The sequence below is a fragment of the Prevotella sp. Sow4_E9_plate genome, assembly GCF_052116205.1.
Taxonomy (GTDB): domain Bacteria; phylum Bacteroidota; class Bacteroidia; order Bacteroidales; family Bacteroidaceae; genus Prevotella.
The window spans coordinates 57672-115342 of the sequence record NZ_JBQKLN010000003.1; the positions used below are offsets into that span (position 1 = coordinate 57672).

A 57671-nucleotide genomic window follows, 5' to 3' on the forward strand; every position below is an offset into this window, starting at 1 on the left:
TTTACGGTAGCAACGGCACCTGTCAGATCCTTCTTTTTAACTGTACCGTAACCGATGACAACGACATCGTTGAGGGAGTTAGCTTCGTCCTCGAGCTTTACTGAAATGGTTGTTTTACCTGCAACATTAATTTCCTTTGCTTTCATACCGATGTATGAAATCTTCAGTTTCTTACTGCTGCCTTTCAAGTTTACTGTGAAGTTACCGTCAATGTCGGTCACGCCACCATTGCCAGCTACACCTACCTCCATGACAGATGCGCCTATGATTGGCTCGCCCGTATTGTCAGTAACAACTCCTTTTACCGTTTGCGCAGAGACGCTTGTTACCATGAACATGAGCGCACCTGCAAGCGCAATCTTCTTTCTGTTATAATTACCAGACATACACTTATAGGTTAGATTATACTATTATAAAAATTTGTTTTCTTACTCTCGATTTATACGTTTAAGTAGACAAAAAGCCCTGTGCAAAAATTACGCATTTATAGCGCTATTTTATACACAGTCTGTTTTTCCGCCTGCAAATATAGGTAAAAAAAATGAATTACGTTCAAGATTCACGTGAAAATAATACGTAAACGTTTGCTTAAAGATTGTTTTTAACATACCTTCCCCTAAAGGTAACTGCTCAGAACCCCTATGTGCATAACTTCATTCACTTCTGAAAGAGGCTCTTTCCACTTATTGCCTAACTATGGCACAATATTGCCCTCTACTGAGGCAACTTTTTGCCATTGCCGGGCACAAAATAATGCGTCGGGAGAAAAATTTCGGTAGGCCTTCCATCGCCATTCGGAATATGCTTTTCGGCTGCTGGAAGCGTGGTTTTGCACGTGAAAAACCTTACTCTCAATTTTACCCTTCACCTTTCACCTTTTCGCCGGTAACCCCGATAAACACTGGGGGCATGAGAGGTGAAGGGTGTTTTTGAATGTAGCTTTCTATCCACCGCTCCCTGAATTTTCTATCCAGTCTTCTCAACTCTGGATGCTAGAAAACTTTTATGTCTCACAATACGGGGTTAGCCGAAGGCTTACACTGAGTTGTTACGAAACGGAAAAGAGAGTGTGCCATAAATTCTTGACGCACTATCTTGTTGTTGATATATTACTGAAATATTATTGGAAAAGACAGTATAAGTTTTTGAGTTAATCAGCTTCTTCGGCCGCACAACAGCTGTTGTGCGCTTGCATATCAGCTGATATGCGCTTGCACAACAGGTGATGTGCATGTGGTAGTCAACTGTTGTGCGCTAACTGTTTTCTAGACTTATGAATCGCCCGTGTTCAGTATTCGTTTACTGTAACACGGGCGTTATTTTTTTTTTCGTTCTTCCTTTCGGACAATATACAAAGCTTTTATTTGTTCAATCCCTGCTGTTCCATTTCCAGGCTAGCCCAGATGAAAGGACCAACGCCCTTGGCATCGTTGTCGCGGATAGGCTCGCTCATGTAGTAGTTGAAGCTGCCATCGCGCTTGAAGTTTGGCTTCTTGACGTACGGACCAGGACCAGGGCCGAGACCACTTACAGAACAGCACTTGGTAAGACTGATGGTCTTGTCTGGGTTCACCTTGATGAACTGGTTCAGGATTCCGTTGTAAGCCTTTACACCGGCATCACGGTATTTCTCTGAGAGGTATCCCTTGCGGTAACCCTTGAGCAATACATAGGCAAACATGCTTGAAGCAGTACTCTCCAGATAGTTGCGAGGATCCTTGACGTCCATCACGTCATACCATACGCCTGTAGCCTTATCCTGGTATTTCACTACGCTAGCCATCGCCTTGTTCAAGAGCTTGATAACCTCATCGCGGCGAGCGTAATTCTCAGGCATTGCATCGAGACATTCGGTCATTGCCATTACATACCATCCCAAGGCTCTAGCCCAGGTATGCTGGCTCTTACCGTTCTCCTTGTCTGCCCAGAACTGCTCGTGAGTCTCATCCCAGGCATGCTTCCAGAGCTGGGTCTTCTCGTCGTAGGTGCGGAGGTCGGTCTTGATCATCTGGTCTACCGCATCGTTCAGATACTTCTCTGCCTTCTTGGGCTTCATGGTCTGTACGGCATAGTTGCAGTAGAAAGGCAAGCCCATGAAGATACCGTCGAGCCAAACCTGGTTGGCGTAGATAGCCTTGTGCCAGTAAACGCCTTCCTGGGTGCGAGGCTGGTTGACAAGCTGTTTGAAGAGAGTCTTCAAAGCTTTCTCAGTGCCCTTGGTAGGAGCAATGTTGTGCATACGGAGGATAAACTTGGCTGTTCGAACATTGTCGAGGTTGAAATCCTCATACTTGTAGCCGGTAATATTACCCTTCTCATCAATCATGGTCTTAGGATATTCCTTCAGATATTCGAGGATAGACTCATTGCCTTCCTTGTATGCTTCGTAAGTATCGAGCATACCTTCCATTTCGATGCCCATTACATAACTCCACTTTGGTTTCTTGCTGAAATCAAGGAGATAAGAATGAGGAACGCGCTTCATCTCGCTGTGGGTAAGCCACTCTGAATAGTTCTTGTATGGCTGCTCTCCTGCGTTGAGAACAAGAGAACCGTTGATGTAGAGGTTGTCGAACTTCACGTTGCGGGTCTTGCCTGTAATCTTGACTGGCTGCTTCTGTACACCGTCGAACTTACAGTTCTTGATGTTGATGTCGTAAACATTCTCTACAGCGTCACGGCCAATGATGAGAACACCATAGTTGCTCTTCTGGCAGGTAACGTCTTCTACATTCACATTGCGTACGGTTGGTTCGAAACCACGGTAGCAAACTTCCTTAGACTCGTAATCGAGGTTGATTTTTACTACAGCTTCGCCACACTGACCTACCTTGATACGGCGCATGTTGATGTTCTGAATCAGTCCGCCGCGGCAATTATTGGTCTTGATGCGGAGGATACGGTCCAGATGAGGAGAGTCCATCTCGCAGTCTTCAGCGTAGACATTCTCGCATCCGCCGGAAATCTCAGAGCCGATAACCACACCTCCGTGACCATCTTCCATCTTGCAGTTGCGGATGATGATGTTCTTGGAAGGCTGGTTCCAGAGACGACCGTCATTGTTGCGACCGCTCTTGATGGCGATGCAGTCATCACCAGTATGGAAGATACAGTTCTGGATGAGAACATTCTCGCATGCCTCAGGGTCGCAGCCGTCACCGTTAGGACCTTCGTTCCAGATGTAAACCCCATCTACGGTAATGTTCTTGCAGAGGAGAGGGTGGATAACCCAGAAAGGAGAGTTGATCATCTTGACATCCTTGATGAGGATGCGCTCGCTGCGAACGAAGTTGATGAGCTGAGGACGGAGCCCCTGACCCATACCGAACTTTCTTTCATCAAAGGCCACGCCGTCTTCAGCCTGCTTCAGCAGTTTGGAGCGTGAACCCAACTTCTGGCTTTCGGTGGTTACTCCAGCCTTGAATCCGAAGCGTGGATTTCCGTTCCACTGCCACCATGTGTCGTTGTTGCCGCCACCATCGATGGTACCTTTACCTGTAATGGCGATGTCTTTAGCCTGGTAAGCATAGATGCATGGAGAGTAGTTCCAGCAAGCCAAGCCTTCCCAAGAAGTGCGAACCAATGGATAGAGCTTTGGCTCGAAGGCAAAGCGGAGTGTAGCACCCTCTTCGATAACGAGATTGACTCCCGATTTCAATTCGATGGCTCCAGTGTTCCATGTTCCAGCAGGAATCACCACCTTGCCGCCTTTCTTGGATGCAAGTGAGATGGCACGGTTGATTGCCTTCTGGTTCTGTGCAGCAGAAGCCGTTGTCTTAGCGCCATACGATGTAATGGCGTAAACTTTTTCACTCATTTTTGGCTGTTGGATGCTCTGCTCAATACGCTTGTATTCTTCATCGTCCCATCCAGCTGCATAGGAACAGACAGGAACGAGTAAAGCCACCAACAAAGATTTCAGTAATTTGATCATTGTTTGCTTTTAGATTAAATTAATACTGTGTAAAGTAGTTTATATCACCTTGCAAAGATACATAATTTATTTATATAAACGAGTTTTCTGTATGTTAAAAAAGTGTTTTTTATGAAAAATAACCGGTTTTTCTTTGTTAAATAAAAATTAATTGCTACCTTTGTAGCGATAATTAACATTTATAATACAATAAATAAGGAGATAGCCTATAGATTGGACATTTACTTAATACAAAATAATTAAGAAAATGAGAATACTCGAAGAAATGACAGATGAGGAGTTGGCTTTGGCTTATGTCGAAGGCAACAACAAGGCTTTTGACCTTTTGCTTTCACGCAATGAGGTGAAGCTTTTCTCATATATTATGTTTGTGGTACATGATGAGCAATTGGCAAACGATATCTTTCAGGAAACATTTGTCAAGGCCATCGTCAAGTTGCAGAACCGTTTGTATTCCACAAGCGGTAAGTTCAGCTCTTGGCTCATGCGTATCGCTCATAATGTAATCATTGACGGCTATCGTGAACAGGGCCATTTCCGTATGATAGATCAGGGTGAGAACAACGACTTGTCCAGCCTTCGCGGTGATTCTATCCTTGATAGTTTTGCTGAGCGCGAAATGATTAGAAACCAGGTGTTGGATGATGTTCAGAAACTCATGATGTATCTGCCTGCCAATCAGCGTGAAGTGGTCTATATGCGATATTATCAGCAAATGTCTTTCAAGGAAATTGCCGAAACAACCAATGTCAGTATCAATACCAGTCTGGGCAGAATGCGCTATGCGCTCCTTAACCTGCGTCGTATGGCTAAGGAGCACCATATCTGCTTGCAGCTGGATTAGTCGTCCAGCTGTTTCAGTTCTTTCATTTCATGGATGACGGAGCATGGGTCTGTACTCTTGAATACATAACTTCCGCTCACCAGAACGTTGACTCCGGCTTTTACGAGTCGTGGAGCCGTTTCTGCTTGTACGCCACCGTCTACCTCTATGAGGGCATGGCTTCCGCATTCCTTGATCAGCTTGCGGAGGCGCTGAACCTTCTTGATGGTGTTTTCGATAAACTTCTGTCCTCCGAAGCCCGGGTTCACACTCATCAGAAGTACCATGTCTACATCACAGATGATATCTTCCAATACGCTTACGGGTGTGGAAGGATTCAGTGTGACACCCGCTTTCATTCCTGCAGCATGAATCTGCTGGATGGTACGGTGCAGGTGGGTGCAAGCCTCATAGTGAACGTTCATCATCATTGCGCCCGTCTTGGCAGTCTGTTCGATATACTGTTCCGGGTGAACAATCATGAAGTGAACATCCAGTGGTTTGGTGCAGACTTTGGCTACAGCTTCAAGGACAGGGAATCCGAAGGAAATGTTTGGTACGAAGACACCGTCCATAATGTCCATATGGAGCCAGTCTGCTTCACTCTTGTTGATCATTTCTACATCGCTCTTCAAGTCAATGAAATTGGCAGAGAGGATTGAAGGTGATATTATTGTTTTCATCTTTATTGAGATTGATGTTTTATGACCCTTGGGTCGTTTGAATTCTAGTTGACATAATACGCCTGCTGGGATTCATCTTTATCGAATGCCCGATAGGTGTATGCCAGCTTCTTGATGAAATAGATAGTCTTGGCAGACGGTCTCTTTTTTTCCGAAGTAAATAAATGCTTCATAGGCGTATTATTAAATGATTATTCTATTCTTACTATATTAATAACGATGTGCGTTTGGCTTTATTATATTTCCATGCATTTTTTTCTCTATTTTTTTTCTTTTGCCTGCCTATTCGGTGCATTTTCTTCTATATATAATAAGGTATATGAAAACTTTTTATGTTGAAAAGTGTATGAAAAGTAACTTTTTTCTGTTAAGTACCTAAATTTTCTGATAAATAATTTGTTATTTAAAAGAAAAAGTGTACTTTTGCAAACGAATAGTTATAGTGACTATGATAATAAAGTAAAAAAAATAAAATACAATACAATTATGATGAATTCATTCGTATCTACAGCATGGTGGTGGCGTAACTCAAGATTTAAGAAGTCGTGAGTCGCGAACCCGTGTATGGATATGAATCCTAAGATACTAAGGGCCTGCCGTAACTTACGACAGGTCCTTTTTCTATATTCTAAAGTACTGTATCGTATTTTTCAGATAGTGAGTATTAATATAAAATAGATAAACAGATAGGAGATAATGATTATGGAAATGAAGAATATCTTGAACAGAATGTTGAATCATGAAGAGTTGACTCGTGAGGAAACCAAGGATATTATCATCGGTATTACAAAGAGCGAGTTTCCTGAGGAACAGATTACCGCTTTGCTTACTGGTTTGCAGATGCGTGGCGTTACGGTGGATGAGTTGCTCGGCTTCCGTGATGGTATTTTGGCTACTGGTGTACCTGCCGTCCTGGATTGCGACCGCTATATTGATGTTGTAGGTACAGGTGGCGACCGCAAGAATACTTTCAATATCTCAACCACTTCCTGCTTTGTGATTGCCGGTGCCGGTTATAAGGTGGCTAAGCATGGCAACTATGCAGCAACTTCCGTGAGTGGAGCTTCTAACGTGATCAAGAATCACGGTGTGCAGTTTACTGACGATATGGACAAGTTGAACCGCAGCATCAATGAGGCGGGTATTGTTTATCTCCATGCTCAGCTTTTTGCCAAGGCAATGAAGTTTGTGGGTCCTATCCGCAAGTCTTTGCAGTTCCCTACGGTGTTCAATCTCCTGGGTCCTTTGGTTAATCCTAGTCAGCCTAAATGTCAGCTCCTGGGTGTTGCCAATCTGGATCAGATGCGCCTTTACAATCAGGTTTTTCAGAAGATAGGTATTGATTACGGAATCGTGAACAGCATTGACGGTTATGATGAGATTTCATTGACCAGCGATTTCAAGGTAACCACCAATAACTATGAAAAGATTTTCAAGCCACAGGATCTCGGTTTTGATTTGGCTAAACCGGAAGAGGTAAGAGGTGGAGCTACTGAGGAAGAGGCTAAGGATATCTTCGATGCAGTACTAGAAAACCGTGCGCTTCCTGCTCAGAAGAACATCGTTCTGGCTAATGCTGCCTTTGGAATCCAGGTGATGGAGAAGGGACTGAAGAGCATCGAGGAATGCGTGGAGATAGCTAGAGAAAGCATCGACTCCGGTAAGGCGCTAGCTACATTCAAGAAGTTCGTGGAGCTGAATAGAGACTAAAAACTGAGGGAATCCGATGGACTGGGGGGAATATCCGGTGGAATCGGATTCAACGGTGGCCCAGAGGGGGGACTTGATTCCTGTTTCTGTTTTTCAGGGAGGATAGGTAATCATAAAGTTCAAGGTTAAAAGTTCAAAGTTGAAAAAATGGCTGATATATTAGAAGAGATAGTGGCACATAAGAGGATTGAGATAGAGCAGCGCAAGCGCTTTATCCAGCCTCGCCAGATGATAACCCTCACCGAGCAGAAGATGCAGGAGAATGGGGGAAAGGTGATGGGAGGAAGTATGAAGGAGGCGCTGGTGAATTCTGAGACAGGAATCATCGCCGAGTTCAAGCGCAAATCGCCAAGTAAGGGGTGGATCAAGGAGGAAGGCAAGCCTAGCATCATTCCTTTGAGCTACCAGAAGAATGGAGCTTCTGCCCTGAGTATCCTTACCGATATCGATTACTTCGGTGGTTATGATGAGTATATCCAGGAAGCGCGCCATGTGGGTGTTTCTATACCTATATTATATAAGAACTTCGTCATCGAGGAATATCAGCTCTTGCAGGCTAGATATTGCGGTGCTTCTGCTGTATTACTCATTGCGGCTTGCCTCAGTAAGGAAGAATGCAAGCGGCTGATGAACATGGCTCACCAGCTGGGGATAGAGGTGCTGCTGGAGATGCATAACGAGCGAGACTTCGAGTATGCGGAGCTGGAGCCGGATATGTATGGAATCAACAACCGCAACCTGGGTACCTTCGTTACGGATGTTGAGAATAGCTTCCGCTTGGCAGAGAAACTTCCGAAGAATGTATGCAGGGTGAGTGAGAGTGGAATCTCCAATCCGCTGACCGTTCGCCGATTAAGAGAAGAGGGCGGTTTCCGTGGCTTCCTGATGGGTGAACAGTTCATGAAGCAGGCTGACCCGGGAATTGCGCTTGCTGAATTCATTTCTAAATTATAGGATTTATGCAATTTTTGCTCCCTACGCCCTGAACCAACGGTCACCGGCCGAAGGGAAAGGTAAAGGGCAGAAGTTCCTAGCTCAGGGCAACGCCCTGGGTATAGATAGCCGTCAGTAATGCGCCCTGTAAGGGCAAAAGCTTTAGAATCATAAATAATAATATAATGTTAGTAAAGGTTTGTGGAATGCGTGAACCTATGAATATAGAGCAGGTTGCGCAACTCGGCGTAGACATGATGGGATTCATTTTCTATCCTAAGTCTCCACGATATGTTAGCCAGGCGGTGGATCGCTCGGACTCTGACCGGAAGGTTTGCAGAGTGGGAGTTTTCGTGAATGATTCCATTCCGGATATGGTGGATAGGATTCATTCCTTTTCCCTGAATGCGGTGCAACTGCATGGCGGCGAGAGCTGGGAAGTTTGCGAACAGCTGCGTGAAGCCAACGGGGAGATTAAGATAATCAAAGCCATCAGTGTTTCTGATGCCGGGGATATTCAGAAATATAAGGAGTATGTAGGCGCTGTTGACTACTTCCTTTTCGACACCAAATGTAAAACGGTGGGTGGAAGTGGTCAGCAGTTTGATTGGCAAGTTCTCGATGAATATGATGGCGATGTTCCATTCCTATTGAGTGGTGGCATTGGTCCGGAGGATGTTTCCCGCGTTCATTCTTTCCATCATCCAAAATGCGTTGGTATCGACCTCAACTCCAGGTTTGAGATAGAATCGGGGGTAAAGGATGTGGAGAAACTTAGGAAATTCCTTTTAAAAGTAAAAAGGTAAAAAAGTAAAAAAGTAAAAAAGTAAAAAGATAAAAAGTTTAAAAAATGAACAAGATAAATGTATTATTTGCAAACAATAAAGACCGCAAGCTTTTGAGCTTGTATTTCTGTGCTGGCTGCCCAACCTTGGAAGGCACCGGCGATGTGATTAAGGCGATGGAACGTAAGGGCATCGACATGATTGAGGTAGGAATCCCTTTCAGCGATCCGTTGGCTGATGGTCCTGTGATTCAGAGCGCAGGAACCAAGGCCTTGAAGAACGGAATGACCGTGAAGAAGCTCTTCGGCCAGTTGAAGGCTATCAAGGATGAAGTCCAACTTCCATTGGTACTGATGGGTTATCTCAACCCTATCATGCACTATGGCATCGAGGAGTTCTTCAAGAGTTGCGTAGAGAGCGGAGTCAGCGGAACCATCATTCCTGATCTTCCTTTTGATGATTATCTGAAGGTGGTGAAGCCGATAGCAGACAAGTACGATATCCGTGTCATCATGATGATTACTCCGGAAACCAGCGAGGAGCGCATCCGCTTCATCGATGAGCATACCGATGGCTTCATCTATATGGTTAGCTCCGCCAGCATCACGGGTGCCCAGAGCAACTTCGGTGATGCCAAGCTCGCTTACTTCAACCATATCAACAGCATGAACCTCCGCAACCCACGCATGATCGGTTTCGGTATCAGCAACAAGCAGACCCTTACCAGTGCGCAGGATAACGCAGCCGGTGCCATCATTGGTAGCAAGTTCGTGACTTTGCTCAATGAAACCATGGATCCAGACAAAGCTCTGGATGAACTCTTCGAGGCACTCAAACATTAACATTGAACTTTATGATATGCTGTCTTGATAATCATAAAGTTCCAAGTTCAAAATTCAAAGTTTAAAGTATTATGTATCAAGTTGACGATAAAGGATTTTTTGGAAAATTCGGAGGAGCTTACGTTCCTGAAATATTATATAAGTGTGTAACTGAACTCCAGCAGGCTTACAAGCCTATCATCGAGAGCGAGGAGTTCAAGAAAGAATATCATGCCCTGTTGAAAGATTACGTGGGCCGTCCTTCCCCTCTCTATTATGCTAAGCGCATGAGCGAGAAGTATGGCTGCCAACTCTATCTGAAGCGTGAGGACCTGAACCATACCGGTGCACACAAAATCAATAACACCATTGGTCAGATTCTGATGGCAAAGAAGATGGGCAAGACCCGTATCATCGCCGAGACTGGTGCCGGACAGCATGGTGTTGCTACTGCCACCGTCTGCGCCCTGATGGATATGAAGTGCGAAATCTTCATGGGTGCCACCGATGTAGAGCGCCAGCATACCAACGTGGAACGTATGAAGATGCTGGGTGCCAAGGTAAACCCTGTTCGCACAGGTAATATGACCCTGAGCGATGCCTGCTCTGAGGCCATCCGCGACTGGTGCTGTCACCCACAGGATACCTTCTACATCGTAGGTTCCACCATGGGGCCGCATCCTTACCCAGATATTGTGGCAAAGATGCAGAGCGTCATCTCTGAGGAACTGAAATGGCAGTTGGAGGAGAAGATTGGTCGCGATTATCCTGATTACCTCATCGCCTGCGTGGGTGGCGGAAGCAATGCTGCAGGTACCATCTATCATTACATCGATGATGGTCGTGTTCAGATTTATCTGGCTGAGGCTGCCGGTCATGGCATCGATACCAACTATACCGCTGCCACCATGCATTGCGGAACAGAGGGAATCATCCACGGAGCCCGCACCCTGGTGATGCAGACAGAGGATGGTCAGATTGAGGAAGCCTTCACCATCAGTGCCGGTTTGGATTACCCAGGCATCGGACCTATGCACGCCGACCTTGCTACCCGTGGAAGAAGTCATGTGCTTGCCATCAAGGACGATGAGGCTATCTATGCCGGTTATGAGTTGACCCGCATGGAGGGTATCATCCCAGCCATCGAGAGCGCACATGCAGTGGCAGCCTTGAAGAAGATGAAGTTCAAGAAGGACGATGTCGTTGTCCTGACCGTTTCAGGCCGTGGCGACAAGGATGTGGAGACGTATTTGAGCCATAAGGAAATGGCAGGAGAATATGGCAATTTCTAAAGCATGATTTCAATCAATAAGAGAAAAATGGCAAAGTTTAATTATAAGACAGTAACCCGCAAGATTCTTGCTGACCTCTATACGCCGGTGGGAGTCTATATGCGATTGAGAGATATTTATCCCCAGTCGGCTCTGATGGAGAGTTCCGACTATCATGGTTCCGAGAACTCCAGATCCTTCATCGGTGTTCATCCGTTGGCAAGTATCGCCGTGAGCCATGGCGAGGTGATCAAGACCTATCCTGACGGCAGCGTAGATAAGGAAACGCTCCCTGCTTTCGGCGAAGGAAAGGGCGAGCAGTGCAAGCTCGCCATCTCCAAGTCAATCAATGATTTCATCAAGAGTTTTCATGTAGAAGGTGAGAGCAAGGACTTCTGCGGCTTGTATGGTTTCACCACCTTCAATGCTGTGAGATATTTCGAGAATATCCCGGTAAAGGATACTACGATGGAGAAGAACGATGCTCCGGATATCTATTATATAATGTATAAGGATATCATCGTTTTCGACCACTTCAACAATACGATGGAGTTGATTGCGCTTCAAGAGAGTGAAGAACGAAGAGTGAAGAGTGAAGAATCTCACTCTTCACTTCCTGAGCTCGATGCCCTGCTCAAGGCCGTGAACAAGGCGAACGTGAAGCCTTATGATTTCCATCCAGTGGGCGAAACATTTTCTACCCTTACCGATGAGGAGCATAAGGAGAACATCCGCAAGTGCATCCAGCACTGTCTGCGTGGTGATGTCTTCCAGATTGTTGTCAGCCGTCGCTTCATACAGAAATACGAGGGCGATGACTTCAAGCTCTATCGTGCCCTGCGCAGCATCAACCCATCGCCATATCTCTTTTATTTCGATTTCGGAGGATTCCGTATCTTCGGTTCTTCACCGGAAACCCACAACCGCATCGTTGGCGACAAGGCGTTTATCGACCCTATTGCCGGAACCACCAAGCGTACGGGAGATATGGAGCAGGATAGAAAGGCTGCCGAATTCCTCCGCAACGACCCGAAGGAGAATGCCGAGCACGTGATGCTGGTTGATTTGGCGCGCAATGACCTGAGCCGCAACTGCCATGGCGTGAAGGTAGATTTCTATAAAGATATGCAGTTCTATAGCCACGTCATCCACCTGGTGAGCCGTGTGAGCGGAACCCTGGATCAGGATGCCGACCATATCAAGGAGTTTATCGATACCTTCCCTGCCGGTACCCTGAGCGGTGCTCCAAAGGTAAGGGCGATGCAGATTATCTCCGAACTGGAGCCTCATAACCGTGGAGCCTACGGTGGCTGTATCGGTTTCATCGGCTTGAATGGTGATTTGAATCAGGCTATCGTTATCCGAACCTTCATCAGCCGAAATGGCGAACTCTGGTTCCAGGCAGGAAGTGGAGTAGTGGCGAAGAGCAACGACCAGTATGAACTGGAAGAGTGTAATAACAAGTTGGGTGCATTGACCAAGGCGATACATATTGCAGAGAAGCTTTAGGTAGTGATTAGTGAGTAGTGATTAGTGAGTAGTGATTAATGATTAGTGAGGAATAATCACTAATAAATAATCAATAATAAATAATGAAGATGAAAGTAGTAATCATAGATAATTACGATTCCTTCACCTATAATCTGGCACATCTGGTGAAGGAGTTGGGAGCAGAAGTTACGGTTTATCGCAATGACCAGTTCCAGTTGCGCGAGCTGGAGCCATTCGATAAGATTATATTGAGTCCGGGTCCGGGAATCCCATCCGAGGCGGGTTTGCTAATGGATGTCATCAAGAAGTATGCGGGCATCAAGCCGATGCTGGGCGTCTGTCTGGGTCATCAGGCTATCGGCGAGGCGTTTGGTGCCAAGTTGACCAATCTCTCTGAGGTTTATCATGGAGTGGCAACACCCTGTACACAGTTCGGCAACGACCCGATTTTCCGCGGTATGGATAAGCGTATAGAGATAGGCAGATACCATTCATGGGTGGTAGACCGTACCGGATTTCCTGAGTGTCTGGATGTAACCGCCGTGAGCGATGATGGTTGCATCATGGGATTGAAGCATAAGAATTATGATATTCACGGCATCCAGTTCCATCCCGAGAGCGTGTTGACGCCGGAAGGCAAGACCATTGTCAAGAACTGGTTGTTTGACTAGTAGGATATATAAAAAAGTAAAAGCTTGACGCTCTCACGAGTGCCAAGCTTTTTCCATCTTAAAAACAGATGATGACCTAAGTGTTATATTATAAAATTCTACAATTCCCAACCCACAGCGCTTGCACCAAGTACAGCAGCTGAGCTACCATCGAGGGTAGAAACAAGGAACTTAGCCTTGCCCTTGTAAATCTTCAATACGGTCTTGTCGTAAGCTTCCTTTACAGGCTTCATCAGGAGATCGCCAGCCTTGGTCAGACCACCGAAGAATACGAATGCCTCAGGAGCAGAGAATGCTGCGAAGTTAGCACAAGCCTCACCCAGCATCTTGCCGGTGAAGTCGTAGATGCTCTTAGCCAAAGCATCACCCTTGCCTGCAGCCACACTTACGTCGTATGAAGTAATATCTTCTGGCTTCATATCGCGGAGCAATGAAGGCTCATTAGTCTTCTGAAGGAATTCACGGGCAGTGCGAGCTACACCGGTAGCAGAGCAGTATGCCTCCAGGCAACCCTTGCGGCCGCAGCCACATGGACGACCTTCCTCACCAGGAACCATGATTACGTGACCCAACTCGCCAGCGAAACCATCGCTTCCGTAAACCATCTGACCGTTGATGACGATACCAGAACCCACACCAGTACCGAGCGTGATATCGATGAAGTTCTTCATACCGCGAGCCACGCCATAAGTCATCTCGCCGAGAGCAGCAGCGTTGGCATCATTGGTCAAAGCAACAGGAATGCCACCGAGAGCCTTGCTGAAGAGATCAGCCAATGGCACAACGCCATCATGAGCCCAAGGCAGGTTTGGAGCAAATTCGATAGTTCCATTATAATAATTGCCATTAGGTGCACCGATACCCATAGCCTTAATCTTATCGAGACCACCAACGGTATCGATTACAGGCATGAGCGCTTCTGTTGCAGCCTTTACATAGTCGTCTACATTATCATAGCCCCCAGTTTTAATAGCTGTTGTAGCTTTGATTTCTCCACGTGCATCTACGATGCCGAAAACAGAGTTAGTACCACCGAGGTCTAATCCGATAACATACGGTTTCATTGCATTTTCAGTCATGTTATTCTTTAAAATTAGTTAGAGTGTTGTTAAATTATGACGCAAAGATATATAAAAGTAGCCAAAAAAACAAGATTTATACGATAAAAAAATGTGAAAAGCGAATATTTTATTAGAAATATAGTCGAATATGCTCGAAATTTTGTATCTTTGCCAGCTGTTATGAGTTTAGCATTTCCAATAGAGATAAATATTCTTGATTTCATATTCAAGGGAATTATCATAGGCGTGATTGCCTCGGCTCCAATGGGACCCGTTGGCATCTTATGTATCCAGCGCACTTTGAACAAGGGGCGCTGGTATGGTTTCGTTACGGGTATCGGTGCCGCTTTGAGCGATATTGTCTATGCGCTCTTTACGGGTCTCGGTATGAGTTTTGTAATGGACTTTGTGAATAACGCCCAGAACAAGTTCTATCTTCAGATTTTTGGAGGTATCCTGTTGCTGGTATTCGGTGTTTATTGCTTCAAGAGCAATCCGATGAAGAATATGCACAAGTCGAGCAATAAGCAGGGCACGCTTCTGCATAACGGCATTACTGCGTTTCTGGTTACGCTCAGCAATCCGCTCATCGTATTCCTCTTTATGGCTACGTTTGCACAGTTTGCCTTTGTGGTGCCCGATATGCCGATAGAGATGGGTGTGGGCTATCTGAGCATCGTCTTCGGAGCTTTGCTGTGGTGGTTCGGACTCACCTGGCTCATCGATAAGATCAGGGGCAAGTTTGATACCAATGGCATCCTTATTATTAATAAGGTGATAGGTAGCGTGGTTATCATCTTCTCGCTCATCGCATTGGTGGGAACGGTGTTCAATCTCTACCATCTCCCTGAATTCTAGGAGAATTTAGACAGACCTTTAAACAGAAGAAGGCAAATCATAAAGTTCAAAGTTCAAAGTAAAGAGTTCAAAGTATATGTTTGTAGCAAAAGAATTAAGAAAGAAGAGTATCGCTGAATACCTCTTATATATGTGGCAGATTGAGGATATCATCCGTGCTTACGGCTGCTCGCTGCCTGTTATCAAGAAGAATTATATAGAGCGTTTCGATTTCACTCCTGAACAGAAGGACGAGGAGATAGACTGGTTTGGCAACCTCATCCGCATGATGAACGAGGAGGGCAAGCGTGAGTATGGTCATCTCGATATCAACCGAGTGCTCCTGCAGGATGTCATCGACCTGCATGCCCGATTGCTCCAGAGCAGCAAGTTCCCTATCTACAATGCTGAATACTACAAGGTTCTGCCGTTCATCGTAGAACTTCGAAACCGTGGCGATAAGGAACTCAACGAGATAGAAACCTGCCTCGATGCCCTCTATGGTGTGATGATGCTGCGCTTGCAGAAGAAGCCGATTACGCCCGAAACCGAGCGTGCCATCAAGGAAATCACCGTCTTTGTCGGTCTTTTGAGCGATTACTACATCAAGGACCGCACTGAAGGCTTGAAGTTCGAAGACGACGACATGTAGTGATTAATTTTTCGTGATTACTTTTTAGGATATACATATTTTATAATATATATATAACGATATATAACAGATGAAAGAGATTGAAAGAAGAAGAACATTTGCCATCATTTCGCACCCTGATGCCGGTAAGACAACTTTGACCGAGAAGTTCCTGCTCTTCGGTGGACAGATTCAGGTGGCTGGTGCCGTTAAAAATAATAAGATTCGTAAGACTGCTACTTCCGACTGGATGGATATCGAGAAACAGCGTGGTATCTCTGTTTCTACTTCCGTCATGGAGTTTGATTATCTTCCTGATGGACAGACCGGTGATCCTTACAAGGTGAATATCCTCGATACTCCGGGTCACCAGGACTTCTGTGAGGATACTTATCGCACGCTTACTGCAGTAGATTCAGCCATCATCGTGGTAGACTCTGCCAAGGGTGTGGAGGCTCAGACCCGCAAGCTGATGGAAGTGTGCCGTATGCGCAATACTCCTGTTATCATCTTCATCAACAAGATGGACCGTGAAGGTCGCGACCCATTCGATGTGCTCGATGAGCTGGAGGAGGAATTGAAGATTCATGTACGCCCATTGTCTTGGCCTATCGGTCAGGGCGTCCGCTTCAAGGGTGTTTACAATATCTATGAGCATCAGCTCAACCTTTTTACACCTAATAAGCAGCGTGTTACAGAAAAGGTTGAGGTGGATATTCAGTCTCAGGAACTCGATGAGCGAGTAGGCGAGCGCGAGGCTAGCCAGTTGCGCGAGGAGCTGGAACTGGTAGATGGCGTTTACCCTGAGTTTGATGTGGAAACCTATCGCTCTGCCGAGGTTGCTCCGGTATTCTTCGGTTCAGCGTTGAATAACTTCGGTGTGCAGGAACTTCTGGACTGCTTCGTTCAGATTGCCCCATCTCCAAAACCAACCCAGGCAGAGGAGCGCCTGGTAGAGCCTGAGGAGCCTAAGTTCACCGGTTTCATCTTCAAGATTACCGCCAATATCGACCCTAACCACCGTTCCTGCATCGCCTTCTGCAAGATATGCTCAGGTAAGTTCGTGCGCAATCAGCCTTATTACCACGTGCGTCTCGACAAGACCGTGCGCTTTTCTTCGCCAACCCAGTTCATGGCGCAGCGCAAGAGTACCATCGACGAGGCATATCCTGGCGACATCGTAGGTTTGCCGGACAACGGCATCTTCAAGATTGGCGATACCCTTACCGAGGGCGAGAAGATTCACTTCCGTGGATTGCCATCGTTCTCACCACTTCTCTTCAAGTATATCGAGAATGATGACCCAATGAAGAGCAAGCAGTTCCAGAAGGGATTGGAGCAGCTCATGAACGAGGGTGTGGCTCAGTTGTTTGTCAACCAGTTCAACGGTCGCCGCATCGTGGGTACCGTGGGTCAGCTTCAGTTTGAGGTTATCCAGTATCGCTTGGAGAACGAGTACAATGCCAAGTGCCGCTGGGAGCCTGTTCACCTGCATAAGGCATGCTGGATTGAGGCAGACGACGAGAAGGAACTGGAGAACTTCAAGAAGCGCAAGTATCAGTATATGGCAAAGGATATCGAGGGCCGCGATGTGTTCCTCGCTGATTCTGGCTACGTATTGAGTATGGCTCAGCAGGACTTTGAACATATCAAGTTCCACTTTACATCGGAATTTTAGTACATTGAACATTGAACTTGTAACATTGAACTTTCTGATATGCTGTCTTGGTAATCATAAAGTTCAAAGTTCAAAGATTAAAGTTAAAAGTTAAATGGATGAAGAGTTAACAGGATACAAACAGGGCTGGATGGCGAAGCTGGTTGCCTGGCAGAAGGAGCATATCTCCGACAGGCAGATGACCTTGATTCTCGCCTTCCTCATTGGTCTGCTCGCTTCGGTGGCAGGCTTCTTCTTGCATGCCATCGTGCATGAGATACAGTTTTTGCTCACTTCGGGGTTCGAGCAGGGCACTTACAATCTGCTCTTCCTGCTGTTCCCTATCGTGGGTATCTATCTCACATCGCTATTTATCAAATATGTGGTGCGCGATAATATTTCGCATGGTATTACAAGAGTGCTTTATGCCATCTCTACCAAGAATTCCCGACTCAAGGGACATAATTGCTGGTCGTCAGTGGTAGCATCCGGTATCACCATCGGTTTCGGTGGTTCCGTAGGAGCCGAGGCACCTATTGTGCTCACCGGTTCAGCCATCGGTTCCAATCTGGGCCAGATATTCCGGATGGACAAGAAGACGATGATGCTTCTGGTGGGATGTGGAGCCAGCGCCGCCATTGCCGGCGTGTTCAAGGCGCCGATAGCCGGACTGGTGTTCACGCTTGAGGTGCTGATGGTTGATTTGAGCATGGCATCGCTCCTGCCAATCCTGATTTCGTGCGTTACGGCTACCTGTTTCACCTATATCTTCAGTGGTGACAGCTCGCTGTTCGACTTTACGCTGACTAACCCCTGGGAGCTCGACCGCACTCCGGCATGTATTCTGCTGGGTGTTTTCTGCGGACTGGTGAGTCTCTATTTCATGCGCACCATGTCAATCTGCGAGGGATTCTTCGGCAAGCTGAGCCAGTATCCATACGCCAAACTGCTGTTTGGTGGACTCATCCTCAGCACGCTCATCTTCTTCTTCCCATCGCTCTATGGCGAGGGCTATTCGGCAGTGAATATCCTGCTCAAGGGCAGCAACGAGGCAGAGTGGGGGCAGGTGATGAACCGTTCGCTGTTCTCTGGTCAGGACAATCTGCTCATCTTCTATATAGCTCTGGTCACCTTTACCAAGGTATTTGCCACTTCGGCAACCAATGGTAGTGGCGGTTGCGGTGGAACCTTTGCCCCTTCGCTCTTTATCGGCGGATTTGCGGGCTTCCTCTTTGCCCGCCTGTGGAATGTCTATCAGGTAGGCGTTCATGTGCCTGAGCAGAACTTTGCGCTGATGGGTATGGCTGGTCTGATTACGGGCGTGATGCATGCTCCGTTGACGGGCATCTTCCTCATCGCCGAACTCACGGGCGGCTATCAGCTCTTCATGCCGCTGATGATCGTGTGCATCTCTTCCTTGCTCACCATCAGCATCTTCGAGAGTCATAGCATCTACGCCCTGCGACTGGCTAGGGAGGGCAAGCTGCTTACTCACCACGTAGACCGTTCTGCGCTTACGCTGATGAGCATGCAGAGCATGGTTGAGAAGGATTACCACGCCATCAGTCCAGATCTGCCGATGAGCAAGCTGGTGAGCGAGATTTCGAGAAGCAACAACAACTTCCTGCCTGTATTGAACGATGCGGGGGTATTGGAAGGTGTAATTGATATCACCCGCCTCCGTCATATCATCTTCCGCACGGAACTGTATAATCACTTTAAGGTAAGTCAGCTGATGATTCAGCCTTCTGCCACCCTGAGCGAGAATGAGCCTATGGACGAGGTGATGGCCAAGTTCGACAAGACCGATGCTGCCCAGCTGCCAGTGGTAGATGTGAACGGCATACTGAAGGGATATATCAGTAGAACCAAGATTTACGAGGTATATCGCCAGATAGTTGCGGATATGTCGGCAGAATAGGGTAAGTAGTGAAGAGTGAAGAACGAAGAGTGAAGAAACAATGTTCGGCGGACGAGGGGAAAGCTAATTCGTCGGCTTTGCTGGTTTAAACTTCAATTATTATTTTTATGGAGAAGAAAGATTTAAGAATCGTTTTCATGGGAACCCCGGAGTTTGCGGTGGAATCCCTCAAGCGCCTGGTAGAGGGTGGTTATAATGTAGTGGCTGTGGTTACTCAGCCAGACAAGCCTGTGGGCAGACATCAGGATACGTTGCAGCCTTCGCAGGTGAAGCAGTATGCTGTAGAGCACGGTTTGCCGGTATTGCAGCCAGTGAAGATGAAGGACCCTGAATTTGTAGAGCAGCTTCGCTCTTATCAGGCTGACCTGCAGGTGGTAGTGGCTTTCCGCATGTTGCCTGAGGTGGTTTGGGCGATGCCTAAGTTCGGCACCTTCAATGTTCATGCTGCACTCCTGCCACAGTATCGTGGAGCTGCCCCAATCAACTGGGCAGTCATCAATGGCGAGAAGGAGACGGGAGTTACTACTTTCTTCCTCGACCATGATATCGATACCGGTCGCATCATCATGCAGAAGCGTTTCCCTATTCCTGAGAGTGCAGATGTGGAATATGTCTATGACGGACTGATGCACTTGGGAGCCGATTTGGCGCTTGAAACCATCGATGCGCTCATCGCAGCTGGTGGCAATATCGAATCCATGCCTCAGGAGAAGCTGATAGGCGAGGGTGTGGAACTGAAGTCTGCACCAAAGATTTTCAAGGAGACCTGCCGTATCGACTTCCACAAGCCAGCCAAGCAGGTATATGATTTTGTCCGTGGTCTCTCGCCTTATCCAGGTTCTTGGACCGAAATCAAGAAGAAGGCGCCTGTTGTCATCTTTGATGATGCTGATGGCGAAATGCCGGAGGCAACCGCTCATCCTGCTCAGCAGAAGAGTGCAGCCAAGATTCAGGTGCTCAAGATTTTCAAGACGAGTCTCACAGAGTTTTCTCGTGGTGTAGCCCCTGTAGGTTCCTTGCGTGTATTCGAGAAGAAGTTGCAGGTGGCATGTCTCGACCATTGGCTCAATATCGAGGAACTCCAGCTTTCGGGCAAAAAGCGCATGGATGCCGCTGCATTCCTCAATGGCATGAAGGATATCGCCTATTATGAGTGCCAGAAGGCTCAGGAGACAGGAGAGGAGTGGTAAAGCTCTCTAGAGAGTTAACACCCTTCGCAGGGTAATCATAAAGTTCCAAGTTCCAAGTTCAAAGTTAAAAGTTCAAAGTAATATGACACAAGAAGAAGATATTAAGAAGGCAGTGGAGTGTATGCGCAAGGGTGGTGTGATACTCTATCCTACAGATACCGTCTGGGGCATTGGTTGCGATGCTACCAATCCAGAGGCAGTAAAGAAAGTGTATGAGATCAAGAAGCGTGATGATTCCAAGGCGCTGATTTGTCTCATTGATTCAGCCGACCGCATGGCGCGTTATTTCCGTAATGTTCCTCAGGTGGCTTGGGATTTCATCGATGCAGCCATGCCGGTGAAGCCTACTACCATCATCCTGGATGATGCCACAGGCGTTGCCAGTAATCTTGTTGCAGAGGATGGTTCGCTGGCTATGCGCGTCACCTATGAGGCATTCAGCAAGCAGCTCTGTTACCGTTTCCAGAAGCCAATCGTCAGCACCAGTGCCAATGTGAGTGGTGAGCCTGCTGCCCAGAATTATCGCGATATCTCTCCTGAGATTCTCGAGGCTGTAGATTATGTCTGCTGGACCCGTCGTCAGGAGCACAAACCTCATCAGCCATCCAGCATTGTAAAGATTGGCAAGAACGGTGAGGTTAAGGTAATCAGATAATAATCTTTTCAGATATCTGTCAGAAGGGGATGTTCTTCACGAATGTTCCCTCTTTTTATGCCCTTTTCTTGCCCCTGTCTTCTTCTTGTATTATGCCTTCTCCTTTGTCCTGCCGTCTTCTTCTAAACCTGGTGCAAAGATATGGCTTTTTTTTGAAACCGCCAAATTTGGTGTGCCGTTTTGGGGGTGTTTTTAGCAAAATCCCAAAAAAACAAATGTTAACGAAACTAACTCATCGTTTTGTTGATAAGAAAGCATAGAGTTAGCGTTAGAAAAGTATAGAGTTCTATTCTAAACATAGTTGGTTTACTGACACTGACACTGACAGTTCGATTTTCCGCTAGTAACTCTTTAAAGGTAAAAGGATGTTAAATTATATTTTATATTTATATATATATTATATATATAAATATAACTTTTCTTCTTACTCTTTTCTACCTTCGGAATTTTAAACTGTCAGTGTCAGTGTCAGTAAAAAGGTTATTTCTTTGTGGCTCTGATGAAGAAGCCAATCAGACAGATGTAGGCGATGAGCGAGCAAACCTCTGACATTGGGTTAACCCACCAGCTGTCAGCGATGCTAGCCTCAATGCCACCAAACTTCAACAGGGCGCTTACAACACCCATCAAGGCTCCACCGGCAATGAAACCGCTGGCGATGAGCGTACCCTTTTCGCCACGCTCAGCATTCACCTTGGCATCCTTGCTGCGGGATGTGACATACCAGTTGATGGCACCACCTACCAGCAGCGGAACGTTCAATTCCAATGGAATAAACATACCCAGGGCAAAAGCCAATGCTGGAATCTTGAAGTATGTGAGCACGATGGCAATCACAGCTCCGATGGCGTAGAGCACCCATGGTGCACCCACACCGTTCATCAATGGGTCGATGACGGCAGCCATCGCATTAGCCTGAGGAGCTGCGAGAGAGCCCGATGCGAAACCGTAGGTCTCGTTCAGAAGCATCATCACACCGCCCACGGTAGCAGCACTCACCAGGGTGCCGAGGAACTTCCATCCCTCCTGCTTCTTAGGCGTAGTACCCAGCCAGTAACCTATCTTCAAGTCGGTAATGAATGAGCCTGCTACAGACAGGGCTGTGCAAACCACACCACCCATAATCAATGCAGCCAGCATGCCGCCAGGGCCCTTCAAACCTACTGCCACCATCACTACGGAAGCGAAGATGAGCGTCATCAGAGTCATACCCGAAACAGGATTGGAACCCACGATGGCGATGGCATTGGCAGCCACTGTAGTAAAGAGGAAGGCGATGACAGCCACGAGCAGGATGGCGATAATGGCGAAGAGCAGATTGCCCTCCATCACGCCAAACCAGAAGAAGAGGAAGGTGACGAGGATGGTTACGAGCGAACCGATGGCAATAATCTTGAAAGAGATATCGCGCTGGGTGCGCTTCACGTTTTCATCTACCTCGCTCTTGCCCTTCAGTTCCTTGGCAGCCAGGCCTACGGCGCTCTTGATGATGCCCCAGCTCTTGATGATGCCGATGATACCAGCCATGGCGATACCACCGATACCGATGCTGCGGGCATAGGCACGGAAGATTTCCTCCGGACTCATCGCACCCACGGTCTTCACGATGCTAGGGTCCCATGCGCTGAGTAAACTGTCATGAAAAATGACACTCATTCCTGGAACGATCAACCACCATACCACGAGCGAACCCAGGCAGGTGAAGAAGGCGTATTTCAATCCGATGATGTATCCCAGACCCAATACGGCAGCACCTGTATTCACCTTGAATACGATTTTAGCCTTGTCTGCGAGATCGCATCCCAGGCTTACCACACGGGAGGTGAAATTCTCGTTCCACCAGCCAAGACTAGCCACGATGAAGTCATATAGACCACCTACCAGACCCGCAATGAGCAAAGGCTTAGCCTGATCGCCGCCCTTGGCACCGCTCACCAATACCTGTGTGGTGGCTGTAGCCTCTGGGAACGGATACTTGCCGTGCATATCGCTGACGAAGTATTTTCTGAAAGGAATCAGGAACAGGATTCCCAATACACCTCCCAAAGCTGAAGCCATGAAAATCTTCATAAATGAAGTAGTCATGTCAGGATATTTCGCTTGCAGGATGTAGATGGCTGGCAGGGTAAAGATGGCTCCTGCCACTACTGCACCCGAGCAGGCTCCGATGCTCTGGATGATGACATTCTCGCCGAGTGCCTTGCTTCGCTTGGTGGCGGTGCTTACGCCTACGGCGATGATGGCGATAGGGATGGCTGCTTCAAACACCTGTCCTACCTTCAAGCCCAGATAGGCTGCGGCAGCAGAGAAGATGATTGCCATCACGATACCCCATGTTACCGACCAGCCGTTCACCTCCGGATAAACTTTGTCTGGCGACATCAGCGGCTTATATTCCTCCCCGTCCTTGAGTTCGCGGAATGCGTTTTCGGGGAGCTGCAAATTATCTTTTTCTTCCATTATTTTTCGATTCTGATGATGTATTCACTCATGAAGCTGGCACCTGGCTGCAGGCTGTTCATCATGTACTTATCCTTGAATTCACCGGTATATTCAGCCCAGTCGCAGGTTCCGAACCATGGTTCGATGCAGACGAATGGAGCGTGGTTGCCCGGATTCCATACACCAACGGCAGGGGTCTTGAACTCTACGGTTACGTGTGGTTCGCCCTTCTCGTTGAGCAGGGAAATCTGCTTCACCTGGCTCTTGTCGAAGATGTAGGCATCATCAGCGAACGACTCGTCTGTTACCTCCAGGATACCGTTGTCGGTCTGTACGGTCTCGCGTGCGTTAGGGTCAATGCATCCACCGATGGTAGCGAAGAGGCGGGTAGGAGCCTCGTTGTCGAGCTTCAGGGTAGCCTTCAGCTTTTCGCCCTTCTCGCATCCTGGCACCTTGAATGCAGGGTGACCGCCAATCTGGAAGTAGATTACCTTGTCGTCGGTGTTCTCAACATGCCAGATAACGTGGAGTTCGTTGCCGGCAAGGCGATATGAAACAGCGAGATTGAAGTGGAAAGGATAGTTCTTGAAGGTCTCCTCGTTGTCAATGAATGCGAAGGTAAGGCGGTCGCCGGTCTTGCCAACGAGCTTGAAGTCAACGAGCTTTCCGAAGCCGTGGCGAGGCTGTGTATACTCCTTGTCGTCGATGCGGTAGGTATCCTTCCACAATCCACCTACGATAGGGAAGAGGAGAGGAGAGTGGCGTCCCCAGTATTCTGGGTCACCATCCCAGAGATATTCGTTACCATTTGCATCCTTGATGCTCTGAAGTTCTGCACCGAGAGAAGAAATCTCAACAGTGAGCTGATCGTTTTTAATTTGTTCCATAGTTACAAACGTTTATTGTTTAGTTAATATTATTGAGTCGACTTATTTTGTACAAAAGATATTGCAAAGGTACTATTTATTTTCGTAAAGTGCAAGAATCGGGCATTTTTTCTCGATTGTAACAAGATATTTATGCGATTTTATTAGCTTATTTCGATTTTTTGCAGTACTTTTGCAGCCCGAAACGAGTAGATATTTATAAAAATATTAATAAGGGATAAGAAAAACTTGGTAAAAAAGCGTTTTAATTCAAATGACAAGCAGTAATAAAGTGAAAGGCTTTGCGGCGGGAGTTGTTGCCGCCGTGTGTTATGGAACCAATCCATTGGGTACGTTGGAGCTCTATGGTGACGGATTCAATTCCAGTTCGGTGCTCATCTATCGCTATCTCCTGGCGGTATTGATGTTTGCCGTGGTGATGCTGTTCCGAAAGGAGAGCTTTAAGGTAAAATGGGGACACCTGATCCGTCTTGCCACGTTGGGCTGTATGTTCTCCCTCTCATCAGCTACGCTTTATGTCAGTTTCCATTATATGGCGGCAGGTATTGCCAGCACCATCCTCTTCGTCTATCCCATCATGACGGCGATACTGATGACGGTGTTCTTCCATGAGAAGGTGACGTGGACCACCACGCTCGCCATCTTGCTGGCTGTATCGGGTGTAGGCTTGCTCTATCAGGGTGACGGCAACGACAAGTTGAGCACGGCTGGTTTTGCGCTGGTGATGTGTTCTTCCCTGCTTTATGCGCTCTATATCATCTCGGTGAACCAGTGGAAGAATCCGGGCATGTCGAACATCAAGTTCACCTTCTATATCCTGGTATTCGGACTCATCACGATGCTTGTCTATTCGTTCATTGCGGGCGAGAAAATCCAGATGCTTCACACTCCGATGCATTGGATCTATGCTGCTCAGCTAGCGTTGCTGCCAACGGTATTGTCGCTTTTCTTCATGACCATCTCCATCAATCTCATCGGCAGTACGCCAGCTGCCATCATGGGTGCCCTGGAGCCAGTAACGGCAGTCATCATCGGTGTCTGCATCTTTGGCGAGAGCTTCTCCCTGCAGCTAGCCATCGGCATCCTCGCCATCCTGGCTGGTGTAACGATAATTATCGCCAGAAAGAAATAAACTTTTCTTTCGGAATGAATGGTATATATAAAATACGAGGCTGCCTCCGCAATGATGTCGGAGACAGCCTTTTTTTAGATTGAATTATAACCTTTCCCTTTAATTTCTGTTTTATCTTAAGATATCCTTCAGCGCAAAGTTGGCGAGGATACTGGTGCTCTGGCTCAGCATGCGGATAAATTCCTGGGCAGAGTTCTTCATGTAGGCATCCTTCAGGATGTGGATGCAGCCATCCATCTCGTTGTCGGCAGCATCTATCGGAATCGCTCTCATGCCTTTTTCCAGGATGGTGGTTGATTCTGAGAGCACACTGACCAGATTGCTGCGATGCAGGAGGTCGAAGATGATGTTCACATTATTTACTTCTACCATGATCTTGAAATCGAGGTCCTTGCCGTCTATCAGATAGTCGAAGGCGTTGCGAGCCTGCAGACCCTTGCATGGAAGGATGAGGTCGTAGCGTTCCAGTTCTGAGAGCTTGATGGATGAAAGACGCGCCAGGGGATGGTTCTCGTTCACGATTGCCGCCAGACGGTTGCTGAAGATGGCACGGCTGTCTATCGCCTTGTCTGTCTTGAGTGGCTTGAAGGTAAGCGCCAGGTCGAGTTCACGCTTCTTCAAGCCGTCCATCAGCTCCTGCATCGAACGGTACTGGATGTTCAGCTTCACGTGAGGATACGCGTGGAGGAAGGCGATGAGCGTCTCTGCCATGATGTTGCTGAAGGAGTAGGTAACGCCGATGTTCAGTTCGCCGGTGAGCATCTCCTTCAGGTCGTTCATGTGGTCAACGCATGCCATGGTGCAGTTTACCGCATTCTGAGCGTAAGGCAGGAGTTCCTTTCCTGCTTCTGTAAGATAAACCTCATGCGAGTTTCGCTCGAAGAGTGGCAATCCAATCTCCTGCTCCAGATGCGAAATCTGCTGCGAGAGGGTGCTCTGCGTGATGTAGAGCTTGCGCGATGCCTCCGAGAAATTGAGCGTCTCGGCTACCTTCAAGAAGTATTTCAGTTGTCGTATTTCCATTATTTTCCTTTTTTAAGGCTATCGGTTTCAGAGATAGTCGATAGCTTGTTTCCGCTGCAAAGATAATGTATTTATTTCGAAATCCAAGAATTTGGGATAAAAAATATCCCATATTCTCAAATTTCCAATCCTGCATTACTTGATTTCCACTTCGTGCAAATCCACAAACTCGCCATTCTTCTTCTTTCTCTCCACCAGCATATTGAGGAGCTTGCGCTTGCGGTTGTCGGCGATGAAGCGGCGGAAGAAGACGTTTGGAATTGCAACACCCAGGGCGATGCAGATGATGGCGAGCGAAGCCTTGATCAGGTTGTTCATACCCACGGTTACCTCGCCTACCACACCGTGCATGTCGATGAAGGCAAAGAGGGCGCGATACATCAATACTCCAGGTACCATTGGGATCACGCTAGGAATGGTGATGCACTGGTGAGGGGTGTGGAACCAGTGGCGTGCCTTGATGACGATGACGCTGATGAGTGCAGAACCGGCAAGCGAACCGATGCTCAGGCCCATGTCGAGACCGATGTTGCCATTGGATGGACCCAGGTTGACGAAGTTGCGGAAGCAAACGGCGATGATGCCGCCCACAGCCACAACTGGCAACAGGCGTCTAGGAATGCTGAAGATGGTAGAGAAGCCCATGGCTGATACGGCTGCCGCGATGGCGAACTCCCAGTATTCGTGGTGAGGAGTCATCGTAAGATCCTTCACGAAGTTGTCGATGTGGCATACCTGGATGGCGAAGGCGATACCGAACGCCATGGCAAAGATCATCAGCAGCGTGTTGAGTGCGCGCACCATTCCCACCTCTATATATCCGTCGAGCATATCGCTCACAAAGTTTATCAATGGAACTCCCGGCACGATGAAGAGGGCACAAGCCATCAATGGATGCCAAGGGGTATCTGAATGCATGAAGCTTGGAAGAGCGGCTGAGATGGCTGGATTGAGCGACAGGAACGAAGTCAACCAGGCAATCAGCGTTGCAACGAATGCCGAAATACCGATAGCCACATAGTTGTTGCAGCCCTTGGTAGGCAGGAACATTCTCAGACGGAAGCCCAGGATAGCTGCCAGGGAACAGAAGAAGAATGCTGGCCAGTCGCAACCGAACTGGATGCAGAATCCACCGCAGGCGAATCCACCGCCGATGGCTACCTGCCAAGGAGTGAAGCTGCGTGGAGTGGCCTTGATATCGTTCAGGGCCTGCTCATACTGTTCGAGAGAATAGTTCTCCTTGATGGCCTGCCAGGTGAGCTTGCTTACCTGAGAGATAGAGGTAAGGTTGATGCCATGTTTCTCGCAGCGCTGGAACTTGGAGAAGGAATGCTCCTCGTCGCTGTAGTTCACCATCAGCACATTCCAATTGATGTAGAGGTGCATGTAGCGCTCGTCGAGTCCGAGGAAAGCTGCTGCACGCTTCATCGTTCGCATGATGCGTGATGTGTCGGCAGCACTCTCCATAAGGATGCTGCCAGTGCGTAACAACAGGTCGAGTTTTCTTCTCAGTTCTGTTTCTGCTATTTCCTTGCAGTTGTAGTTGTCAATGCCTTTCTCTGCGCAGTCGCAGGTCTTCATGTTTTTTTCTTCCATATATTTTATTTATCCGAATACGAAAATAATAATCTGAATAGTAACGATTCTGAGGAACATGGCAAATGGATAAACATTCGCATAGCCCACAGATGGTGCATCTGCCGAAGTCTGCTCACGGACGTAAGCCAGGGCAGATGGGTTGGTGTTGGCACCTGCCAATACTCCGAGCAATGTGTAATAGTTGATGTGGAACACATATCTTCCGATGATGCCGCCGACGATGATAGGAATCATGGTGATGGCGATACCGTAGAGAATCCAGGTCATTCCGCTTTCTGTGGCTATAGTCTGGATGAACTGTTCGCCTGTTCCGAGACCTACGCAAGCCAGGAAGATGCAGAGACCAATCTCACGGAGCATCAGGTTGGCTGAAATGGTGTTGTAGGTGACGAGGTTGTACTTCGGACCGAAGTAACCTATCAGGATAGCTACTACCAATGGACCACCAGTCAATCCGAGACGCAGGTTCTCGTTGATGCCAGGGATGAAGAATGGAATGTTAGCCACGATACAACCCAGCATGATGCCCAGGAAGATAGGAATCAGATTAGGGTAGTTGAGGCGCTTCATCTGGTTACCCAATACCTTCTCTGTATGCGCGATGGCAAGCTCTGTACCCACTACGGTAACACGGTCGCCCAGCTGCAACTTCAACTGTGGAGTAGCGATCAGGTCTACACCATTACGGTTCACACGGGTGATGTTGGTGCCGAGGCTTGAACGGATTTGAAGCTGGCTGATGCTCTTGCCGTTGATGCCAGGCTTGGTGATGCGGATGCGGCGGGTGATGAGATCCTTGCCGTATTTTTCCTCACTGACCTGTACTTTCTCGCCGAGCAATGCCGTGATAGGCTCTTCTACGGTAGGGTGAGCCACAATCTGAAGGATATCTCCCTCTTCGATGATAGTACGGCCATTCACTACCTCATCGCGCTTGTCGCTGTTCTTGCGGATAATCTTTGAAACCATGAAGTCGCGCTTCAGGATGTCGCGAATCTGCTTGATGCTGTCGCCGAATACCATCTGGTTGGTTACCTGGATAGAGAAGGTGTTGAGGGTCATCGTCTCCAGGTGTCCCATACCGCGCTTGGCTGCAGCTTCCTCTTCGCTCTTGTCAATACGCAGCGCATACCTTAATATAATAAAGGAAAGAATGACGCCCAGTACACCCATAGGATAAGCGATGGCATATCCTGCTGCGATAGAAGGAGCATCGATGTGACGGAGGTCGCTGAAAGCCTGCTGTGCTGCACCGAGTCCAGGGGTGTTGGTAACAGCACCTGAGAGAATACCGGCCATAGAAGTGATGGATGTTCCTGAGAAGGAGAAGATGGCGAGGGTAGTGATGATGCTCAGTGCAATGACGATGATGCTGAGCAGGTTGAGACTCTTGCCGCCATTCTTGAAGGAAGCGAAGAAACCTGGACCCACTTCCAGACCGATGGAATAAACGAAGAGAATCAAGCCAAACTCCTTAAGGAAGTGAAGCAGGTGCTCATCGAGATTGAGAGAGTAATGACCGAAGATGAGGCCGATGAAAAGAATCCATGCCAATCCGAGAGAAACTCCCTTTACTCTCAACTTTCCTAAACTTAAACCCAGGGTAATGACCAATGCCAGGATCATTACTGAGTGGGCTACACCGCCTCCCCACAGATCAGGGAAGCCGTAAAACAGATTTTTTAAGATATCCATGTTCTTATATTATATGATGTTTATTTCTACAATTATTCGTTATTGCTCTTTTGTCATAACTACTTTTTCCGTCTTTGATGCTTGTTATAGTTTTTTACCATACTTGCATCTCTCTGATTTTCGATTGCAAAGGTATAGATAAAATCGAAAGTAGAAAAGCATTGGTGTTGGAATGAGTCGATTTTGGCTATAGGGAATTTCAATAGAAGAAATGGCAAATGGAAACGGAGAATGGTGAAAAATGGTGGACTTTTTGGGGAAATAATGGATTTTTAAGAGGAATTAGGGCATATTTTCCGGAATTTATTGTAACTTTGCCTTCAGTTTTGAATAATAGTGAATAGAAAATGGATAATATATTGACAGATACTCCAAGAGAGAAAGAATTGGAGACCAGAGATGAGCACTTCCTTGCCGAGGTAGAGGACAAGCGGGTGGCTGTGCTGCTTTCGGGTGGCGTGGATAGTTCGGTGGTGGTCTGGGAGTTTGCCCGACTGGGCTTGCATCCTGACTGCTTCTATATCAAGATTGGTCCGGAAGAGAAGGAGGAATGGGACTGTTCCTCTGAGGAAGATCTGGAGATGGCTACTGCCGTGGCTCGAAAGTATGGCTGTAAGCTGGAAGTTGTTGACTGTCATCAGGAATACTGGAACGAGGTGACCCGCTATACCATGGACAAGGTGAAGGCGGGATTCACTCCAAATCCTGATGTGATGTGCAACAGACTCATCAAGTTCGGTGCGTTCGATGAGAAGATGGGGCATCACTATGATCTCATCGCAACCGGCCATTATGCGCAGACTGAAACAGACGAAAATGGCGATAAATGGCTTGTTACGAGTCCTGACCCCGTAAAGGATCAGACCGATTTTCTGGCTCAGATAGAGAGCTGGCAATTGAAAAAAGCGATTTTCCCTATCGGTCATCACATCAAAAACGAAATTCGTGAAATAGCAGAAGAGGAACATCTCATCAATGCCAAGCGCAAAGATAGTCAAGGAATCTGCTTTCTGGGGCAGATTAACTATAATGATTACATCCGCAGATATCTGGGCGAGAACTCTGGCGATGTGATTGAGATGGAGACCGGAAAGCGCATTGGCGAACATAAGGGATTGTGGTTCCATACCATCGGTCAGCGCAAGGGATTGGGCTTTGGTGGCGGTCCTTGGTTCGTCATCAAGAAGGATGTGGAGAACAATATTCTGTATGTAAGTCATGGTTATGACCCTCAGACGGCTTATAAGAAGGATTTCCCATTGCAGGACTTCCATTTCCTTACCAGGGAAGTGGCGATGCAGAAGGTAACCTTCAAGATTCGACATACACCGGAGTATCATCCTGCTACTATCGAAAAACTCGATGATGGCAGATGGATGATTCATTCTGAAGAGGCAATTCATGGTGTAGCTCCTGGCCAATTCTGCGTAGTTTATGATGAAAATCATCATCGCTGCTACGGTTCGGGAGAAATCACCATCTAGGTTTTATGGGTTATAAATCACTTAACATAATTCAAAAAAAGCTGTGTTTATCCGTAGATGAACACAGCTTTTTTTGTTGTTTATTGAAAGAATTAACCCAATAACTTTCCTATGCTACGCAACTTGGTGCGGAATCCGTAGATGGCAATCACCACGAAACAGATGAATGGGAGGATGAACGATACGTTGGTGGATGGCATTCCGAATACGGTATGCATGTCGATGATGGATGCCTGCAAAGGTGGCAGGACACCGCCGCCACGGAAGTAGTCACGGTTAGCTGGATACCAGGTAGTTGCCTTCAAAGATAGTGATAAAAAACATCATTGTTATGGTCGTTACATTTTTTTGTGTTTATTTGTTTTTATTTTCATAAAAGAAAAACGTGTAAGTAATTGGGTTACTTACACGTTTGGAGTATTGCCTGTAGCAATCTGTTTGGCTGTAGATATGAGTTGCTCAAATTCTGCGCAGAACTCGGTCATCTGATGATAGAGCAGATTGCTACCTTTATCAGCGAGTTCCTTATCTGGCAATGGACCGCTATTGATAGCCACTGTGAAGATGTTGGCAGCTACACCGGCACGCACGCCCAATGGAGCATTCTCTACCACGATACCTTCCCATGGTTTCAAGTCGCCAGCCTTCTGCAATCCCATCAGGTATGGATCAGGATTTGGCTTGCCGCGCTTCACATCGTATGCGGTTACGATATGCGCTTCGTCTAGGTATTCGCCGAAGTCGTTGAGGAGTCTCAGGATGAGTGGACGCTGACCGCTACCGGTAACTACTCCCACCTGCATTCCTGCATCCTTGATCTTCTGCATGATTTCCTTCACGCCAGGGAATATCTCGGCGGTTGGCATGGAATGGAAGATGTCGGTCTTCACATCATACATCTTCTGCGCTTCATCCAGGGAGATGTCGATACCCTTCTGCTTCTTCACCATCATCTGGATGGTATCGATGCCTCGGGCTCCCTCGGTGGCATAGGCATCGGCGGCAGTCATGTGGATATCGAACTGCTTCATTGACTCCTGCCATGCCACGGCATGATTGGGCATACTATTATATAATACGCCATCCATATCAAAAAGAACGGCTTTAGGGTTGAATTCCCCAAAGCCGTGGTCTTTTAAGTATTTTGAAATAATATCTTTCATAAAATTTGAAGGAGTTAAGGAGTTAAAGAAGTTGAGAAGTTAAGACAATAGTTTATAATCTTATGTCCTCTCTCTGTTTTTCTAGGAGAAAAGCATTTGTCTTAACTCCTTTAACTCCTAAAATATATATTATTTCTCGTTAGCCAGACGCTCCTGGATAGCCTTGCTCTCTGCCTCATAACCTGGCTTGTTGAGCAATGCGAACATGTTCTTCTTGTAAGCCTCAACACCTGGCTGGTTGAATGGGTTCACCTCTTCCAAGAGACCGCTGATACCGCAAGCCTTCTCGAAGAAGTAGATCAGCTGACCAAGGTAGTAAGCGTTCAACTCAGGCACGTTAACCAGGATGTTAGGAACACCACCGTCAACGTGAGCCAGACGTGTACCGAGCTCAGCCATCTTGTTAACCTCATCAACACGCTTGCCCTCGAGGAAGTTCAAACCGTCGAGGTTCTCATCGTCGTGTGGGAAGAGCAGCTTCTCGTTAGGAGTCTCAACGCTGATAACAGTCTCGAAGATAGAGCGCTCGCCCTGCTGAATCCACTGACCCATAGAGTGAAGGTCGGTAGTGAAGTCGCAAGCTGCTGGGAAGATACCCTTCTGGTCCTTACCCTCGCTCTCACCATAGAGCTGCTTCCACCACTCAGCAAAGTAGTGAAGCTTTGGCTGGAAGTTGCATACAATCTCAATCTTCTTGCCAGCCTGAGTGTAGAGAGCCTGACGTGTAGCTGCATAGATGGCAGCAGGGTTCTCCTCGAAAGCTACGTCCTTGCCGCAAGCCTTCTCCATTTCAGCTGCACCGGCAACGAGCTGCTTTACATCGAAACCAGCTACTGCGATAGGCAACAGACCTACTGGAGTCAAGACAGAGAAGCGACCACCCACGTTGTCTGGGATGATGAAACTCTTGTAACCCTCCTTGTCAGCGCAAGTGCGGGCAGCACCCTTCTTAGCGTCGGTAACGGCTACGATAACATCCTTAGCCTCGTCCTTGCCACGCTGATCCTCGCACTGCTTCTTCAAAAGACGGAAAGCAAGAGCTGTCTCAGTTGTGGTACCAGACTTAGAGATGTTGATGACACCAAACTTCTTGTCCTTCAAGTAAGAAGTCAACTCGAAGAGGTAGTCCTCACCGATATTGTTACCTGCGAAGAGGATAGTAGGGTTCTTCTTGTCGTTTAGGAGCCAAGCAAAAGAGTTACCGAGGCCTTCGATAACGGCGCGAGCACCGAGGTAGCTACCACCGATACCTGCAACAACAACAACTTCACACTTCTCACGCAATGTGTTGGCAACAGACTGAATCTCATCGAGGAACTCAGGAGTGATAGAAGATGGCAAATGCAACCATCCCAGGAAATCGTTACCTTCACAAGTGCCGTTCTCAAGAGCTTCCTGAGCGGCCTTTACCTTAGGCTCGTAAGCCTTTACTGCACCCTCAGCGAGGAATGATGCAGCCTTTGTAATGTTTAAGCTGATACTTTTCATTTTACCATTTATCTAAATGAATCTGTTAAAAGTTTTATCTCTATTTGTGGACTGATGCGTTCATACAATATATTATATACGGCATCGAGGATTGGCATGTTGACGTGCATGTGGCGATTGATTTCCTTCATACACTTCGTACCAAAGTATCCCTCGGCAATCATCTCCATCTCTATCTGCGCACTCTTCACGCTGTAGCCTTTACCTATCATGGTTCCGAAGGTACGGTTGCGGGAGAAGTTGCTGTAACCCGTCACGAGCAGGTCGCCCAGATATACCGAGTCGTACATACTACGTTCGATAGGGTGGACGGCTGTAAGGAAGCGATGCATCTCCTGAACAGCGTTTGACATGAGTACCGCCTGGAAATTGTCTCCATACTTCAAACCGCCACAGATACCTGCAGCAATGGCATATACGTTTTTCAGCACCGAAGAGTATTCGATACCAACCACGTCGCTCGAAGTCTTGGTCTTGATAAACTCGCTTGCCAGACAGTCGTTGGCAAAGGCACGCGCCTTGTCTGTATCACTGCAGCCCACTGTGAGATAGCTCAATCGTTCCAGCGCTACCTCTTCGGCATGAGAAGGTCCACCGATACATGCCAGATTCTCGTAAGGAACATCGTATACCTGATGGAAATATTCTGAGCAAACGAGGTTCTCATCTGGCACAATACCCTTGATGGCTGTGATAATAAACTTGTCGCTGATGCGAGTCTTGAGTTTCTTGAGATGATTCTTGAGGTATGGCGATGGGGTTACGAATACGAGCGTATCGTAGTTCTGCACTATCTTGTTGATATCGGAAGAGAAGAAAATCTCATCTACGTTGAATCGTGCCGACATCAGATAGGCTGGGTTATGCCCCATGCGCTTGAAGTCTTCGATGCGGTCATTGCGACGCATATACCAGCCTATGTGATGAGTATGCCCCACCACAATCTTGGCTATTGCCGTAGCCCAGCTACCGCCGCCAATAATCGCTATTTTACCGCAGTTATACACTTCGAATGAATTTATAAATTAAAAATTAATAATTAATAATGTATAATGAGGCTTTCGCCTTTGTTTGTAGATATAATGTATAACTAATAAAAAGCCGGAACTCTTTATTAATTATACATTATTAATTATGCATTATCAATTAAGCATTTGCTGCATCAATCCAGCCCTGGATGTCATCAACAGAAGGCTTCTCGTAGCCGAGCTTGTACTTCTTGTTGATTTCTCCAATCTTCTGCTGCAAGCCTTGTGCTTTCTCTTCACGGATATCAGAGATGAGGTTGAAACCTGCCTTGCGGAGCACGTATGCCCAATCCTCTGGCACGCCAATCTCTGCCCATTCCTTGATGGTGCTCTGTGGCATCTTCTTCTCTGGTTTCATCTGTGGGAAGAACAGTACTTCCTGGATGAAGGTCTTGCCGGTCATCAACATGACTAAGCGGTCGATACCGATACCGATACCTGATGTTGGAGGCATACCGTACTGCAGGGCACGGAGAAAGTCCTGATCGATGATCATTGCCTCATCATCACCCTTGTCGGCAAGCTTCATCTGGTCGATGAAACGCTCTTCCTGGTCGATTGGGTCGTTGAGCTCAGAGTATGCATTGGCAAGCTCCTTACCGTTTACCATCAACTCGAAACGCTCGGTCAAGCCTGGCTTTGAACGGTGCATCTTGGTCAATGGAGACATCTCTACAGGATAGTCGGTGATGAAGGTTGGCTGGAGGAATGTACCCTCGCAGAACTCACCGAAGAGCTCATCAATCAACTTACCCTTACCCATGGTCTCATCTACGTCCATGCCCTTCTCCTTGCAGAATGCGCGGATCTCTTCCTCGGTCTTGCCGTTGCAGTCGAAACCGGTCTTTTCCTTGATTGCATCGAGGATAGGCAGACGGCGATATGGAGCCTTGAAGCTGATGATGTTGCCATCAATCTCGCGCTCTGGCTTGCCGTTTACGGCGATACAGATGGTTTCGAGCAACTTCTCTGTGAAAGCCATCATCCAGTTGTAGTCCTTGTACTGAACATAAAGCTCCATACAGGTAAACTCAGGGTTGTGGTTGCGGTCCATACCCTCGTTGCGGAAGTTCTTGCCGATTTCATAAACACCCTCGAAACCACCTACGATGAGGCGCTTCAGATAAAGCTCGGTAGCGATACGCATGTACATATCCTGATCGAGTGCGTTGAAGTGGGTGATGAATGGACGGGCTGAAGCACCACCGGCAATGCTCTGCAGGGTAGGAGTCTCTACCTCTGTATAACCAGCGTTGTCAAGTACGCTGCGGAGAGTTCGGAGCACAGTGGCACGCTGCAGGAAGGTTTCCTTCACACCATCGTTTACGATGAGGTCAACGTAGCGCTGACGGTAACGCAACTCTGGGTCGTCGAACTTGTCGTAAGCCACACCATCCTTGTACTTCACGATTGGGAGTGGCTTCAAGCTCTTGGAGAGCAGGCACAACTCCTTGGCGTGAACTGAAATTTCGCCAGTCTGTGTGCGGAAAACGAAACCCTTTACACCGATGAAGTCACCGATATCGAGAAGCTTCTTGAATACTGTATTGTAAAGGTCCTTGTTCTCGTCTGGACAAATCTCGTCGCGGGCGATGTAAACCTGGATTCTTCCCTTTGAGTCCTGCAACTCAGCGAAACTGGCTTTACCCATTACGCGGCGACCCATCATACGGCCAGCGATAACTACCTGGCGTGGCTCGTCCTCGTCCTTAAACTCAGCTTTGATGTCAGTGCTGAATGCATTGGTTGGAAACTCTGCTGCTGGGTATGGGTCGATGCCCATCTCGCGCAATGTCTGAAGACTTTGTCTGCGAACGATTTCCTGTTCGCTTAACTCTAAAATGTTCATACTTTATTTAGATATATCTATTTGTTTTCTTTTTGTTGGTGCAAAAATACAAATAATTTTTCGAACTCTTGCCCTATTTTTATGCTTTTTAATACAATAAGGTAATTTATCTATGCAAATGTTGCGCAAGCCTATAGTTTGATGAAGATTTTTCGGTGATACATCCAGATACCCATTGCTGCGTGGATAGCTACAAAGAAGAGGGCGTAGGTGAGCGATGCTACATACTCATCACTGATGACGCTCTGGATGCCAATGAAAATCTCTGCCTTGATGTCAAAACTTCCAAAGAGGATGGCAAGTGCCTCGCTCATCACATAGAGAAAAAGCGGATTCATGCCAAAGGCAAGCAGACCCTTGGTCAGGATGTTGTCCTTGCTGCTCGGCTTGTTGTCGATAAACTGCAACAGGATGCCCAATATCCAGGAGGCGAATCCGCAGGTTACGAATACGTAGCTGGGACTCCAGATGCGCTTGTTGATGCCGAAACCAATCAGGGAGAGTCCGAAGCCTAGAGCTACCATCACGAGACCTGCCACCTTCAATACCTTGATCTTCGAATCTACGGTCTGACCTGCTACGGAAATGTACTTGCAGCAGAGGAATCCTATCATCGTATGGGCGATGGATGGAATCGTGCTCAGTAATCCTTCCGGGTCTACCGGACTTCTTTGATAGAGATGGTTGATGCCGAAAATGCTGCGGTCTACCTGTGCCAGGATATTGGTGGATGCATCGTATGCATAGCCATTGCCAAACACCAGAATGCCCATATAAACTACGAGTAATCCGATGATGGTATGGATGAAATAGCGATGGTTCAGGGTGATGGCGAGCAGGGCCACGACTCCGTAGCAGATGGCTATACGCTGCAATACTGCCCATATTCGCAGGTGGGCAAAGTCTAGTGCATCTCCACTGCATATCATGTCAAACCAGTTGATACCCAAACCGATGAGGAAGAGTAGGATGGTTCGCTTGGCTATCTTTCTATAGACGTGGGCTGAGGGCTTGAACTCTGTCTTCTTCAGGGATATGAAGGTTGACATTCCCACCATGAAGAGGAAGAACGGGAAGACAAGGTCGCACGGTGTGAGACCATTCCACTTGCTATGCTCCAGAAAGCTGTAGTTGTGCTCCCCGCCATTGTTAACCAATATCATGAGGGCTACGGTGAGTCCTCGCATCACGTCGAGTGATTTTAATCTGTTCATATATTACTTGATGACTTTCACGAATTACTTGATGAAATGAATGACTTCTTTTGCTACATCCACAGTGTTCCCTTCTGGCTTTGAAGAGTATGGATTCTTCTGCAGGGTCCATGGTTCCTCCAGCGCATACCAGTCGATTTTCGGTGCGCTAGGCAATGCCAGCTGGAAGAGCTCTGCGGATGTTTTTCCTGCATTCTTGCCACTGCCCAAGGCATCGTAATCGATGTTGGTGCAAGCTGCCATCTGGTCGGCGAGTGCTTTCATATAGGTACTCCATCGCTTGTAGTAGAAATCCTTCAGCAAACCTTGCCATTCCTTGTGTCCATAATCCCGTAGCCCGCCGTCGTCTGCGCAGACACGGTTGCCCCAGGTGGTAATCTGTACGCGGGCATTCCATTCGTAGAGGTCTTTCTCTTCAGCGGTCTTGCCCAGGTTGCGTGCTTCCTCTATCCAATGTCCCAGACGGAATTCTGGACGGGTACCGAGCAGTTGGTCCTGTAGAAGAATCATCTTCAGGAAACGGTCAGCATCCTTGTCAAACTCCTTACGGGAGAAGGAATGATAGTCTGCAATGGCTTTCCAGTACTGTTTGCGCCCCTGGTCGGCAAGTGCCTGGCGGCAGATATCTACCAGATCATACTCATAGTTGTTGTTGCCACGGTATTTGTCTGCTACGCTGGCAAAGAGAATGGCTGCCTGCCGGGTATCCTCCGGGTCGTAATAGTTGCGCATCTTCGACCAGCTGGAAACCTGGAAGTTGTTTAACGAAGGGCGTCCGCAGAAGATGCTCTCGTGAGGACCCTGCTGGTTGTTGCCCATCGGACAGTTGTAGATGCTCTGAGCCAGAATTGTCCATGCTTTCTCGATGGTTGCATCGTGTACCCCATATCGGGCATAGCAGTATTCCTTGAGCCAGTCTTCCTTGGTAGTCTTCTCGGCACGCCAAGGCAGTTCGCTCATCAGTTCAAACATCACAGGGTTGTTTTCTGAACCTTCCATCGTGAAGCCCCATCCCTTAAGTGAAGAGTGAAGAGTGAGGAGTGAAGAATTCTCTTGTTTTTGGGTGTCCTTTTTCCCCGTTGCCAGATAGAAGTTGTTCAGCAGCTGGTCCATTCTTCCATGCAGACCCACATTGCCACCGAAATTCTCCAGCATACAGAAGAGCCACTGGTGCTTGCCGTAACCACCATCGCGCTTCAGAATGCTGGGACCGCCAAACATCGGACGGCATTCGGAGAAGAGGTCGAGCACCAGGATGTCGCCTACCTTTAAGTCTTCAATCATCTGAGGGCGAGGATTTTCGTTCCATCCCTGTACCACCCAGATGGCTTTTGGGTTAGCACGCTTCATTGCACTCATCAGTGCCTTTCCTGCTTTGGCATAATCCACGGCTGCATCGTCACCGCTCTCGTGGAAAGGATCCATCGAATAGAAATCTGATTTTCCGTAGAGCTTGGTCAGTTCCTTATAATATAGGTCGGCGATTTCTGTAAATCTGCTATCGGTAGGAGAGAGGTTGGCAGGGCGCTGGTAACCGTTCCACTTGCCGGCATCCGTCACGTTCAACCCCAATCTCTCTTTGGCATCGTGAGGCACCATACCGCAATAGCCAGGCAAGACAGGTTTCATTCCCATCTCCTTCATTCTGGCAAGAATCTTCTTCTGGAGAGTTTCCTGCTGCTTATACCAGCTCAATGGAAGCGGACCTCCCCAACCTTCCAGGTTGTTCATCTCCCACCAGGCAAGGAAAGCGGGTCCGGCGATGAACTTGCCCACTTCTTCTTCTGAATATCCCAGTTTCAGGAGCATGTTGCGCCACACGCATTCTGTGCCCACGGCTGCAAGTGGCATGTTGATGCCGTGAAGCGCCATCCAGTCTATTTCTTTCTGCCATCGGTTCCAGTCCCAGAAAGCCATCGTGTAGGAGAAGGTACAGTAGTTGAAATCGTAGCGCAGTTTGAGGTCGGTCTCGTGGCGCTCCTTCTGCTTGACGGCTGGCAGTACTGCTGGCAGTTTGGTGTTCATGCTGTTCCATGTGATATGGATGCCGGCATAATGCTTCAGATACCAGTTGATGCCCACGGCAATATTCACCCAGGAGTTGCCCCGGATGATTATGGGATTGTTTCTACCGGCAGATTGGGATGCTGTTGCATTCTTTCCGCTTCTAGCTTGGTCTATCTCGAAGAAATCTTTGTCAGACTTGACAAGTATTGTCTTGAACTTGGCAGCAGCTCCCTTGTCTATGCGATTCAGAAGATCGTCTGCCGGATTTGCGTATGCACCAAAAGTAATAGTACATAATAGTCCTAGGAGTAATTTTTTCATAAAATCGTTTGTTGTTGTTTCAATATGCTGCAAAGATAGTAAAAAAATGCGGTTCATACCAAGTAAAAGTGTTTAAAAGTATAAAAAAGGCTTATTTATTTTGTTTTGTCTTTTATTTGCATTAATTTTGCAAGAAAATGAGGTGAGGAGTGAGTTGGACATCCGTTTGCTCTTATCCCCCTAAACAACCAACTTTAAATTTTGATAAGGATGAACATAGACGAAGTAGTAAAAAGAATAAGTAAGACCGATGGACTTTCTAAAACCCTCGGCATGCATTTTATCTCAACTCCTGAGCCTGATACGCTTCAGGCTACGATGAAAGTGGATGAGCGTAATCGCCAGCCATTCGGATTCCTGAGTGGGGGTGCTTCTCTGGCACTGGCGGAAAATGTGGCTGGTATCGGCTCCTTGGCTCTCTGCCCTGGTCAGATAGCTGTGGGCATCAATGTGAGTGGCACTCATGTACTAGCAGTGAGCGAGGGAGATACGGTTACTGCATATGCCAAGCTGGTTCACAAAGGCAGGACCCTGCATACTTGGGAAGTTGCAATCAAAAACACTGCTGATGAGTTGATCTGCACCGTACAGGTAACCAACTATGTGTTTACTCCTAAGAAGAAAGATACTAAGATGGAGGAATCTAATAAGACAGAAGAATAAAGTATGACGGCATTTGCATACTATCGTTTGCCTTATCTGCATCACGCTCATTATGTGGTGCAGCATGAGGGTGAGCCGGAAGTTCTCTTCTCTGTGGCAGAACTGAATGGTAAGGAGGGGTTTGTAATAGCTCCTTTCTCGCCATCCAGCGATTGTCCTGTGCTTTTGATTCATCCTGATGAAAGCAAACTGATTGCTGTGGGGAACGAAAATGGCCCTGGAGAGAAGGCGCCGCAATCCTCTCCTGATGGGGCTGAAAATGCATCCCGACGTAGCTCTTCATACGTCGGGACGCAGCCAGAACTGCATCGGGACGCAGTAAACGCTACGTCGGGACGTAATTTTGAGGCCTACGCCAGAGAGTTTGAATGCTTTCATCAGCAGTTATCCGAAGAGACATTCAGCAAGATTGTTTTGGCAAGAAAAGTTTCTCTGGTGAGTGATAAAATCAGAATAAAAAAAATAGATAGTGTTGATGCTCAGGATGTTGCGTCTTTAAAGGCGCTTTTCCTGAAAACCTGCCGTATGTATCCTCGTCTTTTCGTTGCCTTAGTTTATACTTCCCAATCGGGTATGTGGCTGATGGCAACTCCGGAAATCTTGCTCAAGGGGGAGGGAGATGAGTATCAGACGATGTCTTTGGCAGGTACGCAAAAGGCGGAGCCTTCCCGAACCATTGCTGATTATCCGGTAGAGGGCGTGGAATGGTCGGAGAAGAACAGGGAAGAGCAGCAGTATGTTACGGATTATATCGAAGACTGCATCAAGGGCTTTGCTGGGGATTACAGACTGAAAGGTCCGTATACCACGATGGCTGCCAATCTTTATCATCTCCGTACCGATATCTCTTTCAGATTGCTGGATAAAGGCAGGTTGGGGGATGTAATCAATGCTTTGTATCCTACGCCTGCAGTCTGTGGTATCCCAAAGGATGCGGCTCGCCGGTTCATATTGCAGCATGAGCTTCATTCCCGTAAATACTATAGCGGTTTTGTCGGTCCGATTTCTTCGCAGGGAAAGACTCATCTCTTCGTTTCTCTCCGCTGCATGAACATCTTGCAGGATGGCATCTGTGAACTATATGCCGGTGGCGGATTGCTCAAGGAGAGCGAGATGGAAAAGGAGTGGAAGGAAACTGAAGCTAAAATGCAGACAATCAGACGGGTTTTGCTTTAGCAGAATTGGCAATTGTTAATTATTAATTGTAAATTATATTATTATAAATTAGTTTTCGTGTTTAGTAATATCGATAATGTCAATATCCTGACGGCTGTTCTCGCATCTCATGGTGTGAGAAGAGTAGTGGTTTGTCCTGGAAGTCGTAATGCGCCCATCGTACATAATCTTAATGAGATGGATGGCATTACCTGCTATCCAGTCACCGATGAACGCAGTGCGGGATTTGTGGCTATGGGTATTGCCTTGGGTAATCCGTCACCGTGTCCGGATCCGGTAGCGGTCTGTGTTACTTCCGGCTCTGCATTGCTCAATCTCTATCCGGCAGTCTGTGAGGCTTATTATCAGAAGTTGCCAATCATCATCATTTCGGCAGATAGACCGGAGGCTTGGATAGGCCAGCAGGATGGACAGACCCTGCCGCAGGCTCATGTATTCGGTACGATGGTGAACAGAAGTGTGAATCTTCCAATCGTATCCAACGAGGAGCAGGCTTGGTATTGTGAACGGTTGGTGCATGAAGCGGTCATCGACTGCGTGCACCGCAAGATAGGTCCGGTACATATCAATATCCAGCTTTCTGAACCTCTCTATCAGTTTACGGTAGACAAGCTGCCGAAAACTCATTGGGTGGATTACGTGAAGACCAATCTCTTTGGCGGCAGTTTCCATTACGGTGATATGCTTGATTTTCTGAATGCCAGAAAGCCGATGATCGTGGTGGGACAGGATTATCCATGCAGTCAGCTTTACGGTATCAAGCAGATTGATTCGTGGGCAGTTACGCTCATCGAACCGACGGCTTTAGGCACGTCAAGCGAGGATCCTGCATGCCGGGAATTTTCCAGCAATCTCCTGGTTACCAATTTCGATGAAGTGCTGAATAATGTGGGAGATAACGGGGATTATATGCCCGATTTTATTCTCTATGTAGGAGGCACCCTGGTGAGCAAGCGCCTCAAGCTGTTCCTTCGCCTTGCCGTGAAGAAAGGTGCTAAGGTGTGGCGGGCAAGCACCGATGGTGATTACATCGATACCTTTATGCGTATTGACCGTATCTTCCAATGCGATACCACACTGCTGGCGGATGCCATGACCTCTTATGATCAGGTTTATCGGGATGAAGTGGATGCGTATAAGGAACGTTGGGAAAAAGCACTGTGGGCGGCTAAGCGTCATGCTTTCGATTATGAACCATCCTTCAGCAGTATGGCTGCGGTGAAGGCTTTTCAGACCGAGTTTCTGGCTCATTCACTGGATGATACTCGTGAGTGCCGTCTCTTTTATGGCAATAGCATGGCTATTCGTCTGGCTTGCATTTATGCCCGCCAGTATGTGCATTGCAATCGGGGGGTGAATGGTATCGAGGGTTCGCTATCTGCAGCTGCGGGCTTGTCTATCTATCTTTCGGAATATCATCATCCTGATGCCAGGAGCCAGCAGAAGGTTTTCTGCGTGTTGGGCGACCTGAGTTTCTTCTACGATCAGAATGCCCTCTGGAACCAGAATCTCAATGGCAGTCTTCGCATCTTGCTCTTGAATAATGGCGGCGGAGCCATCTTTGCCAAGTTCAAGGGATTGAAGGAAAGTGCTGCACGCGAGAAACTGGTGATGGCTGAGCATTGCACTTCTGCTTATCACATCTGTCTGGCACAAGATGTAGCCTATCAGAACGCTGATGATATGAAGTCGCTCTGTGAGGGCATCGATTGGCTCATCCATACCGAGTCAAGCAGACCGATGCTTCTGGAGGTTCTTACGGATATAGAAACAGATAATCAGGTTCTGGATGAATATTATAATAGTTTAGAGTTATCATCAGAGAAAGAAGGATGAACCATCCTTTCTGAAAGTAACCTGAAAGTAATCATAAAGTTCAAAGTTCAATAATCAAAGTTCAAAGTAAATGAGAGAATGGAAAAAGATAGAAGGTTTTGATTTCAAGGAAATCATCTTCGAGGAGTATAATCACATTGCTAAGATTACCATCAATCGTGAGCGTTATCGCAACGCCTTCACTCCATTGACTACCTGGGAGATGGCGCAGGCTTTCAACTACTGTCGTGACTGTCTGGATATCCGTGTGGTTATCCTGACGGGTGCTGGCGACAAGGCTTTCTGTGCCGGTGGAGATATGCATGTGAAGGGTAGAGGTGGATATGTTGGCAACGATGGTGTGCCTCGTCTCAACGTGCTTGATGTACAGATGCAGATTCGTCGTTTGCCAAAGCCTGTTATCGCCATGGTGAACGGTTATGCCATCGGTGGTGGTCATGTGCTTCATGTGATGTGCGACTTGACCATCGCTTCAGAGAATGCCATCTTCGGACAGACTGGTCCTAAGGTAGGAAGCTTCGATGCTGGTTTCGGTTCTTCTTATCTGGCACGCATGGTTGGTCAGAAGAAGGCCCGTGAAATCTGGTTCCTCTGCAAGCAGTATTCTGCGAAGGAGGCAGAAGAGATGGGAATGGTCAACAAGGTGGTTCCTCTCGACCAGTTGGAAGATACCTGCGTAGAATGGGCTGAAATCATGATGGAGCGTTCTCCTTTGGCTCTCCGTATGATCAAGGCTGGCTTGAATGCTGAGTTGGATGGTCAGGCTGGTATTCAGGAGTTGGCTGGTGATGCAACGATGCTCTATTATACCATGGATGAGGCTCAGGAGGGTGGCAAGGCTTTCCTGGAGAAGCGCAAGCCTCGTTTTGAGGATTATCCTCAGTTCCCGTAAATGGCAGAGTGAGTAATCGAATATAAGGATATATAAACCATATAGGATGCCTTCGGTCATCTTGTATGGTTTATTTTTTTTCCTTCACTATGGATGCTGGATGAAAACCAATAGGGGGAAGATGAAGATAAATGAGAAATGGATGAAAATAAAAAAGCCAACCTCTAATACTAGAGATTGGCAATCTTAATGCTTTATGGGTGGAAGGTGGGACTCGAACCCACGACATTCAGAACCACAATCTGACGCTCTAACCAACTGAACTACGTCCACCATGTTAGCTTGCTTAATTGTTATTTCTTTTAAGCGAGTGCAAAGGTACTACATTTTTTTGAATCCACCAAATTTTTTCTAAACTTTTTTCTGAAAAAATTCATTTTTCTGTAAAAAAATAGCATTTCCCCTTAAAACTGCAGTTTTTTTGATGGGAAAATGCTATTTATAAGTTTACAAGCTATTACTTAGCAGGGCTAGCTGGTACAGTTGGAGTTGCTGCTTTCTGTGCATCTGCTGCACCATTAGCTGCTGGGGCTGCTTTCTGAGCACCTGCTGCAGCATCCTTGCTAGCACCTGGCATAGCAGGAAGAGCAGTCTGCTCCTGAGTTGCACCTTCCATAACGCTGCTTTCACCAGCTGCCTGAGGTGCTACATAAGCACAAACTATGCTGATAACTACCATGGCACCAGCGAGACCCCATGTTAATTTCTCTATAATGTCGGTTGTCTTACGAACGCCCATGATAGAGTTTGTTGAAGAGAAGTTACTTGCAAGTCCACCTCCCTTTGATTCCTGGATGAGCACGATGAAAATCATCATGATTGCTACCAGGACGATTAATACTACAAATAATGTGTAAGCCATTTTTTAAAACTAGTTTTATTTATTATTTTTATTTGTTATTTTTATTATTTCCGTTTAATATCAGTTTCTCAAGAAATCTTAGCTGGTCCACATAGTAGGCACTCTTGTATGGATGCTGCTTGTAGAGTCGCTCGATAATTTGATAAGCTCGTTCATACTTGCCCTGTTTGATGTAGATGCGGGCGAGGGTTTCTGTAAATACACCACTATTTTCAGTTTGTTCCTCGTTGTCATTGTCATCTTCCAGTTGAGGCGTGTATTCTGGCTTGTATTCCTCTCCTTGCTGTATCTTTGGCAATTTGAATCCTCCATCTTCCATGAAGTCATCAATCAGACTGATGGTTCTTGAAGGTTTCTCGTCTTCTTCTTGATCTTCAGTCTCCATCAGATAAGCTACATAATCAACAGCTGCATCTGCAGGTGTTGGCTTCCGCTTTTCTTTCTTAGCTTCTTTTTCTTCTGCATCTGTTGGTATAGAACCTAGGAAACTGTCGATAAGGTCGCTTGTGCGGTCTGCCTTAGATGTATTGTGCAAGTTGCTTTTTGATGCTTCTCCTTGAGTAGGATAAGCCTTGCTCTTTTCCCCATAGTTTTCTTTCTTGAACTGATAGTGCGCTGCTTCAACCATTTCGAAGATGACCTTGCGGTCGGTTATGTAGATGGCTGCACGGCGTAGCTCTTCGTCGAAACTAGGGTCGTGGAGTAGGTACAGGTTTTTCAACATCAAGAGGCGAGCCGTTTGATAATAGGGATATAGAGCCAAGAGGGCGCGCAAGTCGTAGAGCGTCTCCCGGTTCATCTCCTCTGGGTGTTGTATCAATCTGCTTAATTCCACTTTTTTCTATTTAATGTTTGGTTACTATGAACTTTGAGCTATGAACTTTGAGCTATGAACTTTGAGCTATGAACTTTGAGCTTTGAACTTTGAGCTTTGAACTTTATGATTTGTATAGCTGTTGAATTCTTCACTCTTCACTCTTCGTTCTTCACTTACTATTTCCTTACCAGTTAGCTACTGTAGCGTTGAATATCTGGTCTACCAAGTCTTTTACCATCTGGGTGACCAGTTCTTCCTGAACAGAAGCTAAACTTTGTGTGGTATCGTAGGTCTTTGCAGAGGTGAATGACTTTTCGAAGTCCTCGGTATGTTTCTTGTTATTCGTGAAACGGACATTGACGGTGATACTCAATTCTGTCTGTGCAGAATAACCTTCAGCAGATACCGACTTGTTGCGCTGTGAATATTGGGTAATTTCACCCTCAATCTTCAGGTCGCCATTACGGGAAACCTGTCGCAACTGGGTATTGTTGGCAAATTTGTCTTTCAGCTCGTTGTTGAACATTGGTCCCATTGGTCCCCAAACGTATGAACTTCTGATAGGGAAGTCTGCTATTTGGATAGTCTTGGTCTGGGTATAGTCAATGCTGGCGCCGTTGAAGCCGTAGCTAACGGAACATGCAGTCATGATGCCTATGACCAATGAAATCCCTAATATATATATGTACGCGCGTAATTGCTTCATAATTTATATTTCTTTATTTTCCGGTAAAGTGTTCTGTCTGATATACCCAATTCCTCAGCGGCTTTCTTTCGATTGCCATTGTTGCGTTCCAGAGCCTTTTCTATCATTTGTTTGCTCAAGTCATCGAGATTCAGTGAGTCGTTCTCTTTGATTTCTTCTGCCTCGATTTCTTCTGGTTCCGATTGTCCCATTTTGTCAGCTCGGATGATTCCCGGTTCATGTCGGATGATTCCTGTGTCATGCTGGATGATTCCTGTGTCATGCCGCATCATTCCTTCTGCTGGTGTGATAGACTGTGTTTTTTCAAACTCTGCCGGATAGGTTGTTGGACTCATGTTCGATACAGAGGTAGGACTACTGAATCCTTCTGCTCCTCTTAGTTGACGGGCTTCATCCAGTTGCTTGCGCAATGATCCCACCTCTCTTCGCAGGTCACTCACGTTTCCTCTTAGTTCGTAAAGAATCTTATAGAGAAATTCTCGTTCGTTTTCATAACTGTGCGAGGTGTTGTTGCTCTGTGGAATGGTGGCAAGTTGAGTAGTCTCTTCATCGCGTGGGATAAAATGCATGAGTGTCTCCATGTTAATTTCCCGTTCACGACTTAATACCGACATTTGCTCGGTAATGTTCTTGAGCTGTCTCACGTTGCCTGGCCACTTATATTTCAGCATGAGTTTCTTGGCATCTTCTGTCAGGCTGATCTTTGGCAGATTGTATTTCTCTGCCATTTGCATGGCGAAAAGGCGGAACAACAGTAAGATGTCATTTCCTCGTTCGCGAAGTGGAGGCATCTGGATAGGAATTGTATTCAGTCGGTAATACAAGTCTTCGCGGAATCTTCCTTCGCTGATTGCCTTTCTCATGTTGACGTTGGTGGCAGCAACGATTCGTACGTTGGTCTTGCGAATCTCTGTTCCACCTACGCGGATATATTCGCCCGTTTCCAGCACTCTCAGCAGTCTTGCCTGAGTCTGTATGGGCAGTTCGCCCACCTCGTCAAGAAATATAGTACCCTTGTTGGCTATTCCGAAGTAGCCTTCGCTTTCTCCTATGGCTCCGGTAAAGGAACCCTTCTCATGTCCAAAGAGCTCACTGTCTATAGTGCCCTCAGGAATGCTTCCGCAGTTGATGGCAAAATACTTTTCTCTTCTTCTTGGTGAGTTGTCATGGATCACCCTCGGAATGATTTCCTTACCAACTCCACTTTCTCCGATAATAAGCACAGAAAGATCTGTCGGTGCCACCTGTAAGGCGACATCGAGAGCATGATTCAATCCGTCGCTATTTCCGACGATATTGTAGCGTTGTTTTATTTTCTGTAGTTCAGATGTATCCATTTAGCTGCCAAAATTACACATTTTTTTTGAAATATCAGCATATATTGCCCAAAAATAGGTCTTTTTTAACGTTTACCTATTCTTGGGCATCATATTTTGCTTTAAATTAAGCTTCTGGAGCTACTTGCTGAGCTGGTTCAGTTGTAGCTTGTGGAGCTTCCTGACCTTCATTCTTTGGACGAGGTGTAAAGTTCTTTTCATTCTTTGGAGGGAATGGCTTGCCGCCCTTCTTTGGGATAGAGAATCTTACCTTTTCGCTCTCGTCACGCTTCTCGTGATAGAGTTTTGGAAGTGGATTTTCTATTGCCTCATCATAGCTGTTTCTGTTCTGGAAAGCATCAATAGCCAGGAATACTGCCTGGCGGAACGATGACTCGTCAGCTTCATTGCAGCCTGCAATGCTGTAACTTGGTGCCATGTTGGCTGCTGTATGGATGATAGGCAAACCTGCAGTGTAGATGACGCCATCCTCTGTATAGAGAGAATGGAATGGGGTAGTGGCTTGGTCATGATACATGGCCATGATTCCGTCAAAGTCGCTGAAATATCCCTTACCGAAGAACTCATCTGCTGCGTATGGACCAAAAGCCTGAATGCCTTGTTCTGCTAATTTGTCAATAGCAGGAATGATGATTTCGCTCTCCTCCTTACCGCAACTTTCCTCTTCGTTGCTGCGAGGATTGAGGGCAAGCACTGCTATGCGTGGGTTGGTGATGAGGAAATCTCTTTTGATGGTTTGTTGCATGAGCTTTACTCTTTCGATAATGCGTTCCTCGGTGATTCCGGCTATTACATTTTTGAATGGAGTCTTCTCTGTAACTGATGCTATGCGAAGGTTGCCACCTACGAGGATGGAAAGGGCTTCCTGTCCTTCGCCAAGACAAGTTTCGATATAATGCTTGTGCCCCTTGAAAGGGAAACCTTCTATCTGGGCATTCTGGTTATTGATAGGGGCTGTGATTAGCACATCATAGAGATTGTCTCTGAAATCAGTCATTGCTCTGTCGAGCGCTTTGATAGCTGCTGCTCCCGATTCGGTGGTAGGCATACCCATGTCTACCTTTACCTCTTCATCTACAGCTGCAAGCAGGTTGATGCGTCCTTCTTCTGCATCTTCTGCTTTCTGGATGATAGAAAACTGTGCTGGCAGGTTCATCGCCTTGCGATAATAGGCTGCCACCTTTGGTGAACCGTAGATGATTGGTGTACAGAAATCCAGCATCTCAGATTCAGCAAATGTCTTAAAGATGAGTTCATATCCGATACCGTTGGTATCTCCGTGAGTGATAGCCACTCTGATTTTCTTATTGTCCATTGATGTATTTTATTTTATTGTGGAAATCGCAGCTTCGAGCTGCTTGATTAATATTTTCTTTTTCATTTCGGGTGCATAGACGAAGCCGATGACATAGAGGTTATGGATGCGATGCATCACGTAAGGTCCTCCCATGGCATCCCCTTTCATCTCCCAGAGTCCTCTTTCTAAAAGAACAGGAATGGTCATATACATGCTGTCGGTTTCGCCCGGCATGTTGGTTCGAAGAATGCTATCAATCTGAGCCTTGTCATTTACATTTACATGAAAAGCATTTGAATTCTTCATTCTTCGTTCTTCACTCTTCTCTTTTCCTGCTCTTCGTTCTTCACTCTTCACTTTCATCACGAGCAGGTTCTGCATTCCCGTACTTGCGTTGTTCGAAATCCAGATGAAGTTTTTTGCCTTCTTGCTGGCATTCATCGATACCGGGATTTTCATGTCAAGTCCGAATGTCTTCTTTACCTCTTCCTGCATCTCCTTGTTCTGCTTGCTGGGATTGTTGGAGATCATCTCTGCCAGATGCTTCAGTTCAGCTTCATCTACAATTTGGCGGAGCTTTTCGCCATTGAGTCTTTCTCGCAGCTGCTGTACGGAATGGGCATTGATGCGGATGATGTTTTGCGGTTCAGCATTCTCATCGTGGCTCAACTTGACAGCGAAGTCTTTATCTGTGATATTGACGATGATGCGGGTTCTGACGAGCAGGTAGCTGCCTTTTGTCTTCCCCTTCTTCACCTGAATCAGTTTGCAGAGAGGCTCGGGTTGGGGAAGGGCTGGAACGTCTTCCGTCAGTATCCTGGTAACGATGCTGTCGGTATCTCCTTCCAGTACAATCTCGTAAGGTTGCCCTGTACTGGCTGGCTTTTTCCTGTTCTTCCCCGTTAAACCGCAACTTGTCAAGAGGAGAAATATCAGGCAGAACGGGAAAAGAAACGTTATCGTATTTCTCACCATTATGCTATGTTCTTTTCGTCTACTCTTTTTTCTCTTCGTCCTCATGCTGGCGTATTTCGCCAATCTTCTTCGAGGTACTCAGCAAGCCGCAGGCTGCATAGATGTCTTGTCCACGGCTGGCACGGATGGTTGTAAACACGCCGTGCGAGGTAAGGTAATCGCGGAACTGCTCCATCTTTTCGTCATTCACGCCCTGCAGTGGGATGTCTGGAATCTGGTGGAAGCGGATCAGGTTGAAACGGCAATCGAGTCCCTTTACCAACTTGATGATAGCTTTGGCATGCTGCATGCTGTCATTCACTCCCTTGAATACGATGTATTCGAACGAGAGGCGACGCTGGTGGGAGAAGTCGTAGTTCTTCAAAAGCTCTACCACCTGCTCAATACCCATACCTCTTTCTGCAGGCATCAGTTCTGCGCGCTCTGAAGGAATAGGATCGTGCATGGAAATAGCCACATGGCATTCGCTCTCTTCCAGGAATCGCTTCAGTTTGTTCTTCACGCCAACAGAACTTACCGTGATACGCTTCGGACTCCATGCCCAGCCATAGTCGGCAGTCAGAATTTCCGTAGCACGAAGCACGTTGTCGAGGTTGTCCATTGGCTCGCCCTGTCCCATGAATACGATGTTGGTGAGCTTGTCTACCTCTGGCAATGAGTAAATCTGGTTCAGGATGTCGCCGGCAGGCAGACTTCCCTCGAATCCCTGCTTACCTGTTTGGCAGAAGAGACAGTTCATCTTGCAACCCACCTGCGAAGAAACACAGAGCGTGGCACGGTCCTTATCTGGAATATAAACCGTTTCCACAAATTTGCCACTTCGGGTAGGAAAGAGATACTTGATGGTACCATCCACAGAATGTTGTGCGTCGGAATATCCGAAGCATCCTATTTCGTATTCGGCAGCGAGTTTTGCACGGTTGGCTTTCGAGATATTGGTCATCTCATCAATGCTCTTTACATGCTGCTCATAGAGCCATTTCGCCATCTGTCCGCCGGTGAAGGCAGGCATGCCGAGATCCTTTGCCACCTGCTTCAATTCGGCAAGTGTAAGGCCTAAAAGATATTTTTTTTCATTATTCATACTGCAAAGATAGTGTTTTTTGCCGAAAAATTGTTATCTTTGCCACATATTTTAAGATAATAAGTTGAAATAAAGATAAAAAACATAGTTTGATGCCCCCAAATGGGACGAAAAACGAAAAAATAGAAACAAAGAAATGAGACAAAAAATAGACCTTTTCTTGCCTTGTGAAGACCTGGATGTTGCCCAAGAAGCACTCTTGGAACTTCATGACAACAAGACAGTTCAACATATCAATCTCTTGGTGAGTGCTGATTTCGCTGCTTCTCATCAAGTGCCTGATGGTTGTACATTTATCGTTGTCGACCGATTGGAGAGTTCCAATACTGTTAGTAGTATTGCTGAGAACACCGATGCCGACTATGTAATCATTTGTACCAAAGCCACTCCTATCCGTTGGGGATTGTATGCCTTGGAACGTTTCCTCCGTACCGCTGATGATACGGGAGCGGTCATGGTATACTCCGATCATTACTCTGTTCAGGAGGGTAAACTGGAGAAGCATCCGGTCATCGACTATCAGGCTGGTTCACTTCGTGATGACTTCGATTTCGGAAGTCTCTGGCTTGTCAAGGCACAGAATCTGCTCGACTATGCAGCACAGCAGGACAGACAGGAATATCAGTTTGCAGGACTCTATGACCTTCGTCTTTATCTGAGTAGAGTGGGAGAGATTTTCCATATCAATGAATTCCTCTATACGGAAGATGAGCTCGATACCAGAAAGAGTGGAGAAAAGCAGTTCGACTATGTGAACCCTCGCAACCGGGAGGTACAGATAGAGATGGAGAAGGCTTGCACCCATCATCTCGAAAAGGTGGGAGCCTTGGTTGATACCAATTACTATCGACAGCCTGATTTTGATGAGCAGGAGTTTGAATACGAGGCTTCTGTCATTATTCCGGTATTCAACCGTGAAAAGACGATAGCTGACGCAGTGAAAAGCGCACTCAGTCAGAAGACCAGCTTCAAGTTTAATGTTATCGTGGTAAATAATCATTCTACCGACCGTACGGGCGAAATCCTTTCAGAGATTGCCCATGAGATGGAGGAACGGAATGATAAGCAGGCAGGACGCCTTGTCCAGATTGTGCCTGATCGCAACGACCTTGGCATTGGTGGCTGCTGGAATATGGCTATCAACAGCGACCATTGTGGTAAGTTTGCCGTCCAGCTGGATAGTGATGACCTCTATTCTTCCCCTAAGACGCTGCAAAAGATAGTAGATGCCTTCCATAAGCAGAAGGCTGCCATGATGATCGGCTCTTATCGCATGTGCGATTTCGATCTCAATACACTGCCTCCTGGATTGATAGACCATAAGGAGTGGACCGAAGATAATGGCTGTAATAACGCTCTGCGTATCAATGGATTGGGTGCTCCTCGTGCCTTCTTTACCCCATTGGTCCGTCAGATTCAATTTCCTAATACCAGTTATGGTGAGGACTATGCCTTGGGATTGGTGTTCTCTCGTCGCTACCGTATTGGCAGAATCTACGATGAACTTTACCTCTGCCGTCGTTGGGGAGGAAATAGTGATGCTGCCTTGAGTATCGATAAGGTAAATGCCAATAATCTTTATAAGGACCGTCTTCGCACCATGGAGTTGAAGGCGCGCCAGCAGATGTTGCAGGGCAAGGCTGATATAATGGAAGATAGCAGTATCTCCCGTTTCTTCAATCGCCAGATGGAGAAATGGGCTGATGCCCGTCACCGCTTCCGCGATCTCAAGCATGTGGAGACCCATCAGCTCTCCGACCAGTTGAAAGTGCAGTGGAATCCGGCACGCATCGTGAGCACCGGAGCCAAGATTGATAAGAAGACATTGGGTGATCGTCCATGTTTCCTTTGCGACAAGAACCGTCCTAAGGAGCAGATTTCAAAACAGATAGATGAACGCTTCCTTCTCTTGGTGAATCCGTTCCCGATTCTGCCTGTTCATTTCACGATTCCTGCAAGAAAGCATCAGCCGCAGTCTATCTATAAGAATTATGGTGAGATGCACCGGTTCCTGAGCTTGCATAGCGAGTTGATGGTGTTCTATAACGGTCCGAAGTGTGGAGCCTCAGCTCCTGATCATCTTCATTTCCAGGCAGGTACCAGTGCCATCTTGCCTTTGCAGGCTAATTGGCAGCGACTTTCTCGCAACCTTACTGATATCATTTCTCTGAATGATGACGAAAAGATTGCCTTGATTCATGACTTTGTTGTTCCAGCCTTTGTCATCATCTCCAAGAGTGAGGACAGCGATGAGGCTCTTTTCCAACGTCTCTATAAGTCGATGCCTGTTCGTGGTGATGAGACTGAACCAATGATGAATATCATCGCATGGCGCAAGGGGGATGAGTATATCTCTGTGGTTATTCCTAGAGAGAAACACCGCCCTGAGGCTTATTTTGCAGAAGGCGATGCACAGATGATGGTTTCTCCTGGAGCCTTGGATATGTCGGGACTCATCATTACTCCCCGTGAGGAAGACTTCCGTAAGTTGACCGAAGAGAGTGCTACTGCCATTCTGCAGGAATGTGGTGTCTCTACGGATAAGATGAACAGCATCGTTACCAAACTCAAGGCTTCAAAGGAAGCTGAACTGCAGGTCGGTACTTCTGCCTTATACAGTTATGACAAGGAACCTGAGGTGAAGGTGGGTATTGTGAGCGGACAGAAGATTCATTTCTCTCTCAATAAACCTTATCTGGCTAAGGGCGAGACAGTAATCGGCGAACAGGAGGTGGAATTCTCAGAAGGTGGTGTACTCTGGAACGGTAATCAGTATAGTTCCTTGACTTTCCATCCACAGAGTGCGGACGCTTCCTTCTCGCTGAGCGATGTTACGATTGGTGTCAACTTCCATTGGGAGCGCAAGGAAACCCAGACTTTCCTCGGAACATTGCGTTTCGTGGTCGAGTCGGATAAGATTTGTGCCATCAACGAACTGCCTGTAGAGAAGTATCTGGAGAGTGTAATCAGTAGTGAGATGAGTGCCACTTCCAGTCTCGAACTTTTGAAGGCACATGCCGTTATCTCCCGTTCCTGGCTTTTGGCGCAGATGAAGAAGCATAGGGATGTTGCAGAAAGTGGTAATAATTTCTTCTCTTTCACCAAGAAGGAAGATATGCTCATCCGCTGGTACGATCGCGAAGACCATACCATCTTTGATGTTTGTGCAGATGACCATTGCCAGCGTTACCAGGGAATCACGAAGGAAACTTCTCCACATGTTGCTGAGGCTATTCGTCAGACCAAGGGACAGGTGCTCCTGGATGGTGATGAGATATGCGATGCCCGATTCTCTAAATGTTGCGGTGGAGTCACAGAGGAGTTCCAGTACTGTTGGGAAGATACACCGAAGAATTATCTCACTGCGGTGAGGGATATTGCATTAGGAATAGAATCTACTTTGCCTAATCTGACAAATGAGGAAGAGGCTGAGAAGTGGATTCGCTTCAACCCTCCTGCTTTCTGCAACACGCAGGACAAGAGAATCCTCTCACAGGTGTTGAACGATTACGACCAGGAAACGGTAGACTTCTATCGCTGGAAGGTAACCCTTACTCAGGAGAAACTGCAGCAGCTCATTGCTGACAGACTGAAGATGGACTTGGGTTCTATCCTTGATATGAAATCCGTAGAACGGGGAACGAGTGGACGAATCAGTAAACTCCAGATTATCGGTACGGAGAAAACCTTCACCATCGGTAAGGAACTCGAAATCCGCCGCACGCTGAGTGACAGTCATCTCCTCAGTTCTGCCTTTATCGTGGATAAATATGATATAGATGAGCAGGGAGTTCCTCAGCGTTTCGAACTGGTCGGAGCTGGATGGGGACACGGAGTAGGTCTCTGTCAGATTGGTGCAGCCGTGATGGGCGAGGAAGGCTATCTGTATGATGCCATCCTTCTGCACTACTATCAGGGAGCTGAAATCAAGAAACTCTATAAATAGTGATGTAAAATGGTAACAAAGAAAAATAGTCGGAATCCATGGGCTTGGATTCCGACCCTCTATTTTGCAGAAGGACTGCCTAATGTCATCGTGACAGCCCTCTCTGTCGTGATGTATATGCAGTTGGGCTTGACCGATGCCCAGGTGGGTCTCTATACCGGATGGCTGGCTTTGCCATGGGTTATCAAACCCTTGTGGAGTCCTTTCATCGACTTGCTGAAGACCAAGCGCTGGTGGGTATTGACCATGCAGGCACTCATCGGAGCCGCCCTTGCCGGCATTGCTTTCTCGCTGCCTACTGCCTTCTGGTTCCAGGCAACGATGTGTTTCTTCTTCCTCATCGCCTTCTGTAGTGCCACCCACGATATTTCGGCGGATGGTTTCTATATGATAGAGTTGGATGAGCATACGCAGACCAAGTTCGTGGGTTTGAGAAATACCTTCTATCGCCTTGCCATCATCTTTGTGAATGGATTCCTGGTGATGCTGGCTGGTGTTCTCCAGGTGATGTTCCGCAACCAGATTAGCTTCTCATGGGCGCTCATCTTCTACGGTCTGGCAGGTATCTTCATCGGATTATGGCTCTATCATAGCCGATTCATGCCACGTCCTAAGGAGGATGTGCAGACGGACAGAACGGTGGGTGAAGTGGCTCACGAACTGAAGAATATGTTCCGCACCTTCTTCGTGAAGTTCGGATTGGGAGAAACCATCTGTGTGATGCTCTTCCTCTTGCTCTACCGATTCCCAGAAGCGCTTCTGAACACCATGACCAAGACCTTCATCCTCCGTCCTAATTCGCAGGGCGGACTGGGACTGTCACCTCAGGAATATGGCTTTGCCAATGGTACTGTGGGATTGATTGGTTTGCTGCTGGGTGGAATTCTTGGTGGTATTCTGGTGAGCAGGGATGGAATGAAGAAATGGCTCTGGCCTCTGGTTTGCGCCATCACCTTGCCTGATGTGGTTTACATCTATCTGAGTTACTCACTCAACAGCAACCTCATCGTGGTTTCCAGCTGTCTTTTCGTCGAGCAGTTGGGTTACGGTCTGGGCTTCACGGTTCTTACCCTTTACATGTTGTTCTATAGTCAGGGCAAGTTCAAGACATCCCATTATTCCATCTGTACAGGTATCTCTTATTTAGGTTTGATGTTGCCTGGTATGGTTTCGGGATATCTGAAAGATATGGTAGGCTACCGCATGTTCTTCATCATCGTGATGGCATGTTGCGCCATTACCTTCCTGGTTACTGCTTTCCTGAAGATTGATCCTAATTTCGGAAAGAAAGAGAAAGAGGAAATCGAGGAGGAAGAAATGGAAGTGATAGAATAGTAATCCTATATATAAATAGGTGAAAATACAGGAAAAGGTCGTTGGGATTCGTCTCAACGACCTTTTTACGTTAAACTAATTAAAATTTTGGGTTCCTTCTCTTGTGATATCATTTTAATATCGTATATTTGTGATATTAAAATGATATCAATATCAATAACGTAATAAATAAAGTAAAATTATGGAGAATAAGGAATTTACGTATCAGGGAAAGACCTTGAATGGCATCCTGATGTTAGTGTTAAACATCATCGGCTTTCTGGCTGGAGTTGGCTTGTTTATATTTGCCTGCGTTTCGCAAGAGGGCTGGCTGGCAAATGTCTGTGGTGTTTGTGGCGT

The 57671-nt window shown here is 47.0% G+C and carries 46 protein-coding genes, 1 tRNA gene and 1 pseudogene (2 of these 48 cut by a window edge); 23 read left to right on the forward strand and 25 right to left on the reverse strand.

The window, feature by feature from the left end; all coding sequences use genetic code 11:
• A protein-coding gene (locus tag ACTQ53_RS01955) for a SusC/RagA family TonB-linked outer membrane protein (RefSeq protein ID WP_294969965.1) crosses the window boundary here: on the reverse strand, positions 1-386 show its 5' end (the start). The gene continues 2923 nt to the left of window position 1, outside the view; only the first 386 of its 3309 coding nucleotides appear in the window; it begins with the start codon at positions 384-386; the stop codon falls past the left edge of the window.
• A 974-nt stretch (positions 387-1360) separates the two neighbouring features.
• On the reverse strand, positions 1361-3934 hold the full coding sequence (locus tag ACTQ53_RS01960) for a glycoside hydrolase family 88 protein (RefSeq protein ID WP_441931832.1): 2574 nt from the start codon (positions 3932-3934) through the stop codon (positions 1361-1363).
• A 247-nt stretch (positions 3935-4181) separates the two neighbouring features.
• On the opposite strand from ACTQ53_RS01960, the gene ACTQ53_RS01965 reads away from it, so the two are divergent.
• On the forward strand, positions 4182-4778 hold the full coding sequence (locus ACTQ53_RS01965; RefSeq protein WP_294969958.1) for a sigma-70 family RNA polymerase sigma factor: 597 nt from the start codon (positions 4182-4184) through the stop codon (positions 4776-4778).
• Here the strand turns inward: ACTQ53_RS01965 and rpe are convergent.
• Positions 4775-5440 carry a ribulose-phosphate 3-epimerase gene (gene rpe, locus ACTQ53_RS01970; protein WP_294969955.1) on the reverse strand — a complete coding sequence of 222 codons (666 nt, stop codon included), beginning with the start codon at positions 5438-5440 and terminating at the stop codon, positions 4775-4777. The genes ACTQ53_RS01965 and rpe overlap by 4 nt on opposite strands.
• Positions 5441-5484: 44 nt before the next feature.
• On the reverse strand, positions 5485-5613 hold the full coding sequence (locus ACTQ53_RS01975) for a hypothetical protein (RefSeq protein ID WP_256620870.1): 129 nt from the start codon (positions 5611-5613) through the stop codon (positions 5485-5487).
• A gap of 529 nt (positions 5614-6142) precedes the next feature.
• On the opposite strand from ACTQ53_RS01975, the gene trpD reads away from it, so the two are divergent.
• The 7 genes from trpD to ACTQ53_RS02010 all read left to right on the forward strand — a co-directional run bounded on the left by trpD (position 6143) and on the right by ACTQ53_RS02010 (position 13122).
• Complete coding sequence (gene trpD, locus ACTQ53_RS01980) at positions 6143-7150, forward strand: anthranilate phosphoribosyltransferase (protein WP_441931833.1); 1008 nt, start codon at positions 6143-6145, stop codon at positions 7148-7150.
• A 147-nt stretch (positions 7151-7297) separates the two neighbouring features.
• A complete protein-coding gene (trpC, locus tag ACTQ53_RS01985) occupies positions 7298-8104 on the forward strand; it encodes an indole-3-glycerol phosphate synthase TrpC (protein WP_441931834.1) in 807 nt (268 codons plus the stop codon).
• 164 nt (positions 8105-8268) lie between these two features.
• A complete protein-coding gene (locus ACTQ53_RS01990) occupies positions 8269-8889 on the forward strand; it encodes a phosphoribosylanthranilate isomerase (RefSeq protein ID WP_441931835.1) in 621 nt (206 codons plus the stop codon).
• Between the two features lie 44 nt (positions 8890-8933).
• Entirely contained in the window at positions 8934-9710 is a 777-nt protein-coding gene (gene trpA, locus ACTQ53_RS01995; RefSeq protein WP_295345823.1) for a tryptophan synthase subunit alpha, read from the forward strand.
• A 71-nt stretch (positions 9711-9781) separates the two neighbouring features.
• On the forward strand, positions 9782-10981 hold the full coding sequence (trpB, locus tag ACTQ53_RS02000) for a tryptophan synthase subunit beta (protein WP_441931836.1): 1200 nt from the start codon (positions 9782-9784) through the stop codon (positions 10979-10981).
• 27 nt (positions 10982-11008) lie between these two features.
• The gene (locus ACTQ53_RS02005) at positions 11009-12469 is read left to right on the forward strand and encodes an anthranilate synthase component I family protein (protein WP_441931837.1); all 1461 of its coding nucleotides are present in this window, start codon (positions 11009-11011) and stop codon (positions 12467-12469) included.
• Between the two features lie 89 nt (positions 12470-12558).
• The gene (locus tag ACTQ53_RS02010; protein WP_153125076.1) at positions 12559-13122 is read left to right on the forward strand and encodes an anthranilate synthase component II; all 564 of its coding nucleotides are present in this window, start codon (positions 12559-12561) and stop codon (positions 13120-13122) included.
• A 98-nt stretch (positions 13123-13220) separates the two neighbouring features.
• On the opposite strand, the gene ACTQ53_RS02015 is transcribed toward ACTQ53_RS02010, so the two are convergent.
• Complete coding sequence (locus tag ACTQ53_RS02015; RefSeq protein ID WP_294969140.1) at positions 13221-14201, reverse strand: ROK family protein; 981 nt, start codon at positions 14199-14201, stop codon at positions 13221-13223.
• Between the two features lie 162 nt (positions 14202-14363).
• On the opposite strand from ACTQ53_RS02015, the gene ACTQ53_RS02020 reads away from it, so the two are divergent.
• From ACTQ53_RS02020 to ACTQ53_RS02045, 6 genes are all read left to right on the forward strand, one after another.
• Positions 14364-15041 (forward strand): LysE family transporter, encoded by a 678-nt coding sequence (locus ACTQ53_RS02020; RefSeq protein ID WP_294969137.1) that lies wholly within the window; start codon positions 14364-14366, stop codon positions 15039-15041.
• Positions 15042-15117: 76 nt separating this feature from the next.
• A complete protein-coding gene (locus ACTQ53_RS02025) occupies positions 15118-15672 on the forward strand; it encodes a DUF4924 family protein (RefSeq protein ID WP_153125051.1) in 555 nt (184 codons plus the stop codon).
• Between the two features lie 70 nt (positions 15673-15742).
• A complete protein-coding gene (locus ACTQ53_RS02030; RefSeq protein ID WP_441931838.1) occupies positions 15743-17329 on the forward strand; it encodes a peptide chain release factor 3 in 1587 nt (528 codons plus the stop codon).
• A 94-nt stretch (positions 17330-17423) separates the two neighbouring features.
• Entirely contained in the window at positions 17424-19229 is a 1806-nt protein-coding gene (locus ACTQ53_RS02035; protein WP_294969133.1) for a chloride channel protein, read from the forward strand.
• Between the two features lie 107 nt (positions 19230-19336).
• Entirely contained in the window at positions 19337-20419 is a 1083-nt protein-coding gene (fmt, locus tag ACTQ53_RS02040; RefSeq protein ID WP_441931839.1) for a methionyl-tRNA formyltransferase, read from the forward strand.
• 82 nt (positions 20420-20501) lie between these two features.
• Positions 20502-21074 carry an L-threonylcarbamoyladenylate synthase gene (locus ACTQ53_RS02045; protein ID WP_294969127.1) on the forward strand — a complete coding sequence of 191 codons (573 nt, stop codon included), beginning with the start codon at positions 20502-20504 and terminating at the stop codon, positions 21072-21074.
• Positions 21075-21554: 480 nt separating this feature from the next.
• Here ACTQ53_RS02045 and ACTQ53_RS02050 read toward each other — a convergent pair whose 3' ends face one another.
• Together ACTQ53_RS02050 and ACTQ53_RS02055 are read right to left on the reverse strand one after the other, a co-directional pair.
• Entirely contained in the window at positions 21555-23534 is a 1980-nt protein-coding gene (locus tag ACTQ53_RS02050) for an OPT family oligopeptide transporter (protein ID WP_441931840.1), read from the reverse strand.
• Complete coding sequence (locus ACTQ53_RS02055; protein ID WP_441931841.1) at positions 23534-24403, reverse strand: aldose 1-epimerase family protein; 870 nt, start codon at positions 24401-24403, stop codon at positions 23534-23536. Before ACTQ53_RS02055 ends, ACTQ53_RS02050 begins: the two co-directional genes overlap by 1 nt.
• 253 nt (positions 24404-24656) lie before the next feature.
• Here ACTQ53_RS02055 and ACTQ53_RS02060 point away from each other — a divergent pair, with 253 nt between their 5' ends.
• Positions 24657-25535, forward strand: coding sequence for an EamA family transporter (locus ACTQ53_RS02060; protein WP_294969118.1), 879 nt, complete (start codon positions 24657-24659; stop codon positions 25533-25535).
• A 111-nt stretch (positions 25536-25646) separates the two neighbouring features.
• Here the strand turns inward: ACTQ53_RS02060 and ACTQ53_RS02065 are convergent, their stop codons facing one another.
• The 3 genes from ACTQ53_RS02065 to ACTQ53_RS02075 all read right to left on the reverse strand — a co-directional run bounded on the left by ACTQ53_RS02065 (position 25647) and on the right by ACTQ53_RS02075 (position 29852).
• On the reverse strand, positions 25647-26558 hold the full coding sequence (locus ACTQ53_RS02065) for a LysR family transcriptional regulator (protein WP_294969115.1): 912 nt from the start codon (positions 26556-26558) through the stop codon (positions 25647-25649).
• A gap of 135 nt (positions 26559-26693) precedes the next feature.
• Positions 26694-28154: a threonine/serine exporter family protein gene (locus ACTQ53_RS02070; RefSeq protein ID WP_295345837.1), complete on the reverse strand. Its 1461-nt coding sequence runs from the start codon at positions 28152-28154 to the stop codon at positions 26694-26696.
• A 9-nt stretch (positions 28155-28163) separates the two neighbouring features.
• Complete coding sequence (locus tag ACTQ53_RS02075; protein ID WP_441931842.1) at positions 28164-29852, reverse strand: putative transporter; 1689 nt, start codon at positions 29850-29852, stop codon at positions 28164-28166.
• 347 nt (positions 29853-30199) lie between these two features.
• Here ACTQ53_RS02075 and mnmA point away from each other — a divergent pair, with 347 nt between their 5' ends.
• On the forward strand, positions 30200-31336 hold the full coding sequence (gene mnmA / locus ACTQ53_RS02080) for a tRNA 2-thiouridine(34) synthase MnmA (protein WP_441931844.1): 1137 nt from the start codon (positions 30200-30202) through the stop codon (positions 31334-31336).
• 92 nt (positions 31337-31428) lie between these two features.
• Here the strand turns inward: mnmA and ACTQ53_RS02085 are convergent.
• The 7 genes and pseudogenes from ACTQ53_RS02085 to ACTQ53_RS02115 form a co-directional block, all read right to left on the reverse strand.
• A pseudogene (locus ACTQ53_RS02085) lies at positions 31429-31596 on the reverse strand (L-fucose:H+ symporter permease); the annotation flags it as partial.
• Positions 31597-31740: 144 nt separating this feature from the next.
• On the reverse strand, positions 31741-32499 hold the full coding sequence (locus tag ACTQ53_RS02090) for an HAD family hydrolase (protein ID WP_441931846.1): 759 nt from the start codon (positions 32497-32499) through the stop codon (positions 31741-31743).
• Between the two features lie 129 nt (positions 32500-32628).
• Positions 32629-33987 (reverse strand): glucose-6-phosphate isomerase, encoded by a 1359-nt coding sequence (locus ACTQ53_RS02095; RefSeq protein ID WP_295345841.1) that lies wholly within the window; start codon positions 33985-33987, stop codon positions 32629-32631.
• Between the two features lie 8 nt (positions 33988-33995).
• Positions 33996-34994: an NAD(P)H-dependent glycerol-3-phosphate dehydrogenase gene (locus ACTQ53_RS02100; protein WP_294969100.1), complete on the reverse strand. Its 999-nt coding sequence runs from the start codon at positions 34992-34994 to the stop codon at positions 33996-33998.
• Positions 34995-35133: 139 nt separating this feature from the next.
• Complete coding sequence (gene lysS, locus ACTQ53_RS02105; protein ID WP_264950499.1) at positions 35134-36864, reverse strand: lysine--tRNA ligase; 1731 nt, start codon at positions 36862-36864, stop codon at positions 35134-35136.
• 131 nt (positions 36865-36995) lie between these two features.
• A complete protein-coding gene (locus ACTQ53_RS02110) occupies positions 36996-38078 on the reverse strand; it encodes an acyltransferase family protein (RefSeq protein WP_217760425.1) in 1083 nt (360 codons plus the stop codon).
• A 24-nt stretch (positions 38079-38102) separates the two neighbouring features.
• The gene (locus ACTQ53_RS02115; RefSeq protein ID WP_441931848.1) at positions 38103-40406 is read right to left on the reverse strand and encodes an alpha-N-acetylglucosaminidase; all 2304 of its coding nucleotides are present in this window, start codon (positions 40404-40406) and stop codon (positions 38103-38105) included.
• 210 nt (positions 40407-40616) lie between these two features.
• On the opposite strand from ACTQ53_RS02115, the gene ACTQ53_RS02120 reads away from it, so the two are divergent.
• From ACTQ53_RS02120 to menB, 4 genes are all read left to right on the forward strand, one after another.
• Positions 40617-41069, forward strand: coding sequence for a PaaI family thioesterase (locus tag ACTQ53_RS02120; protein WP_218415700.1), 453 nt, complete (start codon positions 40617-40619; stop codon positions 41067-41069).
• Between the two features lie 3 nt (positions 41070-41072).
• Complete coding sequence (locus ACTQ53_RS02125; RefSeq protein ID WP_441931851.1) at positions 41073-42245, forward strand: isochorismate synthase; 1173 nt, start codon at positions 41073-41075, stop codon at positions 42243-42245.
• Between the two features lie 57 nt (positions 42246-42302).
• Positions 42303-44081, forward strand: a complete 1779-nt coding sequence (menD, locus tag ACTQ53_RS02130; protein WP_294969088.1) for a 2-succinyl-5-enolpyruvyl-6-hydroxy-3-cyclohexene-1-carboxylic-acid synthase — start codon at positions 42303-42305, stop codon at positions 44079-44081.
• 70 nt (positions 44082-44151) lie between these two features.
• Positions 44152-44973: a 1,4-dihydroxy-2-naphthoyl-CoA synthase gene (gene menB / locus ACTQ53_RS02135; RefSeq protein ID WP_089545278.1), complete on the forward strand. Its 822-nt coding sequence runs from the start codon at positions 44152-44154 to the stop codon at positions 44971-44973.
• Between the two features lie 198 nt (positions 44974-45171).
• Here menB and ACTQ53_RS02140 read toward each other — a convergent pair.
• From ACTQ53_RS02140 to rlmN, 8 genes are all read right to left on the reverse strand, one after another.
• A tRNA-His gene (locus ACTQ53_RS02140) sits at positions 45172-45247 on the reverse strand.
• A gap of 183 nt (positions 45248-45430) precedes the next feature.
• Complete coding sequence (secG, locus tag ACTQ53_RS02145; RefSeq protein WP_153125770.1) at positions 45431-45835, reverse strand: preprotein translocase subunit SecG; 405 nt, start codon at positions 45833-45835, stop codon at positions 45431-45433.
• Between the two features lie 28 nt (positions 45836-45863).
• Positions 45864-46670 (reverse strand): tetratricopeptide repeat protein, encoded by an 807-nt coding sequence (locus ACTQ53_RS02150; RefSeq protein WP_441931853.1) that lies wholly within the window; start codon positions 46668-46670, stop codon positions 45864-45866.
• 166 nt (positions 46671-46836) lie between these two features.
• Positions 46837-47358: an LptE family protein gene (gene lptE / locus ACTQ53_RS02155; RefSeq protein ID WP_294969079.1), complete on the reverse strand. Its 522-nt coding sequence runs from the start codon at positions 47356-47358 to the stop codon at positions 46837-46839.
• Entirely contained in the window at positions 47355-48695 is a 1341-nt protein-coding gene (locus tag ACTQ53_RS02160) for a sigma-54 interaction domain-containing protein (RefSeq protein WP_441931855.1), read from the reverse strand. Before ACTQ53_RS02160 ends, lptE begins: the two co-directional genes overlap by 4 nt.
• A 106-nt stretch (positions 48696-48801) precedes the next feature.
• Positions 48802-50010, reverse strand: coding sequence for a PdxA family dehydrogenase (locus ACTQ53_RS02165; RefSeq protein ID WP_217760417.1), 1209 nt, complete (start codon positions 50008-50010; stop codon positions 48802-48804).
• Positions 50011-50019: 9 nt separating this feature from the next.
• Complete coding sequence (locus ACTQ53_RS02170; RefSeq protein ID WP_441931856.1) at positions 50020-50967, reverse strand: DUF4837 family protein; 948 nt, start codon at positions 50965-50967, stop codon at positions 50020-50022.
• Between the two features lie 19 nt (positions 50968-50986).
• A complete protein-coding gene (gene rlmN / locus ACTQ53_RS02175) occupies positions 50987-52051 on the reverse strand; it encodes a 23S rRNA (adenine(2503)-C(2))-methyltransferase RlmN (RefSeq protein ID WP_218415707.1) in 1065 nt (354 codons plus the stop codon).
• A gap of 136 nt (positions 52052-52187) precedes the next feature.
• On the opposite strand from rlmN, the gene ACTQ53_RS02180 reads away from it, so the two are divergent.
• The 3 genes from ACTQ53_RS02180 to ACTQ53_RS02190 form a co-directional block, all read left to right on the forward strand.
• On the forward strand, positions 52188-55997 hold the full coding sequence (locus ACTQ53_RS02180) for a DUF4922 domain-containing protein (protein ID WP_441931857.1): 3810 nt from the start codon (positions 52188-52190) through the stop codon (positions 55995-55997).
• Positions 55998-56006: 9 nt separating this feature from the next.
• Complete coding sequence (locus tag ACTQ53_RS02185; RefSeq protein ID WP_294969064.1) at positions 56007-57332, forward strand: MFS transporter; 1326 nt, start codon at positions 56007-56009, stop codon at positions 57330-57332.
• Positions 57333-57513: 181 nt separating this feature from the next.
• Positions 57514-57671: the beginning of an SPFH domain-containing protein gene (locus ACTQ53_RS02190; protein WP_117662731.1), read on the forward strand. The gene runs 811 nt beyond the window's last position; the window shows 158 of its 969 coding nt (coding positions 1-158); it begins with the start codon at positions 57514-57516; its stop codon lies off the right edge, out of view.

What these genes read in the sequence shown, in the direction of transcription:
- ACTQ53_RS01960 (WP_441931832.1), bottom strand. Translation starts at nt 3,934, where the DNA reads ATGATCAAATTACTGAAATCTTTGTTGGTGGCTTTACTCGTTCCTGTC.
- ACTQ53_RS01965 (WP_294969958.1), top strand. Translation starts at nt 4,182, where the DNA reads ATGAGAATACTCGAAGAAATGACAGATGAGGAGTTGGCTTTGGCTTAT.
- rpe (WP_294969955.1), bottom strand. Translation starts at nt 5,440, where the DNA reads ATGAAAACAATAATATCACCTTCAATCCTCTCTGCCAATTTCATTGAC.
- ACTQ53_RS01975 (WP_256620870.1), bottom strand. Translation starts at nt 5,613, where the DNA reads ATGAAGCATTTATTTACTTCGGAAAAAAAGAGACCGTCTGCCAAGACT.
- trpD (WP_441931833.1), top strand. Translation starts at nt 6,143, where the DNA reads ATGGAAATGAAGAATATCTTGAACAGAATGTTGAATCATGAAGAGTTG.
- trpC (WP_441931834.1), top strand. Translation starts at nt 7,298, where the DNA reads ATGGCTGATATATTAGAAGAGATAGTGGCACATAAGAGGATTGAGATA.
- ACTQ53_RS01990 (WP_441931835.1), top strand. Translation starts at nt 8,269, where the DNA reads ATGTTAGTAAAGGTTTGTGGAATGCGTGAACCTATGAATATAGAGCAG.
- trpA (WP_295345823.1), top strand. Translation starts at nt 8,934, where the DNA reads ATGAACAAGATAAATGTATTATTTGCAAACAATAAAGACCGCAAGCTT.
- trpB (WP_441931836.1), top strand. Translation starts at nt 9,782, where the DNA reads ATGTATCAAGTTGACGATAAAGGATTTTTTGGAAAATTCGGAGGAGCT.
- ACTQ53_RS02005 (WP_441931837.1), top strand. Translation starts at nt 11,009, where the DNA reads ATGGCAAAGTTTAATTATAAGACAGTAACCCGCAAGATTCTTGCTGAC.
- ACTQ53_RS02010 (WP_153125076.1), top strand. Translation starts at nt 12,559, where the DNA reads ATGAAAGTAGTAATCATAGATAATTACGATTCCTTCACCTATAATCTG.
- ACTQ53_RS02015 (WP_294969140.1), bottom strand. Translation starts at nt 14,201, where the DNA reads ATGACTGAAAATGCAATGAAACCGTATGTTATCGGATTAGACCTCGGT.
- ACTQ53_RS02020 (WP_294969137.1), top strand. Translation starts at nt 14,364, where the DNA reads ATGAGTTTAGCATTTCCAATAGAGATAAATATTCTTGATTTCATATTC.
- ACTQ53_RS02025 (WP_153125051.1), top strand. Translation starts at nt 15,118, where the DNA reads ATGTTTGTAGCAAAAGAATTAAGAAAGAAGAGTATCGCTGAATACCTC.
- ACTQ53_RS02030 (WP_441931838.1), top strand. Translation starts at nt 15,743, where the DNA reads ATGAAAGAGATTGAAAGAAGAAGAACATTTGCCATCATTTCGCACCCT.
- ACTQ53_RS02035 (WP_294969133.1), top strand. Translation starts at nt 17,424, where the DNA reads ATGGATGAAGAGTTAACAGGATACAAACAGGGCTGGATGGCGAAGCTG.
- fmt (WP_441931839.1), top strand. Translation starts at nt 19,337, where the DNA reads ATGGAGAAGAAAGATTTAAGAATCGTTTTCATGGGAACCCCGGAGTTT.
- ACTQ53_RS02045 (WP_294969127.1), top strand. Translation starts at nt 20,502, where the DNA reads ATGACACAAGAAGAAGATATTAAGAAGGCAGTGGAGTGTATGCGCAAG.
- ACTQ53_RS02050 (WP_441931840.1), bottom strand. Translation starts at nt 23,534, where the DNA reads ATGGAAGAAAAAGATAATTTGCAGCTCCCCGAAAACGCATTCCGCGAA.
- ACTQ53_RS02055 (WP_441931841.1), bottom strand. Translation starts at nt 24,403, where the DNA reads ATGGAACAAATTAAAAACGATCAGCTCACTGTTGAGATTTCTTCTCTC.
- ACTQ53_RS02060 (WP_294969118.1), top strand. Translation starts at nt 24,657, where the DNA reads ATGACAAGCAGTAATAAAGTGAAAGGCTTTGCGGCGGGAGTTGTTGCC.
- ACTQ53_RS02065 (WP_294969115.1), bottom strand. Translation starts at nt 26,558, where the DNA reads ATGGAAATACGACAACTGAAATACTTCTTGAAGGTAGCCGAGACGCTC.
- ACTQ53_RS02070 (WP_295345837.1), bottom strand. Translation starts at nt 28,154, where the DNA reads ATGGAAGAAAAAAACATGAAGACCTGCGACTGCGCAGAGAAAGGCATT.
- ACTQ53_RS02075 (WP_441931842.1), bottom strand. Translation starts at nt 29,852, where the DNA reads ATGGATATCTTAAAAAATCTGTTTTACGGCTTCCCTGATCTGTGGGGA.
- mnmA (WP_441931844.1), top strand. Translation starts at nt 30,200, where the DNA reads ATGGATAATATATTGACAGATACTCCAAGAGAGAAAGAATTGGAGACC.
- ACTQ53_RS02090 (WP_441931846.1), bottom strand. Translation starts at nt 32,499, where the DNA reads ATGAAAGATATTATTTCAAAATACTTAAAAGACCACGGCTTTGGGGAA.
- ACTQ53_RS02095 (WP_295345841.1), bottom strand. Translation starts at nt 33,987, where the DNA reads ATGAAAAGTATCAGCTTAAACATTACAAAGGCTGCATCATTCCTCGCT.
- lysS (WP_264950499.1), bottom strand. Translation starts at nt 36,864, where the DNA reads ATGAACATTTTAGAGTTAAGCGAACAGGAAATCGTTCGCAGACAAAGT.
- ACTQ53_RS02110 (WP_217760425.1), bottom strand. Translation starts at nt 38,078, where the DNA reads ATGAACAGATTAAAATCACTCGACGTGATGCGAGGACTCACCGTAGCC.
- ACTQ53_RS02115 (WP_441931848.1), bottom strand. Translation starts at nt 40,406, where the DNA reads ATGAAAAAATTACTCCTAGGACTATTATGTACTATTACTTTTGGTGCA.
- ACTQ53_RS02120 (WP_218415700.1), top strand. Translation starts at nt 40,617, where the DNA reads ATGAACATAGACGAAGTAGTAAAAAGAATAAGTAAGACCGATGGACTT.
- ACTQ53_RS02125 (WP_441931851.1), top strand. Translation starts at nt 41,073, where the DNA reads ATGACGGCATTTGCATACTATCGTTTGCCTTATCTGCATCACGCTCAT.
- menB (WP_089545278.1), top strand. Translation starts at nt 44,152, where the DNA reads ATGAGAGAATGGAAAAAGATAGAAGGTTTTGATTTCAAGGAAATCATC.
- secG (WP_153125770.1), bottom strand. Translation starts at nt 45,835, where the DNA reads ATGGCTTACACATTATTTGTAGTATTAATCGTCCTGGTAGCAATCATG.
- lptE (WP_294969079.1), bottom strand. Translation starts at nt 47,358, where the DNA reads ATGAAGCAATTACGCGCGTACATATATATATTAGGGATTTCATTGGTC.
- ACTQ53_RS02160 (WP_441931855.1), bottom strand. Translation starts at nt 48,695, where the DNA reads ATGGATACATCTGAACTACAGAAAATAAAACAACGCTACAATATCGTC.
- ACTQ53_RS02165 (WP_217760417.1), bottom strand. Translation starts at nt 50,010, where the DNA reads ATGGACAATAAGAAAATCAGAGTGGCTATCACTCACGGAGATACCAAC.
- ACTQ53_RS02170 (WP_441931856.1), bottom strand. Translation starts at nt 50,967, where the DNA reads ATGGTGAGAAATACGATAACGTTTCTTTTCCCGTTCTGCCTGATATTT.
- rlmN (WP_218415707.1), bottom strand. Translation starts at nt 52,051, where the DNA reads ATGAATAATGAAAAAAAATATCTTTTAGGCCTTACACTTGCCGAATTG.
- ACTQ53_RS02180 (WP_441931857.1), top strand. Translation starts at nt 52,188, where the DNA reads ATGAGACAAAAAATAGACCTTTTCTTGCCTTGTGAAGACCTGGATGTT.
- ACTQ53_RS02185 (WP_294969064.1), top strand. Translation starts at nt 56,007, where the DNA reads ATGGTAACAAAGAAAAATAGTCGGAATCCATGGGCTTGGATTCCGACC.